The sequence below is a fragment of the Thermosporothrix hazakensis genome, from assembly GCF_003253565.1.
GTDB lineage: Bacteria > Chloroflexota > Ktedonobacteria > Ktedonobacterales > Ktedonobacteraceae > Thermosporothrix > Thermosporothrix hazakensis.
The window spans coordinates 1-57,671 of sequence record NZ_QKUF01000010.1; the positions used below are offsets into that span (position 1 = coordinate 1).

At 52.9% G+C, this 57,671-nt stretch carries 53 protein-coding genes and 4 pseudogenes; 38 read left to right on the forward strand and 19 right to left on the reverse strand.

The features are described from left to right. Positions 1 to 339 precede the first annotated feature (339 nt). Genes EI42_RS15205 through EI42_RS32555 form a run of 3 tightly spaced genes read left to right on the forward strand, consistent with a single transcriptional unit; the run spans position 340 to position 1,279 of the window. Entirely contained in the window at positions 340 to 624 is a 285-nt protein-coding gene (locus EI42_RS15205; RefSeq protein WP_111323472.1) for a hypothetical protein, read from the forward strand. Then, on the forward strand, positions 621 to 1,121 hold the full coding sequence (locus tag EI42_RS15210) for a hypothetical protein (RefSeq protein ID WP_111323474.1): 501 nt from the start codon (positions 621 to 623) through the stop codon (positions 1,119 to 1,121). The genes EI42_RS15205 and EI42_RS15210 overlap by 4 nt, the downstream gene beginning before the upstream one ends. Then, positions 1,121 to 1,279 (forward strand): hypothetical protein, encoded by a 159-nt coding sequence (locus tag EI42_RS32555; RefSeq protein ID WP_170142649.1) that lies wholly within the window; start codon positions 1,121 to 1,123, stop codon positions 1,277 to 1,279. The genes EI42_RS15210 and EI42_RS32555 overlap by 1 nt, the downstream gene beginning before the upstream one ends. 1,243 nt (positions 1,280 to 2,522) lie before the next feature. On the opposite strand, the gene EI42_RS15215 is transcribed toward EI42_RS32555, so the two are convergent. From EI42_RS15215 to EI42_RS15240, 4 genes are all read right to left on the reverse strand, one after another. After that, a complete protein-coding gene (locus tag EI42_RS15215; RefSeq protein WP_211326185.1) occupies positions 2,523 to 3,143 on the reverse strand; it encodes an ABC transporter ATP-binding protein in 621 nt (206 codons plus the stop codon). Between the two features lie 129 nt (positions 3,144 to 3,272). Further along, complete coding sequence (locus EI42_RS15220) at positions 3,273 to 6,023, reverse strand: ABC transporter permease (protein ID WP_111323478.1); 2,751 nt, start codon at positions 6,021 to 6,023, stop codon at positions 3,273 to 3,275. Between the two features lie 2,112 nt (positions 6,024 to 8,135). Continuing rightward, entirely contained in the window at positions 8,136 to 8,648 is a 513-nt protein-coding gene (locus EI42_RS15235; protein WP_137686059.1) for a peroxiredoxin family protein, read from the reverse strand. 120 nt (positions 8,649 to 8,768) lie between these two features. Continuing rightward, positions 8,769 to 9,344, reverse strand: coding sequence for a MauE/DoxX family redox-associated membrane protein (locus EI42_RS15240; protein ID WP_211326186.1), 576 nt, complete (start codon positions 9,342 to 9,344; stop codon positions 8,769 to 8,771). A 737-nt stretch (positions 9,345 to 10,081) separates the two neighbouring features. On the opposite strand from EI42_RS15240, the gene EI42_RS34890 reads away from it, so the two are divergent. Together EI42_RS34890 and EI42_RS34895 are read left to right on the forward strand one after the other, a co-directional pair. Continuing rightward, positions 10,082 to 10,744, forward strand: coding sequence for a hypothetical protein (locus EI42_RS34890; protein ID WP_428843954.1), 663 nt, complete (start codon positions 10,082 to 10,084; stop codon positions 10,742 to 10,744). A 60-nt stretch (positions 10,745 to 10,804) separates the two neighbouring features. Then, complete coding sequence (locus tag EI42_RS34895) at positions 10,805 to 11,074, forward strand: hypothetical protein (protein ID WP_428843955.1); 270 nt, start codon at positions 10,805 to 10,807, stop codon at positions 11,072 to 11,074. Here EI42_RS34895 and EI42_RS34900 read toward each other — a convergent pair. Then, positions 10,991 to 11,188, reverse strand: a pseudogene (locus tag EI42_RS34900) (helix-turn-helix domain-containing protein); the annotation flags it as partial. The gene EI42_RS34895 and the pseudogene EI42_RS34900 overlap by 84 nt on opposite strands. A gap of 92 nt (positions 11,189 to 11,280) precedes the next feature. Here EI42_RS34900 and EI42_RS15255 point away from each other — a divergent pair. The 4 genes from EI42_RS15255 to EI42_RS15265 all read left to right on the forward strand — a co-directional run bounded on the left by EI42_RS15255 (position 11,281) and on the right by EI42_RS15265 (position 14,485). Beyond that, positions 11,281 to 11,610 (forward strand): IS630 transposase-related protein, encoded by a 330-nt coding sequence (locus tag EI42_RS15255; RefSeq protein WP_111323488.1) that lies wholly within the window; start codon positions 11,281 to 11,283, stop codon positions 11,608 to 11,610. Beyond that, entirely contained in the window at positions 11,597 to 11,866 is a 270-nt protein-coding gene (locus EI42_RS31930) for a hypothetical protein (RefSeq protein WP_146505371.1), read from the forward strand. The genes EI42_RS15255 and EI42_RS31930 overlap by 14 nt, the downstream gene beginning before the upstream one ends. A 34-nt stretch (positions 11,867 to 11,900) precedes the next feature. Then, positions 11,901 to 13,565 (forward strand): asparagine synthase-related protein, encoded by a 1,665-nt coding sequence (locus EI42_RS15260; RefSeq protein WP_170142651.1) that lies wholly within the window; start codon positions 11,901 to 11,903, stop codon positions 13,563 to 13,565. A gap of 68 nt (positions 13,566 to 13,633) precedes the next feature. Then, positions 13,634 to 14,485, forward strand: a complete 852-nt coding sequence (locus EI42_RS15265) for a lasso peptide biosynthesis B2 protein (protein ID WP_111323492.1) — start codon at positions 13,634 to 13,636, stop codon at positions 14,483 to 14,485. 35 nt (positions 14,486 to 14,520) lie between these two features. Here EI42_RS15265 and EI42_RS15270 read toward each other — a convergent pair whose 3' ends face one another. After that, complete coding sequence (locus EI42_RS15270) at positions 14,521 to 14,790, reverse strand: hypothetical protein (protein ID WP_111323494.1); 270 nt, start codon at positions 14,788 to 14,790, stop codon at positions 14,521 to 14,523. Positions 14,791 to 15,550: 760 nt separating this feature from the next. On the opposite strand from EI42_RS15270, the gene EI42_RS15275 reads away from it, so the two are divergent. The 11 genes from EI42_RS15275 to EI42_RS15320 all read left to right on the forward strand — a co-directional run bounded on the left by EI42_RS15275 (position 15,551) and on the right by EI42_RS15320 (position 28,652). Then, the gene (locus EI42_RS15275; RefSeq protein ID WP_111323496.1) at positions 15,551 to 16,099 is read left to right on the forward strand and encodes a hypothetical protein; all 549 of its coding nucleotides are present in this window, start codon (positions 15,551 to 15,553) and stop codon (positions 16,097 to 16,099) included. Positions 16,100 to 16,207: 108 nt separating this feature from the next. Further along, entirely contained in the window at positions 16,208 to 16,702 is a 495-nt protein-coding gene (locus tag EI42_RS15280) for a hypothetical protein (RefSeq protein WP_111323497.1), read from the forward strand. A gap of 499 nt (positions 16,703 to 17,201) precedes the next feature. Further along, on the forward strand, positions 17,202 to 18,104 hold the full coding sequence (locus EI42_RS15285; protein ID WP_111323498.1) for a hypothetical protein: 903 nt from the start codon (positions 17,202 to 17,204) through the stop codon (positions 18,102 to 18,104). A 120-nt stretch (positions 18,105 to 18,224) separates the two neighbouring features. Beyond that, complete coding sequence (locus tag EI42_RS15290) at positions 18,225 to 18,929, forward strand: serine/threonine protein kinase (RefSeq protein WP_281278994.1); 705 nt, start codon at positions 18,225 to 18,227, stop codon at positions 18,927 to 18,929. A gap of 17 nt (positions 18,930 to 18,946) precedes the next feature. After that, entirely contained in the window at positions 18,947 to 19,969 is a 1,023-nt protein-coding gene (locus EI42_RS15295; protein ID WP_111323500.1) for a toprim domain-containing protein, read from the forward strand. Positions 19,970 to 20,086: 117 nt separating this feature from the next. Further along, positions 20,087 to 20,590: a hypothetical protein gene (locus tag EI42_RS15300; RefSeq protein ID WP_111323501.1), complete on the forward strand. Its 504-nt coding sequence runs from the start codon at positions 20,087 to 20,089 to the stop codon at positions 20,588 to 20,590. Between the two features lie 103 nt (positions 20,591 to 20,693). Continuing rightward, positions 20,694 to 21,308 carry a hypothetical protein gene (locus EI42_RS15305; RefSeq protein WP_111323502.1) on the forward strand — a complete coding sequence of 205 codons (615 nt, stop codon included), beginning with the start codon at positions 20,694 to 20,696 and terminating at the stop codon, positions 21,306 to 21,308. An 89-nt stretch (positions 21,309 to 21,397) separates the two neighbouring features. Then, positions 21,398 to 22,156, forward strand: coding sequence for a hypothetical protein (locus EI42_RS32560; RefSeq protein ID WP_170142652.1), 759 nt, complete (start codon positions 21,398 to 21,400; stop codon positions 22,154 to 22,156). A gap of 88 nt (positions 22,157 to 22,244) precedes the next feature. Beyond that, complete coding sequence (locus EI42_RS15310) at positions 22,245 to 27,023, forward strand: DUF6094 domain-containing protein (protein ID WP_170142653.1); 4,779 nt, start codon at positions 22,245 to 22,247, stop codon at positions 27,021 to 27,023. 106 nt (positions 27,024 to 27,129) lie between these two features. Next, complete coding sequence (locus EI42_RS15315; RefSeq protein WP_170142654.1) at positions 27,130 to 28,194, forward strand: DNA cytosine methyltransferase; 1,065 nt, start codon at positions 27,130 to 27,132, stop codon at positions 28,192 to 28,194. A gap of 68 nt (positions 28,195 to 28,262) precedes the next feature. Continuing rightward, positions 28,263 to 28,652, forward strand: a complete 390-nt coding sequence (locus EI42_RS15320) for a DUF7715 family protein (protein ID WP_111323505.1) — start codon at positions 28,263 to 28,265, stop codon at positions 28,650 to 28,652. A 568-nt stretch (positions 28,653 to 29,220) separates the two neighbouring features. On the opposite strand, the gene EI42_RS15330 is transcribed toward EI42_RS15320, so the two are convergent. Next, positions 29,221 to 29,475 carry a helix-turn-helix transcriptional regulator gene (locus tag EI42_RS15330; protein ID WP_111323507.1) on the reverse strand — a complete coding sequence of 85 codons (255 nt, stop codon included), beginning with the start codon at positions 29,473 to 29,475 and terminating at the stop codon, positions 29,221 to 29,223. Between the two features lie 264 nt (positions 29,476 to 29,739). Here EI42_RS15330 and EI42_RS33285 point away from each other — a divergent pair, with 264 nt between their 5' ends. From EI42_RS33285 to EI42_RS15345, 4 genes are all read left to right on the forward strand, one after another. Then, on the forward strand, positions 29,740 to 29,904 hold the full coding sequence (locus EI42_RS33285) for a hypothetical protein (RefSeq protein ID WP_211326187.1): 165 nt from the start codon (positions 29,740 to 29,742) through the stop codon (positions 29,902 to 29,904). Positions 29,905 to 30,046: 142 nt separating this feature from the next. Continuing rightward, positions 30,047 to 30,496 carry a hypothetical protein gene (locus EI42_RS15335; RefSeq protein WP_111323508.1) on the forward strand — a complete coding sequence of 150 codons (450 nt, stop codon included), beginning with the start codon at positions 30,047 to 30,049 and terminating at the stop codon, positions 30,494 to 30,496. Between the two features lie 102 nt (positions 30,497 to 30,598). Further along, on the forward strand, positions 30,599 to 30,901 hold the full coding sequence (locus EI42_RS15340; RefSeq protein ID WP_111323509.1) for a hypothetical protein: 303 nt from the start codon (positions 30,599 to 30,601) through the stop codon (positions 30,899 to 30,901). 147 nt (positions 30,902 to 31,048) lie between these two features. Next, positions 31,049 to 31,330, forward strand: coding sequence for a P-loop NTPase family protein (locus EI42_RS15345; RefSeq protein WP_111323510.1), 282 nt, complete (start codon positions 31,049 to 31,051; stop codon positions 31,328 to 31,330). Positions 31,331 to 31,843: 513 nt separating this feature from the next. Here EI42_RS15345 and EI42_RS15350 read toward each other — a convergent pair. The 3 genes from EI42_RS15350 to EI42_RS15360 form a co-directional block, all read right to left on the reverse strand. Further along, complete coding sequence (locus EI42_RS15350; protein WP_111323511.1) at positions 31,844 to 33,127, reverse strand: MFS transporter; 1,284 nt, start codon at positions 33,125 to 33,127, stop codon at positions 31,844 to 31,846. A 215-nt stretch (positions 33,128 to 33,342) separates the two neighbouring features. After that, positions 33,343 to 36,615 (reverse strand): winged helix-turn-helix domain-containing protein, encoded by a 3,273-nt coding sequence (locus tag EI42_RS15355; protein WP_111323512.1) that lies wholly within the window; start codon positions 36,613 to 36,615, stop codon positions 33,343 to 33,345. Positions 36,616 to 37,243: 628 nt separating this feature from the next. Continuing rightward, positions 37,244 to 38,884 (reverse strand): FAD-dependent monooxygenase, encoded by a 1,641-nt coding sequence (locus EI42_RS15360; RefSeq protein ID WP_170142656.1) that lies wholly within the window; start codon positions 38,882 to 38,884, stop codon positions 37,244 to 37,246. A 308-nt stretch (positions 38,885 to 39,192) separates the two neighbouring features. On the opposite strand from EI42_RS15360, the gene EI42_RS15365 reads away from it, so the two are divergent. From EI42_RS15365 to EI42_RS33290, 3 genes are all read left to right on the forward strand, one after another. After that, positions 39,193 to 42,372 (forward strand): winged helix-turn-helix domain-containing protein, encoded by a 3,180-nt coding sequence (locus EI42_RS15365; protein WP_111323514.1) that lies wholly within the window; start codon positions 39,193 to 39,195, stop codon positions 42,370 to 42,372. 306 nt (positions 42,373 to 42,678) lie between these two features. Continuing rightward, positions 42,679 to 42,903, forward strand: a complete 225-nt coding sequence (locus EI42_RS34905; RefSeq protein ID WP_170142657.1) for an IS4/Tn5 family transposase DNA-binding protein — start codon at positions 42,679 to 42,681, stop codon at positions 42,901 to 42,903. A gap of 291 nt (positions 42,904 to 43,194) precedes the next feature. Further along, on the forward strand, positions 43,195 to 43,440 hold the full coding sequence (locus EI42_RS33290) for a hypothetical protein (protein WP_211326188.1): 246 nt from the start codon (positions 43,195 to 43,197) through the stop codon (positions 43,438 to 43,440). A 694-nt stretch (positions 43,441 to 44,134) separates the two neighbouring features. Here EI42_RS33290 and EI42_RS33875 read toward each other — a convergent pair. Beyond that, positions 44,135 to 44,506, reverse strand: coding sequence for a glutamate ligase domain-containing protein (locus tag EI42_RS33875; RefSeq protein ID WP_246046281.1), 372 nt, complete (start codon positions 44,504 to 44,506; stop codon positions 44,135 to 44,137). Beyond that, a complete protein-coding gene (locus EI42_RS15375) occupies positions 44,478 to 45,506 on the reverse strand; it encodes a UDP-N-acetylmuramoyl-tripeptide--D-alanyl-D-alanine ligase (protein WP_246046280.1) in 1,029 nt (342 codons plus the stop codon). Before EI42_RS15375 ends, EI42_RS33875 begins: the two co-directional genes overlap by 29 nt. A gap of 541 nt (positions 45,507 to 46,047) precedes the next feature. Between EI42_RS15375 and EI42_RS15380 the strand changes: the two genes are divergently transcribed. Then, positions 46,048 to 46,602 (forward strand): MFS transporter, encoded by a 555-nt coding sequence (locus tag EI42_RS15380; RefSeq protein WP_246046279.1) that lies wholly within the window; start codon positions 46,048 to 46,050, stop codon positions 46,600 to 46,602. Positions 46,603 to 47,025: 423 nt separating this feature from the next. Here the strand turns inward: EI42_RS15380 and EI42_RS15385 are convergent, their stop codons facing one another. After that, positions 47,026 to 47,724, reverse strand: a complete 699-nt coding sequence (locus tag EI42_RS15385) for an SDR family NAD(P)-dependent oxidoreductase (protein WP_111323516.1) — start codon at positions 47,722 to 47,724, stop codon at positions 47,026 to 47,028. Next, on the reverse strand, positions 47,702 to 47,827 hold the full coding sequence (locus tag EI42_RS34365) for a hypothetical protein (RefSeq protein ID WP_281278856.1): 126 nt from the start codon (positions 47,825 to 47,827) through the stop codon (positions 47,702 to 47,704). The genes EI42_RS15385 and EI42_RS34365 overlap by 23 nt, the downstream gene beginning before the upstream one ends. A gap of 307 nt (positions 47,828 to 48,134) precedes the next feature. On the opposite strand from EI42_RS34365, the pseudogene EI42_RS33880 reads away from it, so the two are divergent. Then, positions 48,135 to 48,538 (forward strand): annotated as a pseudogene (locus EI42_RS33880) (AraC family transcriptional regulator); the annotation flags it as partial. A 180-nt stretch (positions 48,539 to 48,718) separates the two neighbouring features. Next, positions 48,719 to 48,988 (forward strand): helix-turn-helix transcriptional regulator, encoded by a 270-nt coding sequence (locus EI42_RS33885; protein WP_249033463.1) that lies wholly within the window; start codon positions 48,719 to 48,721, stop codon positions 48,986 to 48,988. A 397-nt stretch (positions 48,989 to 49,385) separates the two neighbouring features. Here the strand turns inward: EI42_RS33885 and EI42_RS15400 are convergent, their stop codons facing one another. The 3 genes from EI42_RS15400 to EI42_RS15410 all read right to left on the reverse strand — a co-directional run bounded on the left by EI42_RS15400 (position 49,386) and on the right by EI42_RS15410 (position 50,859). Further along, positions 49,386 to 49,718: a DUF1622 domain-containing protein gene (locus EI42_RS15400; RefSeq protein WP_111323517.1), complete on the reverse strand. Its 333-nt coding sequence runs from the start codon at positions 49,716 to 49,718 to the stop codon at positions 49,386 to 49,388. Then, positions 49,705 to 50,145 (reverse strand): DUF1622 domain-containing protein, encoded by a 441-nt coding sequence (locus tag EI42_RS15405; protein ID WP_111323518.1) that lies wholly within the window; start codon positions 50,143 to 50,145, stop codon positions 49,705 to 49,707. The genes EI42_RS15400 and EI42_RS15405 overlap by 14 nt, the downstream gene beginning before the upstream one ends. Positions 50,146 to 50,427: 282 nt before the next feature. After that, a complete protein-coding gene (locus tag EI42_RS15410) occupies positions 50,428 to 50,859 on the reverse strand; it encodes a hypothetical protein (protein ID WP_111323519.1) in 432 nt (143 codons plus the stop codon). A gap of 179 nt (positions 50,860 to 51,038) precedes the next feature. Between EI42_RS15410 and EI42_RS33890 the strand changes: the two are divergent. The 8 genes and pseudogenes from EI42_RS33890 to EI42_RS15455 form a co-directional block, all read left to right on the forward strand. After that, positions 51,039 to 51,239: pseudogene (locus EI42_RS33890) on the forward strand (RNA-guided endonuclease InsQ/TnpB family protein); the annotation flags it as partial. A 354-nt stretch (positions 51,240 to 51,593) separates the two neighbouring features. Further along, positions 51,594 to 51,761 (forward strand): ParA family protein, encoded by a 168-nt coding sequence (locus EI42_RS34370; protein ID WP_282957325.1) that lies wholly within the window; start codon positions 51,594 to 51,596, stop codon positions 51,759 to 51,761. Positions 51,762 to 51,805: 44 nt separating this feature from the next. Beyond that, positions 51,806 to 52,348 carry a ParA family protein gene (locus tag EI42_RS15425; RefSeq protein ID WP_281278993.1) on the forward strand — a complete coding sequence of 181 codons (543 nt, stop codon included), beginning with the start codon at positions 51,806 to 51,808 and terminating at the stop codon, positions 52,346 to 52,348. Next, complete coding sequence (locus tag EI42_RS15430; protein WP_111323522.1) at positions 52,335 to 52,682, forward strand: hypothetical protein; 348 nt, start codon at positions 52,335 to 52,337, stop codon at positions 52,680 to 52,682. Before EI42_RS15425 ends, EI42_RS15430 begins: the two co-directional genes overlap by 14 nt. A gap of 479 nt (positions 52,683 to 53,161) precedes the next feature. Next, positions 53,162 to 53,527: a hypothetical protein gene (locus tag EI42_RS15435; protein WP_111323523.1), complete on the forward strand. Its 366-nt coding sequence runs from the start codon at positions 53,162 to 53,164 to the stop codon at positions 53,525 to 53,527. 175 nt (positions 53,528 to 53,702) lie between these two features. Beyond that, on the forward strand, positions 53,703 to 54,914 hold the full coding sequence (locus EI42_RS15440; protein WP_111323524.1) for a hypothetical protein: 1,212 nt from the start codon (positions 53,703 to 53,705) through the stop codon (positions 54,912 to 54,914). An 80-nt stretch (positions 54,915 to 54,994) separates the two neighbouring features. Further along, entirely contained in the window at positions 54,995 to 55,258 is a 264-nt protein-coding gene (locus tag EI42_RS15445; protein ID WP_111323525.1) for a hypothetical protein, read from the forward strand. A gap of 457 nt (positions 55,259 to 55,715) precedes the next feature. Continuing rightward, positions 55,716 to 55,892: pseudogene (locus EI42_RS15455) on the forward strand (excinuclease ABC subunit A); the annotation flags it as partial. A 224-nt stretch (positions 55,893 to 56,116) separates the two neighbouring features. Here EI42_RS15455 and EI42_RS15460 read toward each other — a convergent pair. Together EI42_RS15460 and EI42_RS33895 are read right to left on the reverse strand one after the other, a co-directional pair. Beyond that, positions 56,117 to 56,842, reverse strand: a complete 726-nt coding sequence (locus EI42_RS15460) for an MBL fold metallo-hydrolase (protein WP_246046387.1) — start codon at positions 56,840 to 56,842, stop codon at positions 56,117 to 56,119. After that, positions 56,737 to 56,967, reverse strand: coding sequence for a hypothetical protein (locus tag EI42_RS33895; protein WP_246046419.1), 231 nt, complete (start codon positions 56,965 to 56,967; stop codon positions 56,737 to 56,739). Before EI42_RS33895 ends, EI42_RS15460 begins: the two co-directional genes overlap by 106 nt. Positions 56,968 to 57,671: the final 704 nt, after the last annotated feature.

Sequence of the window (57,671 nt, forward strand, 5' to 3'; positions counted from 1 at the left end):
TTGCTTCCATCCTCAAGACTTGTGTGTTTCCTGCCTGCGCGTGTGGCTTTCTCGATGGGCTTGTTGTGCTTCAGGCGAGGTCGGATGGGCTCTCGCGACGGATGAGCCCCCTCGTCGGCTTGTTGGTGAAGATGATAGCTCAAGCAACACAACATGCATCTTGCTCTCGCATAATCTCTGTGAAGGACAGGTAGACCTCTCCTTCACGCGTTCTGGAAATCACCCCGGACGCTTGCGGCCGAAAGTCCAATGCTCATCTGCGACCTGTTCGTTGGGAAGCGCACGGATGAGTAAAAGAGGAACCCTTCAAAGAAGACCTGAAAAAGGAGGAAGGAACGGATGCGCAAACACAGAGCGGATATCGCGGATCACGAGACGCGACCCTTAAGTACAAAAGCCCTTCAGCAGGCGCAGGTGACACGCTACCTGAAGCGGCATCAGCTCTCGATCCACACCGTGGCTTCTGTTGCCGGGGTCCCGCTCATGGTGGTCTGGCGCGTTCAGCAGGGCGAGCCGGTCACGCAGGAGCACACTCACATAATCGAGTCTGCGTTCCTGTGTTTGACCGGTATGTCGTATGAAGGCAGCTTTGCGGTGTATCCAGAAGAAAGGAGCGAAAGATGAGACGACAGAAAAAGCAACAGCAGAACACCACTCCCTTGTTTCCGAAGACCAACGACTCTCTGCCCACCACCAATCTGGTCTGGCCGGCCTACGATCAGCTTCGCCAGAGCGACAGGGCACTTCTGGTTCTCCGGCTCTGCCTCTCCTTCAATGATGTGCGGGTGGTTGAAACCATCGTGGGTTCATACCTCTCATACCTTGAGCATACATCCCGCTTGAAGCCCTCACACCGTGTCAAAATCCAGCGCCTGAGCGGGCTGCGCATGCGCTTGTACGGCTTGCTTGCCCATGAGCAAAAAGGTGCCTTCTCGAGTGCGGCTCTCCTGCTGACACTCGAGGATCTGGAACTGCTGAACGAGGTGCTCGAAGCCTTCCTCACCCTCATCAAACGGCTCACAGTCCGGTCTCAGGAGCGTGATGAGCTGGTGCAAGCGCTTCGGTTCTTGCAGCGCACCATCGAGGATATGATCCAGATCCAGTTGAACGGGGTGGAGTGATGATCCGACGCATTGAGACCGATGAGGCTACGCTTGCAAGTGTCAAAAAGCTCGTAGAGCAACAGCTTCAGGGAGAGAACAAGGCGGCTGAGCGGTCCTCTTATGAGCGCTTTTTGCAGGATCTTGACAGGCCCGTGCCCCCACGCTCATGGAGGTAACGGCGCTCTTGAAGGAAGCACAAGAGCTACAAGAGGTGTTTCCTCGCCTGTCGCGTGAAGGACAAAGAGCTGCTGAGGAACGTCTTTCAACCATTTCCAGGCAATTGAGTCAGTGGCGTTTGATGCTTGGTCAGCACTTGTTTTATCGAAAGGGAAATGATAGTAGGGGATGCATCCTCGTCGCCCGTTGCAAATAGATAAAATGCAGTAGGAGAGAGAGATGCCAGCCTTTCTGGTGGTATGGAAGATGAGAGATAAGGCACAATATGAAACATCTCTCCTGGTTTCATCTTTTTTAAAGGCCAAGCTAAAGTTGGAAGTGTGTTTGCTGTCGGTCTTCCAAAGGCGCGATACAGACTACCAACAGCAAAGCACAAACAGATAATCGTCAAACAAAGCATTACATAGCTAATTAATCCAGAGTGTACCTGTCAATGCGTGAATTCCTTTCCACTGGCTCATTTGATCTGTTTCCCTGCTTCTTTGAGCCGTTGGGAACACTCCAGAGAATGTTTTCGCATCAAGAATCAAGCCTAAACGTCCAACAAACGTACTCTATGATCTTCATCGAATAATTTACTCTAGGCATTTCTACCCTACTATACCAACTTATAAGTATATCCTGAGAGAAAAGCTCATGCTTATTATTGTATTTTACATAATAAAAAAACAAAAAAAATCAAGTTAATAGAGCTGCTTATACAAAACATTAGTAATTGTAAAAAAATGTCTTCTTTGTAGTAGATACACAAGTAAAAGTAACAGACTTTAAAACGAAACATATTTTTCCGATACTCTATCAACGCAATATATTTGTTACCACAAACTTATAATGTTACTCCTTATCTTCATAAGGGGAGAGAAAAACATACAGCATACAACGAGGCGTGCAATATGACTACACCATAAAATCTGCACAGTCACGAGAGCTGACCCAAGAATTGGCGAAGCTCCTGGATGTGAGGTTGCCAATCAAGAGATGAGGCTTGCAGAGAGAACAGGGAAGAGCGACACTGCATCGCTTCTTCCTCCTCTCTGCTAGACAGACAAGCAGGATCTCCATTGACGCACGCAACGTGGGAGGTGGTTTCCTTGAAGAAGTAACCACCTCAGACTACATCTCTGCTCAGTCCTTGCTTGCTTTGTATCTCACGTGCATCGTTTTCTACTGGTTCAGTGCTTCTCCTTCCCCCCTTCCTTCTTCGTTTGAGTGATGTGTTCATTCGCGACCAATTGTTCAGCATCAGAAAGAAGATGCATTCTTCATTTCTTCCATAGAAAGGCAACGGTCAGCGCGAGCTGCAATATTTAGATCGTGAGTGACCAGGATCATCGTACTCTGTTCTTCCCGCTGGATCTCCCGCAGGAGAGTAAGTATCTCCTGACCTGTACGGGGATCAAGATTGCCCGTTGGCTCGTCTGCAAGTAACAATCTGGGACGATGCATCAAGGCCCGGGCTATCGCAACTCGTTGCTGTTCTCCGCCAGAAAGGCGCGCTGGCGTGTGTCCCAAACGTCCGCCTAATCCTACCCGCTCTAACAGCTCTTTTGCCCGTTGCCGTATATTGACGTTGGCATGTCGTTGATAGGGGAGTAGGGGAAGCATCACATTCTCTAACGCGGTGAGGTTGGGCAAGAGATAAAAAAGCTGAAAGACAAAGCCGACGACATGACGTCGATACCGAACTGCGCTTGCTCCTTTGAGGGTATGCACTGCATGTCCATCTACCCAAATTTCTCCTGATGTCGGGGTATCTAATGCACCCAGGAGAGCTAACAAGGTGGTTTTTCCCGAACCTGATTGTCCTATAATTGTGATAAACTCTCCACTCTGAATCTCAAAGTGGACATCTTGGAAGACCACTAGCTCCTTCTCTTTTTCCTGATAGACCTTTCTCACTGCTTCGACGCAGACGAAAGCCTCTTTCTGTTTTCTCTTCTCAGACAAGTTTGTCTGTACTTCCTGCTCTCTTTGCATAGGTTTTTCTCCTTGCTATTCCGCTCGTAAAATGTCAATAAGCTGCATATGGCGAATCGCTCGTATAGTAGGTACAATGGCAAGGATCACTCCCCCCACCAATGTCAAAAGTGTGCCAATGACAATCCATACACTCGCCCATTGGAGTCGGTGACTGCTCGCAAGGAAGGCAAGCGAACACAGCAGCCCAGCAAGAATACTCCCCCCGGCTAACAATACCCCTTCCTGCAAAAAGAGTCGGTAGAGAAGGGACCTGTCCCAGCCAAGTGCCTGAAGCAATCCAACCTCATGACGACGCTCCTGGAATTGCAAAAGAAACAGATCTGTAACCATTGCAAAGGTGAGCAGCAAGGCAAAGAGCACTCCGCAAAGTTGGGGAAGTACTGTCTGGAGCAGAATCTCATTGCCCAGCAGAGTGCCTTGCAATTGTTGCTGAAAATGAAGGACGCCGTTGCCCATCACCATGAGCAACAGGGTAGAGAGGAATAAACAGCACCCTGCAATGAGAATGCGGCCTCGTGTTCGTTGTAGATTCCGTAGGGCCAAACCGAGGAGTGGAGAAAGAATACGATCTAACCGGGAAACATGCTGTACCTGTGCAGAGGAAAGGCTTATTCCTGCATGCAAGATTTCTGCAGGATGGATCTTCCAGACCTGCCAGAACGGGTAGAGAGCCGTTAAGCATGCAAGCAGAAACACTCCTGGCAATACCAAGATCCCTGCAGCGAAAGGAATGGTGACTCCTATTCCAGTAACAACCAGTAATGCAAGCAGTAGACCAAGCACACCTCCTCCACACGCCAGGAAAAGGATCTGCATGAGGAAGTGCTGCGCCACATGATAAGGGTGCCAGCCGAGAGCACCGAGCAGCGCAAATTCTCGTTGGCGCGCCGTTGCTTGAGCACTTAAAGAGACGAGCAGAAACCCGGTACACACCAGCAAAATCGCTCCTAAAAATAGCATCTGGGTATCACGCGCCTGTTGGACATAGACGAGACCTGCACCAGGGTAGATCCACCGCTCCTCCACCCATCCAAGCGGTGCAACATCGCGCACTGCACCGTATTCTCCCTTTTTCACCCCTGGGACATATACCAGTGTCGGCTGTGGAGATGATCCCAATGTTACTAAGGCATGTAAACCTGTGCGTTGTTCGATGGATTGAGCAAGCTGTTGTATCCGTTGCCAGCTTGCCTCATTGGGCGTATCCACTCCTGACACCCGCACACGAATCGCACTAATCAACGTGTCCCCGATCAATTGTCGGGCCACATGCAACGTCGTAAGGGCCAGGGGAGGCTGAAAGAGATACCCGGCAGGATTTGGTGTCGGCAATATTTCTTTCGGAGGAACAGGCTTGCCCTGTGCATCATATTTCAGCAGAGTTGGTGTAGGAACATAGGTATTCTCGGGGAGCCAGTTGATCGGCTGATCAAAGCGTGCTTTGAGTCGCTGCCCAGAGAATTGACCTTGAATATCAAAATTATACATCGCTTTCACATATGGTGGCATATTACTCTTGCCAATCAATAAAGGTCGCAGCGAGCGGAAATAGACCTCTTCTTCCGGTAACGCAGAGGGAGCATCACTGTGCAGTGCTTGCGAAAGCTGCTGTTGTATCTCGATTCCATTTTGTTGGGGGAGTGGTTGTAGCGTATAGGCTTTCTTTCCATTTGGGCTTGTGGCAGGAGCATAAGTAACTCCTGACGGGAGATACAGAAAGCGAGCATCAGCCTGATTTGCAGCGGTCATTTGGGTTTTCCATGTGCTACCATCCCAGAGCAAGTTGGCACTAGTTAGACGCTTCGGTTCGTTTTGGAGAAGCGGGATCTTCCCCTGAAAGATCTGCTGTTGGTTCGGCAACTTCTGGAGATACGCTGTGCCCCCTTTTTCTATAACCTCCCGAGGATCAAGGTTTTCAGGTGCCATATACGTCACGGTTGCCGTCTGTGCCACCGAGCCTGGTAGCTTTTGTTGTACCATGACAGGAATATTCATGACCGGGATAGAGACGGGCTTGTTCTGTGCTCCCATCATGGGAATCGTTGGCCGCTGTGGATTTTGCCGCAGTGTCTCCTGGTTTGTGAGCATGCGACCAGAAAGCAGGCTTTGCTCCAGGCCGACAAGCTGTCCTTCCTGTTCTGGATCAATGGCCGCAACCAGAAAGGTTCCTGTCTCTAACGAGGGAAAAACAATATGGGAACTGCCACAACCTCCCACTTCGATACCGTTCCTACGAAGTTCTTCAAAAGAGGGAAAATCTTTCTCACTAAACTTGCTGCATTTGGAGGCTGAGGCAAAGTAAAAAAAGCGGCTCTCTTTATGATATGCTACCTCGCGTACCCCATTCGAGGTACGTACCTCCATCTCAACTTTATAGTATCCCATTCTATCCATCACTGGACGAAGTTCCCATAGAGGTGCTGGCAATTGCGCGTAGCCCAGAAATGCGATCGGAGCTGCAATTTCAACATGAGGAAGACTACGAACCTGCTGATATTGCTGAACCGTGATACCTCCACTATACCCCTGTAACAATGCTGGAGAAATGGCTTGTCCAGGTGGGACACTCACCTGCGGAGGCAGAACGATAAGATCATAGACGGGACGCCAGTTCTGCGCAACTAAATTGTTGACGCGAAGTGTTGTCGCATTTGTTGTCGAGCTTAGAACCAGAAAGGCACAGGCCGCACAGAGAAAACCACTAGCAGTCAACCAACTCTTTCCTTGTTGCCGCCGAAGCAGTAACCAGATCCAAGAAAACATAAACGGATCTCCCTTCCATTTCTTCTTTACCAAAACGCTTTACGAGGCGAGCTGGAATTCCGTGATTTGGATATGTTGCTCCTCCGGGAGTGTTGCATTCAGTTCATGAATACGTTGCAAAAGGTGCTGCGCACACCGCTTTAAGCCATCATTCTCTTCACTCCGAATACTGTATTCTTGATGAGGTTCCCCTTGCAAGATACTGAGAAACCCAATGCCAGAATCTTTATATTTCCCAACAGAAATTTGACGAATAGTATGCGCTGTGATTTTTGCCTCCGCCTCCTGGCAAGATATGGTTGCTAGAGGCGTGGACTGAGCTAGAATATTCTCTACCTGACTGGTCTCCGTTGGCGTTGGAACTGCACTTTCTTGAGAGGGCAGTTCTTGCGTACAACCGCTCAGGAACAAGAGACATAGGAGCAATAGGCCAAGAGACCTTATACAAAGCTTCATGTTTCCCTCCTTATTTTTTTATCTACATTGATCTATGAGTATGCGTTAATTTACCAATCTCGATGGCAAAAATGCCATGAAGAACAATGCTATGCTTGTTATACCGCACGATTCTGACACATTTCTGACAGGAGATATATTTTCAAATATTGTGTGAAAAGTATATTGTATAGAAAAGCTGAAATAGCCCCTTGTTCCGTACGTAGATTGAGAAAGCTTCTTTAAGGGGATAGCATCATTGTAATTTTATTGAACACAATGTAGCACTAATATAAACCAAACAAATATCTTCTAGAGTAGAAGGCCATCATATCCTTTTAAAGTTTATAAGTTATAAACAATTCATAAGAGACCTGGAGTAGATGAGCAATTGCCTGAAAAGTAAATCCTTCTCTTTCAGATCTCATGGATAAGTAATGAGAATGTTCAGCTCGATTGCACCTTTCTTTAACGATATAGAAATCTGCGAGCATAAATTGAGTGTCGATGAATCACTAATAATCTTTTCCGTACTGTGCAATCCGTAGCTTTATAAAGACATATACTTATGATTTACGGGCCATAAGACTGTGACCATGCTACTTCTAGAACTGAGAGAAACGGTACAAGAAAAAGCATCAATCATCCTATGCTCAAGCATTTATGTAGTCAGCTCGGTCGGGATGCCAAATCCCACAGTAGCCACCTTGGACAGTTCGATTATTCAAACAGGCATCATACTAGCCATGAGCTTAGTTATAACGCCAGAAGAAGATGTGTGTGCAAATGTCACTTGCTCATTGAGATGGAGAAGGGTGCTGCTGGCTTTTGATGAGCATCCGGCCAACATCCATAATTGGGATAGCATCAAACACCTGCTTGAGAACCGAACCAGACCTCGAGCAGCATCGCGGGCTGATAAAGTGTATATCCAGGATGATTTCCCACTGGGTCAAGGATATCTTCTGCTGGCAAGTTGAAATAGTGTATTTCGAGTATTTTAGGGAATATTTAGCCTTATAAATATATATGTTATATTTATCTGTTTATGTGCCTTATTCCCATAAGATTGAATACACAAAGCAAAATGATATATTCGCATATTCACTCTCTATGCTTACAAAAAGAGTGAAGCTTGGGGAAGATGCAAAAACTTCTACCCTACTTCTTCACTCTTTTCTTTATTATTATGCTAAAATTATAAAGTACCACTTTGCGACTAAAGTGCTAACACGAGACACACCTATCGCCACAGTAAGTGTAATCTGTAAAAGGGCAGTCTTTAGCGTTCCCATAGCACCCTCCATGATAAATACGGATTATGGACTTGTATGGAGTAGAGATTCCACAATCGACCGTATTTGTCACACACCCTAAGAAGCTACATGATCCTTCTTCAGGACAAGGAATACATTTGATACTAGGATCATTGAACGTAGTTACAGTTCCTACCGTCTTTTGTTTCTTCAAGAAACTCATAGGTTTGTCCTCAGCAGCGGCCTTCGCGGTCCCTCCAGTATTGAGGCCTAAACCGATAGTTGCAACAGAGGCACCTGCCGCTATAGTTGCAAGCCATTTAAATATACCTCTCCTTTGGGCTACTGTTTCATTGCGTACGAGTTTTGCATCTTTCTCCATTTGAGAATCCTCCTTTAAAATACTAGCTTCCATTCAAATCTATGACCATATTAGCGAAGTGTCACTATTTTTTGCTGAAACACTCGCTAATAGTGCCATCAAATGATTGTAATTATTGATGATCCCTCGCTTCTGCACTTTCTGGTCTTCATCTATTAGAAAAACAAGAGGGAAGCCTCCAATTTTGTAAATAGTTTGTACTAATTCCGGCTCAGGAGTTAGAACTGGTATGGTCAGGTTATGCTGAGCAGCAAACCGTCTGTTCTTCTCCAAATCAGCATCCGCAACGATAAGAATCCTTAACTCAGGGTGCTCTATCGCGGTTTTCTGCAAAGCCTCTGCTGTACTTGAGCAGGCAGGACATGTAGTTGAAAGGAAGGCAAGTATGTACTGTTTCCCATTCAGTTGAGCGATATCGATTACTCTTTTATCTTGATCAATCGCGCGAAAGAGATGAATGTGCTCTCCGACTTCCGGTCCCCCAAACCCTGGAGGGGGAGGAGGAAACGATGCTACATTTTGTGATATTTGAAGCATACCTTGCTGTTTCAATGCTCCTAATGTCCGCAAGAGGAGCAAGAGCAAGATGGTTTCACCAATGACAACCACCCATAATGCAACAAGGCAAATTATCCATATGGTTGAAATAAGAATCCCTCCTTCCTCTAGGCATTATGCCAGAAACTCGTATATTGCTTTTGTCACTTTTATGAGTGCAATAGCTCCAGTCGAAATAATGAATGCAGCTCCAATTGAAGCTACCACCAAGGTAGGATCATACCTTTGGGTACTCAGCAATAGTTCTAGAGTGATTGTATCTCCAGGTACAAATATATTCAGCAAAAGTAGAGCGAGCAGCAATACATTACGTGCTACCAGTAACCAAGAAATTCTATGATTTCCTAAGATACCGCCACATGAGCATAAAATATCTGTCCTTTTCCTAATAATGGTAAGGGATATTACACTGCTAAAAATCAGGAAAAGAAGTAACGCCCCTACTTTGCTAAATATCAATGGCCAGCCAACAACAAGTGCACTTCCTATTACTATCTCCCCTCCAGGAATCATGACTACTAGGATGGATGCGATCGCTTGCCCCATTTTTTTCGCAGGTATAATCCTATAGTCACGTATACTGACATAAAAATTGGTAGGATGAAGTATTTTTGTTAAAGCACTACTAATCAAAATAGAGCCTAAAAACATGCGTAGGGACAAATGTCCTATAGCTAGAGTGTAGAACATAATCTCACTATTTAAGATGTAGCTCCTTTCGATTTTTTTAGCACAAGAAACATGCATTTGTGATTATCAATTCTATTGCCTTTAAAATATATAACATTTCTAATGCTTCCTGTCAATATACTTTTATAAAGAGAAAGAATAAAATCCGAATTTCTAAATTTCTAAAACTATTTCAAATAAAAACCCTATAAGCGTATAAACTGCCCATCTTTGTACCCTCCGATCTTGCTAACATGTAAGCATTGTCCCGCCGTTTAAGTCGTTTCATCTGAATCTGATGCTCCGTTTGAACAGTTTAACTTTGATATATTCTATGTCTGTAGGTTACGATCAATCCAAGCTTTGCTCAATATACAGTCCAAAAAGCGAACAATCGCTGTTTCCTCCACGAGCAAAACCTCACCTATCCCGGAGACAGAGAGAAGATGACCAAGTTCGTATTGGATACTTAAAGCGGAGAACCTCGCCAGAGGCCTGTCTCCTTTGTGCCGAGTGAGCAGGCAGAGGTATCAGAGCAATATGTGTTTGACACACATTGACAAACATCCAGTTTTTATTGTTGCCCTCTGATGTGAACTTGCCGAGGGAATCACACGTCCTCATCCCACTTAGCGGCACCAGCAACTTTTTGCGTCCATCCCAGATTTTAATAGAGCGGCTCATGATTGCTGCGTTGACCTGTTATTCATGCGTGGCTTCCTCGTGCAGACTTACTAAACCTTTTCAGGGAGTGATAAGTGAGCTTCATAAGCACATCCATAATAGACACAAACGCGCTGGGTGAGTTGTTGGGCCGAAAGCAAGCCATCACGTTCGACCACCTGTCGCTTGCCATGAACCTATTTGGGCTCAATAGGATTCAACCAGAGGCTTTTCGTGGGCAAGAAGAAGGGCAGGAGACGTACCCCCTGGCTCGACTGCTTGACATGCTGATTGTGTTGCCTGATCCAGTCTTTGACCATCTTGGAGCCGTGCCAACTGGCGTTATCCCAGATCAGAAGCCAGTTCCTCTTCCCTTGCTTCTCCAGCTTCTGGCATCACCACTCAAGAAACGGAATGGTGATGGCACTCACTGGGCGTCCCGTCACCAAACGCAGCCACATCTCATCGCAGACTGGATCATCGGGTTCTCCCTCTTGCCACAAGACTCCATAGCACGCCAAGGCTTTGGGGTCAGGATCACCTTTCTGCCACACGTGCTCGACCAGCCGCACTGGCTCCTGCTTGCTTTGCCAAGCGTGAAGATGAGGAAGGGCAAATCTGGACCAGCAGACCTGATCGAGAAAACCAATCGCCCAATCAGGACGGGGGCTCGCGTAGGCAATCAGCCGATCACGCGCCGTTTGTTTTGGAGATACATCGGATCGGGACTCGTGATCCAGTGTTTGTCTCGCTTCTAACTGAATCCCAGGCGCTTGAGGGCACGGCGAACACTTGCCCCCGAAATGCTCGCTGGGGCGATGCCTTCTTCGAAAGGCGACCTTTGCGGCCAATGGCAAGCTCCAACAATTGGGCTCGATACCGAACTCGCGGGGACTGCGATGCAAGAGATCTCGCAAGGCCGGCAGGCAGTCGTCGGGAATGCTGGTGCGCAGACGGTGAGGACGGCAGGAGGTCTTCTGGTGCACGGTCAGACCTTTTTCATTGAAGCCGTTGATCATGTTGCGCACGCTCCCCTCGTCGCAACCCAGGCTTCTGGCAATGCTGCTCGCCCGTTCCTGCCGTGCTGAAGCCAGCACGATCTGGCAGCGCCGCAACACAAAGGCTGATGATGAACGCAAGCTCGCCTGGATCGTGTCACGCTCGTCTGTGGTGAGTGGTCGAATGAAGAGAGGTGCTTTCATACCCTTTCATATCGGTACCTTCCCTCATTTTCTTCCGTCCGATTGCACTAGAGCACTGTTCATAAGGGTTGATTATAATATACACTGGAAGAATGAAAGCCTATTCGCAAGATTTGCGGCTCCGGGTGCTGCGAGCCATCGATGCCGGAGCCAGCCAGAGTCAAGTCGCAGAGCAATTTGCTGTCTCGACGGCGACCATCAAACGCTATCTCAAACAGCGGCGGAAACCGGTCATGTCGAGCCAAAGACGATTCCAGGCCGTCCCAACAGGAGCGGCGTTACAGGCCCATTTGCTCGCCCAATTGCAGGCCTATCCCGACCTGCGGCGGGAAGAGCATTGTCGCCTCTTCCAAGATGGCTATGGACTCCAGGTCAGTCCAGCCAGTATTACCCGCGCCAGAGAGGCCCTTGGCTGGACTTGAAAAAAAGACGGTGAGAGCGGCTGAGCAAAAGGAAGCTGAACGGGCCGCCTTGCGCAAGCAAACGGCTCACCTGCAAAGTGCTGACCTGGTGTTTGTGGATGAGGCTGGCTCCCACCTTGCCATGCCCCCGTGTATAGCTACGCTCTCCACGCGGTCAACGTGCTTACGGGAAGGTGCCTCGCAATTATGGAGCCATCATGACCATGATCGCCTCGATATCGCTGACCGGCATGGGGCCAGCATTCCTGCTGGATAGAGCCGCTAATAGCACCGCTAAGGAGAACGCAAGGATGACACTGGCAACACAGTATGTCGGCTTTGACGGCCATCTTCAACGCGATCAGCTTTCCCTTTTTCAGTATCGCCATGCCGTTCGGTCAACCACGTTTCGTCAGGGAACCTCATTGCGCACGGTTGTGCAGTGGCTACGACATGCTGAAGACTTCCCTCTCTATGCTTCCCCATACACACAACAGGACCTCGTCTTGTTTGCCGGTTTCTTCCCTGATCTCTCATCGTCAAGGATTGCCTCCCTGATCTCTCACCTGAAGCAGGGTCGCTCTCACGAGGGAGCACACCTCCCAGGGGAAGGAGTTGGCTGTCTCCTCTCTCCTGGGCGTCTCTTTCTCTTCAAAAGCCTTCCCTCAAACGAGAATATTTTTTACCGGGTCACGCCTCAGATCGTGCGCTGGTCAACGAATCCACTGGACCTGGTGGATGGGGTTCAAGATCTTGATGAAGGAGCGATTCGTCACTGTTGTCGAGGAGAAAACGTCTTTCTCCCCCGAGATCTTCACGTCGTTCCTGCTAGCCAGCTTGTCGTTATCGAGCAAGAGCGTGTACATACCCTTCCATTTGATCACGTCACCCCGTTTTCGTGTCCTGCTCGGATGAGTCTGGATGCGTGGGCGCAATGGAGCCGTCAGCTTCTGCTCCAGGCCGTGCAGCCACTTGTCTCTGTTGGTCGAATTGGCATCCTCTTGAGTGGCGGGATTGACTCCTCCGCTGTCGCTGCCGCCCTCACGCTGGCCGGAGCGAACGTCACGGCCTACCACTTCTCTTTTGCCGATCCAGATGCCAGTGAGGAACGGTTTGCACGCGCTCTTTGCCAACGCTTAGGCATTCCTCTCGTTGCGGTTCCTGTCAATACTGGCGATCAAGACTCTCTCTCCGCGTCCTGGGATATGCCTCATCCCTATAGTCATCCCGGATCTATCTGGATGCTGCAGGTAGCACAACAGCTGCACCAGGATGGTATCACGGTGCTTGCCACCGGTCGTGGGGGGGACACCCTGTTTGCTCCTGCCACCTCTGGCCTCTCTACAGTCCTCCGCTCACCGATTTCATTGCGCGAGAAAGGGAGGATGCTGCTTGGCGCATTGACGACCGATTGGTCAACGACAGCCCTGCTTCGCAGCCTCCACCCAGCCTTTCCGGTTGTCGGCAAAACCAGTATGCGGCTTGAACAGGGGCAACAAGAAGAGCAACGCCGTCTGCGGCGAGCAGATTTTCTGACGTCAGTCGATGGGGAGGACGTTCCTGCCATCACACCCGTGGAAGCCGGTGCCTTTTCCCCGCAAGATACTGTTCTTGAGCTCTCTGTTTGGCAACCACATGGCATACGGGTCTGTCATCCGTTTCATCACAAAGCGTTGCTCCGCTTTGGAGCAACACTTCCAGATGCATATCGTTTGCTCCCCCGAATGGGAGTCAAAATCGTGAAGCCAGTCCTCAAATGGGCCTGGCGACACGACGTGCCATCAGAGATCATTACCCGCCAATGGGGGAGTTGGTTAGATGCCCCTGCGCAGTCGTTTTGTCTGACGTCTCCTGATCGGCTCCTCGCATGGCTCGCGACGCCTGAGTCGAGCTTGATGAGACGAGGGATTCTTGATCGAGGAAAACTGCTCTCAGTGCTTTCAGATCCACGCTCGATTCGCTCATCCCTCCTATAGCCTGATCAGCAGCGCCATGACTGAGCTTTTTCTTCGTCGATTCGATCAACTCATGAAAGGAGACGGACATGGCTTTCATTGAACTGAAGCCTTCTGTTGGCTTTGATGCTGCTGACGGCGAAGGAGTCCTGCTTGAGAGTCTCCAGGGAACGCTTTACCGCTTGACTCCCAGTGCCACCGATATCCTGACACTCGGATTGCAGGTGACGACGCATGAGGATTTGCTGGTAGGACTTGCGTCTCGCTACGATGCTGATCGAGAGACCCTTCAACAGGGCATTCACGCGCTCCTGCACCAGCTGGAGCAGCTTGACCTGCTCCACACACCAGATCCGCCATTCGCGCAAACCGCGTTCCACTCGTGTTTCCCATATCAGCACCAGCCACGCAGGGGGTCAGTGCCTCTTGAAGAGGACTGGGACTTTTTGCTGACAGGAGTCGCAACACCGTCGTCCCTTCCTTCCTTTTCCTGGTGGCAACGTCTCCATGCCTGGCACTCTGCCTTCACAGCTCTACGCCTTCTCCAGGGCGAAGAAAAAGCGCCCTCCCAGTGGAGTGAGCGGGGGTGGCCGGGCTGGAGTCGAGCCCATCAGTATCTGGCCTCGCTGTGGCCTGGAGCGGTCGCGTTCGCCTCGTCTTCGCTTCCTGAGATCATCCATCTGGCGCGGCGGGAACTGCTTTTCTGTCTCTGTCTGGTCCGACTCATCGCTCCCGAGGCCCTCTGTGTGGCGCGCTCAGTCGCTTTCTGCGCTTACTTGTGCCGCGCAGGAATCCCCGCTCACGTGACGATCGGGAGAGATCGCTTTGCCAAAAATGAGCGCTTTGAATTCCACGCCTGGGTCGAAGTGGATGGCGTGGTCGTGAATGATATTCCAGAAGTGGCAACAGGTTACTCGCCGCTCGTGCGGATCCCCTTGTAGAGTCAGCTTCTCAGCAACCTAAGATCACTGATTGCTCAAACCCGTCCTCCTTCCCCATCATCTCTCAGCCCCGCCCTTCGCAATGACACCAGCTGCCGATCGCAGCAGCAAGGTGTGAGGAACGGTTTCAGGAAGCACAGAACATGGGACCTTCCCCAAACGTCGAACAGCACGAGTTCCGGCTCTGTTCCGGTTGTTGGAAGCCAGACCCCTTCCTTGAGAACAACTTCTCTTCTCTGGCTCTCACCTTTTGCCAACACGCGCGCGAAAAAAAAGATCTTTTTTTTCACCTCTTCCAGCTCCATTCCTCTCTTCTTCTTCTTAAAGAGTCGAACCACTTTCTGGAAGCTCAAACGGCTTGACAAGCCCTTTCATACCACAAACATCACGCTCTTTTTTCGATGGTGTTTGCGCATCGAAAAAATGGCCTTTTCGAGCTTCATTGGACCTGCATCCTGGCAGACGTGTTCGCCTCAGAGGTGAGCAGAAAGGCTCTTGTCTTCGAAGTCCCTTTCTGCCTGAAGCAGTCCTTCAAGAGAGAAAGACCATCTGCACCCTGCCTCTCGCACAACGACGCATTGTTCTCTGGTTTGCTCCTGTGTTTCGATGTCTCAGCACCACCTTCTCACTCCCATCAACTTCATCCTCCTCCCGCTTGACAAGCCACGCTCTGGCTCCTCTTGGGCCACCCCTCCCCCCTCTTTTCTCGTGCCTCTTTTCTTTCTTTTTGCTCTTGTTTTCCCCTCCCCTCTATCCTATACTCTTCCTATACTCGTTCTCTCACTGCTCCTTGCGCTCAAGGAGCCCTCCTCGCACGGGAGCATACGGCGGTCCTTCCGCGAGGACGATGACGCGGGTCCCCCATCAGGACTGCTGATGGCCGGTTTCCTTCACGGTTCTGAAGGAGCGCAGCTCGGATCCCCTGCGCCTGTCTCTGGCGATCCACTTGTCTGAAGAGGAAAGAAGGGAAAAAGCACAAACATCGTGTCGCTCAGGCACGCAGGAGAATGCTTCTAGCCGCCCTTCTTTCCTCTTCTCCTTTTTTGGCAGAAAGGAAAGAAGGATATGAAACGACAGATGATGAACCAGAAAGCCATTGAACGTCATCTCGCCTTGCTCAATGACAAACTGGCAGAAGAGGGAATTAAGGCCTCTATCTTGCTTGTAGGAGGCGCTTATATGGTTAGTATCGTGCAAAATCGGAAAACGACCCGCGACATTGATGTCTCGATTGCCACCAATCAGGCACACATCTATCGGTCCGTCAAGCACGCTGCTACCGCTATTGCACAGACATACCAGCTGCCGTCTGACTGGTTCAATGATGATGTTACCATTGTCATCGACCAAATCGGACGACCGCAATCCCCTTCGCTCTGGAAGCAATTCTCCCATCTCCGCGTGCTCATTCCTGAAGAGCAGTATATCCTTGCACTCAAACTTTTTGCCGGTCGAGAAGATGACGACCGCGATATCCAGGCCCTCGCCAAACGCTTGCGCATCTCATCCCAAGCTCAGGCCTGGACATTGGTTCAGCGCTATATTCCTCCTCACATGCAAAGCATGCGGCCCCAGGAAATAGCCAATGCCATCGAACGCTGCTTTTCCAAATAAAGCAGTGCTGCTACCAGAGAGAGCGCTTCCCCACAAGCAGCTCTCTCCCTCTTTTTTGGGGTATAATAGAAGAGAAGGACACACTGAGAAAGGAGATCACCCCAACCGATGAAAGCACTGCTTCCCTATCCCATCCATCCGGTGTCTCAGATTCCCGAACTCATCGTTCAGGGAGAAGATCCCTGGTATGCGGTGAAATGTTTTCTCCATGACTGGTGGTGTTTCGCTGTCACCCATCGGCAGGAGTTAATCCAAACCCCTCCACCAGTCGGGCAGACACTCACGCAACAGCGATGGGCCGCTTTTTGTGCCGCGATGGTCGAGGAGCTCTGCAATCGGGTTGCGTTCCCTCATCCCTCCTGGATCTTTCAGCCAGAATACATCCTTTCTCGTCGCTGGGTCATCAATCCTTATACTTCCGCTGGCACCCTGGAACCCTTTACTCGCCGCAATATCATCATCAGCAAAACCGTCCTCGACAATAAATACGAGTATGCGGCAGGCCATCAGAAGCGACTCTGGACGGCTGAAGAAATGGAGCAGCTTGAAAAGAGCATCCAGGCAGCACCTCATGCCACCGCTGAGGAGCGCTCTTCTTCTTAGCGTCTCCTCACCACACCGTTTCCCCATTTTCGCTCATTTTCGCTCCTCGTTTTCGATGTCCTAGCACCATCGTTTTTCCAGCATGTTCCTCTGCCTCCGCTGGCTTCTCACGCCCATCGCCCCTTCGCCTCACAAGAGCCCCACGAGCAGAAACGGGTGACAAAGAGGTTTTCTTTCCCTACTTGCCTTCTCCCCATCGTCCAGGTATGCTTTTCATAGAAGATGATCTCCTCCCGCGCAAGGAGTGTGATGCGCGATCCACGCCCACCGGGATGGTACGGTTGGGGCCTGCGTTCTGCCCCAGGTTCTCCGGGCAGAGAGATCTCTCCTCTCTTGCAGCACCCATCTCACCGCAAGAGAGAGACGAACGTATCGATTGAAGCAAAGAAAGGAGGGTAACGCGCACAGAAGACTGAACCTGTGATCCCTGAGCGTGCATTTTGGCTCATGGGCGCACCCTCCTTTGCTTCTCCATCTCTTCACCAAAGGAGGAAACCCCATGGCACACCCTTCAAGCGTTTCACAGGCTCAACTTGTTCCGCAGGACGTTTCTCAGTCACAGAACGCTCGCAGTTCTCGGCCACAGGACGTTTCTCAGCCACAGGACGCTCACAGTTCTCGGCCACAGGAGCAAGCCATTTCACAGCCACAGAACGCGAAAAACGCTCAATCGGAGCAGGGCGTCTCGCGACCACAGAGCGTGAAAAACGCTCAATCGGAGCAGAACGTATCGCGACCACAGAGCGTGCAAAACGCTCAATCGGAGCAGAACGTTCCGCAGCAGCCGCGTTTCCAGAAAAAGAAACGCATCCAAAACGCACCGGAGGCCGCGCTCGTCCCCGTTGCCGGACACCATATCATCGTCGAGATGAAAGCTCCGGCTCCGGCTCCGCAAGGGATCACCCCTGAAAGCGTGGCAGCGACAATGCACTTCTGGGAAGCTGAGTACCAGCAGGCAATGGCGCAATATAAAGCTGCGCGCGCCAAACTGCAACACGCCCTCGAGCAAGCTGAGTATCATCACATGAGGATGATCCAGCAGCAGGAACAGCATATTGCTTTCCTGCAACAGAGCTTGCAGCAGCAGCAGTATATGGATGAGTACGCCTTCCACCAGGAGGCAGAACGACTCCGCTGGTTTGGGCTCTTCAACTACGCAGTTGGGGTGCGCTCATTCATCATGAGGCATTCCCCTGCACCGCAGAGTCCAGCGACGCAACAACTCCATATGTCTCTGCGCCATGCCATTCAGTTGCTCGAGCATCTCCAGCAGGCACGATGGGATCAGAGTCCCATCGTCCAAGCGGTGCGAGAAGAAGTGCGCCTCGCCGAACAGCAGGTGTCCTTCTGCAAGCGCAAATGGCTTGAGGCCCGCGCCACTCTGCGTGGACTCATCCACTAAGCTGCCTCGTGCAGGACGCTGAACCTGATCCTCCTCGATCAGGTTCTTTTTTTCCACCTTGCTCACCCACGTCCTGGTTTCCGTTGCTCCATCTGTTCTCTAGCGAAAGGAGTCTCTTCTCTGTCTTGTTTTGAAACCACAACACGCTATCGCACGCTTCGGCTGCTCGGAGAAGGATGCGGGGGAACCGTCTTCCTTGCGCGTGATCTCCAGCGCCGTGCTCGCGTTGCCATCAAGGTTGCAACGCCAGAGAAAATACACCACGAAGCATCTGTACTTCAGCTTCTGCACGAAGCGTCCCTTCCCGTCCCCGCCGTCCTTGACACGCTGGAGCTGGAAGAAAACCAGTCTGCCCTGGTGATGGAATATATTGCAGGCACATCGCTGGAGAAGGCGCTCAAGGCCCCGCTGTCCTCGTCGCTTGCCATCTCCCTGGCAGAACAGCTTTTGCAGGGCATTGCCAGCCTCCACCAGCACCAGTTCGTGCATGGTGATATCCACTCCAGGAACATCCTGCTTCACCGAAGCAAGATCTGGCTCATCGACTTCGAGCAAGCACGCAGGGTGACAACCACCAGCCATGCCTTTGGCCACTCACCGTTCTGGTATGACTGTTACCAGCTCTTCACCATCCTCCAATGCTTTCTCCCTCGGCTACCACATCCTTTGCAAGCATGGAATGTCCAGGCAGGAGCGCTGCTCGCCACACCTGACCTCCAGGCAGGAGCGCTGCTTGACCTCTGGCGTTCGTGCAAAGCAGCGGCCGCGCGCAAACGGAACCTGGCCGCCTTCCTCCCCATGTTCATCCAGAAACAAAGTCGCTAGACAAGAAAGGAGATCCGATGGTTGTTTCTCTTCCACTCGCACAGCTCGATCTTCGAGACATTCGAGACACCGGCCCCTACCTGCGGGCCTTTTGCCCCATTCATGGGAGCGATCATCAACGCTCCCTTTCGATCCATAAAGCGAGCGGCCGCGGACGGTGCTTCTGCTGTCAGGAACGGGTCATCGTCCCTGAACTTGCCGCCTCTGCTGGCCGCAGTGCCCTTCACCGTTCCGCGTCGCCCCCCTCCTGGCAGCCAGCACCGCCTGCTGCTCACAAACCCTCCTGGCAGCACCGGGAAACAGCCCTGCTCAAGCAACTCGCAGCCCACGGCGTCCTTCGCCTGGATCGCGAAGAGGCCTGGAATGCCCAGGCCTATCTGGAAGCCCGTCATATCCCCCTTGCGGTAGCTCAGCGGGCTGGAGTGAGCTATCTTGCCCCGGGAGCCGCCAAACGGTATGGGGAGCCGCTCCTTGCACGCTGGGAGGATCGCCTGCTCTTCCCGCTGGCGCTGCCCACCCAGCCTGAGCAGCGCGGCTATGCGGGACGGCTCCTCACAGGGTGGCAGAGCGTCCCCCATGAAGGCAAGCACAAAGAAGTGCTGGCCCACGAACAGAAACCGCGCTGGATCAAGACCAATCCGGCGGGCTGGTTCTGGCAGCCGTTCACCCCGGCACAGCACCCCATACCACTCATCCTGGTAGAGGGGCCCTTCGACCGGCTGGCACTGCTCTCCGCAGGGTTCGCTCCCGAAGAGGTGATCTCCCTGGTGGGCATCGCGCCAGGGATCGAGCCGGGCCGCCTTCCGCTGCGAGCGGGCAGTTCCATTCTGCTGGCCTTCGATTCCGATCCAGGCGGGAAAACAGCGGCCAAACGCCTCCAACAGCAACTCCGCCAGGCAGGCTATGATGCCGTCCTGGCGCTCCCACACACGGAAGGCCAGGACTGGAGTGCGCTCTGGAGTCGGGCCGGCCGTGATGGCCTCGACGCGCTCTACGCGTATCATGCGCTGCTTGCTCATGAGTTCTCAAGCACACGCTAAACCGGCGTGCTTGCCTCCCTGACCCGTGTATCCCTATCACAAAAGCGCAGGCCCCGTTCCCGCTTCTCTTCTTTACCCATGGGAACGGAGCCTGTGGAGAAAGGAGAAAATCCTTCTATGGGAAATATACCAAAAACGACCCTGGAAATCAAGCATGAACTGGCCGCACAGGCCATTGAGTGTGGCACCCTGGAAACCTTCACCCGGTTCCTCAGATTGACGCCTGTTTTCCTCATGCCTCTCGAACGAGCCCGTCCCCTGGGAAACCAATACCAGCGCGAATGGGCCATCCATGTGACGGCTCGCCCATATCCCAACGGGCCCGTCTACTACGCGACCTTTTTGGCCGCCCAGGCGTTCGGAGGGCTCGGGGGAGAGCGATCCTGGAGCCTCGTCTTTCCCGACCGCTTGAAGGGGACAGAGGCGCTTCCCCTGGCTCATCAGTTGCAGGAAGAGCTGCAAACGTGCCTGCGCCAGGTCCTTGAACGCGCCCCCCTTGCCGGGGAGGTCATCTGCCCTGCCCGGTATCGTCTCCCCGACGAGTGGGTCTGGTCCGTCCAGAGCACTGCCGCCTCGCTGGTGTACCGAGAGGGACACTGGAGGCTTGCCGCTCTCCCCTAGCGCCCTTCCCGGGTGCATCTGCTTGCTTGCTTGCGGGGTGGTCCCCCCAGTGGTGTCGCCCCGCTCGATCATGTTGTTCTGCATCACACCTTCAGGAGGTTCTATGACACCGCACCAGCAACATCCCGTTCAAACCATCCTGCTCCACGGGAAACCCTCTGTCCCCGTTGCCGAGCGCTTACGTCTGCTCCACGAGCATCAGGTCCCTTTCCAGATCCTGGAAAGTGGTCCTGTGCCGATTGGCGACCGCCTTCTCTGGCGGGTCGTCATCTCCATCGAGACACAGCAGTATATTGGCAATGCAGAAGTCAACTTGCAGGCGCCCAAGCACACGCCCGATGGGACACATCCCTTTGAGTGTGCTGAGACCAGTGCCCTCGGACGCGCCCTGGCGTTCGCCGGCTTTGGCCTGCTTGAGAGCATTGCGAGCGTCGAGGAGATGGCCCGCCCGCCACACACGACTCGCGCAAAGCAGTCTCCCGTCACCACGCCACCGACGGATGCGGAGCAGCCAGAAGCGCAGATGCCTCACAGTGTCTCCTACCCGGACAACCAATTTCTCGATTGGGTCGCTCGCTCTGTCGAGCGCGATCCCACTCGCATTGCCCGCATCTGCCAGACCTATCAGGTATCACGCCTGGAAGACCTCTCGCAAGCGCAACGAGAGCATCTCACCCGGCGTCTCAAGCGGGAGCCCCGCACGCTTCCATCTGCCTGAGTCCGTTCCACTGCTGTTTCTGAGCCCGCTTGCCGCTCGCGCGAGCGGGCTTCTTGCTTCCTACCCACCATTGTGAAGGAGGTGTTTTCATGACCACACCCGCTCATCGTTGTGTCGCAACGCCACCCCATGCGGTGCCGACCGTTCTCTCTGCGCCGCTCTCGGGCAAGCAACAGATTACCCCTTTTCTGCCTGACGGACCCATCGGGGAAATCGAGGCCGATGGACAATGCGTCCTCGTCACCGCCCTCGCAATCAATCAGGCAAATGAGGTCATCTTCCTCAGCCTCGTCGGGCGAGACACGAGCTCCAGTGCCGTCCTCGCACAACTCTGGCAAGGGAAGCAGCTGCCCCTTTCCGTCCGCAAGCCACACCTCTGGCCCCCATCCCCCCACGTTCAGCGCTGCAAAGAACTTACCTACACATCCATCACATCGACACTGCCCACCAGCAAGATGGTGCACACCATCACCATGCCCCACACCGGGCATATCCAAGAAGGGCTTCTTCACCCCCCTACCACGGTGAGCCCACCCCCCCACCATGCTGAGCACCGCGTCCCAGTCAGCAAAGAGCGGTTTCTCTTCGCCAACTGGGACGAGGAGGAACCGCACAGCAGCAGTTTTTTCGGCCATCTGCATGCCATGCGCATCGTCGTGCTCTACCGGGGCGAGGCGGAGCTCCGCGAGCACTGGGCTGCTGAGCTCTGGCGGCGCGGACTCCGGCGCAGCCTCATTCTCCCCTGTCCGAGCCTGGGCATCCGGGCCTGGCGCATTGAGCCAGACGTCCTGGCCTGGAATGCCCTCATTGGCCAGGGCGTTCGTGACGGCTGGCTTCCCTGGCGCTAAATCCATCCTTCGGTCACCTCTTTTTCATGCTCATGCCCTGCTCTGTGCCTGCAGAGTGGGGCCATTTTTTTGGAAAGGATGTTTCTCTATGGCAAACGGAACCTTACCGAACCTTGCCCACTCTTCTTTTGTGCGGACGCCGCCTGCGGTGGCAGCACGCATCAGCCATCTGCTCTCCTTCCCAGCTCCACAGCAGGGGCACGTGACGCTCCTTGATCCCGCATGCGGGGAAGGGGATCTCCTCCTCCCGTTGCACCAACGAGACCTCGCCCAGCTTCACCTGTATGGAATTGAGATTAGTGCCCAACGGGCACAACACGCCCGTGAACGGCTCCCTGTTCGTACCAGCATCCTTCCTGTTGCCTTCGAGGGCGTCCGTCTGCCCAAGGAGAGCTTCAGCGGCATCCTCATGAATCCGCCGTATATGCTCGTCAACGGCAAAAGGGCGGAGTATCGCTTTGCCGTTGCCTGCACAGAGGCCCTGGTTCCTGGTGGCATTCTCGTCGCAATCGTTCCGGCCCGCTCCGCCTGGAACCACCATATGGCCTCCCTGTGGAGCCAGTGGTATGAGGACATCCGGATGTGGCGTTTCCCTACCCGCCGCGAAGGGGAAACAGAAAGCCCTTTCGAGGCGTATACCCAGATCGTCGTGATCGGGCGCAAGCGAGCACAGCCGCTGGAAGCAAACGAGCGCGAGAAAGAGCGTCTGCTCGGTTATCGCTGGCGCAAAGATGCTCATGGTCAGGAGGGATGGGCCGGGCACACGCCACCGCCGGCCCTGCCAGAAGCTCCGGAGCCGCTCTATGAGCTCCCCCCCATCTCCTCCCTCCCCCACCTGGAGGTTCGGCACGCCTCTGAGCAGCTGATGTGGGAAGAGCTGGCGCAGCATGGCGCTCACCGCACCCAGGAATGGAAGGCTGCCACCTGCTGGATCGCTGAAGAGGAGCAGCGTCTGCCTCCCGCCATGCCCTATACCGGTCCAGCCCATGTCGCCGCCGAACTTCTGACAGATATCCTCGGCGGGCAGGTGCTCTGCGGCCCGCAGGAGGGCCCAGAAGCAAGACCATACCTCTTCACCGCCTTTGTCAGCACCACCTGGGTGGATCTGCCGCTGGACAAAGAGACAGAAGAGGCCCTCACCCAGCAAGGGGTGACACGAGCGCAAGCAAGCCAGAGCCAGGACTATCCGGTCCTGGGCGTCCTCGACCTGACGACTGGCCAGGTGACCTACTATACGGATCATCAGGTCTTCGACTTTCTCCAACCCTGGATTCCTCGCCTCGCTGAGCGCATGCTCTCCCAACGGCAGCCCCTGTATCAACTGCAACCAGAGGACTGGGAACTCGCGGTCATCTCACAGTTCGGCCGGGACAAGCGACTCCCCAACGCTCCCCTCCCAGGCCTCGCACCAGCCCAGATGCACCGTGTCATCGCCCTCGGGAGACTGCTTGATATCCGGCGCCGGGGAGCCATCCAGGGAGAACCGGGAACTGGCAAAACCCGCATCACAACCGCCGTTGTCGTCCGGCAAGCCTACCTCTGGCGGTATCGAAACACGATGCGTGCGCCCCACCAACAACCCGACTGGATCCGGCAGCTCCGTCGCTGCTGGCTCAAAAACCCTCGTACGCTCGCCATGCTCGACCTGGAGCCTGTCTTTGGGCAGCGCTTGCAGCAGCAGCAGGGACAGGCCGTCATCCGTGAGGACACCACCTCCCGGCACATCGTGGCCTATCGGCATCGTTCCACCGGGCGCCTTCTGCTCCCAGAAGAGGCTGGCCCCAGGGCCTTCCCTGCCCTGATCAGCACACCGAAGAAGGTCACGAAAGAGTTTGAGAAAGAGATCAAGGCAGCCTGGCCACAAGCAGAAACGGTCCTCATCGAGCGCTGGCGCGATATCCTCCGCTGGCTCGAACGCTGTGCCACAAGCGATGCCCCTGCGGTGATTGCCATCCTCTCGCATTCGCAGTCCCGCGCATTTGGCCGAGAATGGCAGCCTGCTGTGCTCGAACGTCGCAGAAAAAGCCCCATCCCCCCGCGCTCGCTTGAAGACGCCCCCCAGGAGCCGGGGCACCGGGGAGAAAAGGGCACCCCGCTGGGAGATCGCCACCCCGATGGAGAGCTCCTTCCCACACCTCACGAGAAAACGTTCTTCTGCTGTCCAGATTGCTTCGGCGTGGTCCGTGCCATCCCGGGAGAGCGGGGAGGAGAGGAGCAGAACCCCGCAAAGGGGAAACAGAGAGAGGAACGAGCCGATCTCCTTCGCTTGCCGGTCACCAGTCGCCGCTGGTTCGAGCGGCGTCCCCGCTGGTGTCGCTGCGCCAGCCGGCGCAATCAGGAGCGCAAGCAGCAGGGGAAACAAGCGCTGCGCGCCCCGTTGTGGACGCAAACGCGAACCAGTTCAGTCCGGAAAAAATATCCCGGGCTCACGTTTGCCCAGTGGGCAAACATCATGGACCAGCTGGTGAGACAGGCCCCGACCGAGCCGTGTGCTCCCGCTCGCCTGCTCCTGCCATCCGTCTCATCTCCTGCGTCCACAGGCCACCTCCCCCCTCCATCCGCCACTCGTCTCGAAATGTCCCCGCTCTCGCCCTCCTATCAGGTGGTCCCTCCACCGGCAGACAGCTTTAGCCCGTACGAGTACCTCCACCGCTTCTTCCGCGGCTGTGTCGGGCTGACGATTATTGATGAGAGCCATAATGGCCGATCCCGGGACACGGATATTGCTCACGCCCACCATCAAGCGATGCTCTCAGCACAGGGATACCTCTATGCCAGTGGCACCCATTTTGGGGGGGATATTCTCGGTTTCTTCCCGTATTGGTATCGTTTCAACCCCGCTCTGTGGAAAGAGTGTCTCCATCTGGGCTGGGATCAGATCGCTGACGCGGTGAACCTCTACGGCGTGATCCAGCTTTGGGTCAAGGAATATGAAGAAGAGGCCAGCCGAGGTCGCGGCAAAGTCCGAGTCCAGACGTCCACCGTCGCAGGACCTGGGATCTCAGCCAAACTCATTATCTATATTCTGGCGGAGATGGTCTATTTGCAGGTCCTCGATGTTGGTGCCTTTATGCCCCCGCGCATTGAGATCCCTGAGATCGTCTCGATGCGTGATGCACAGGTCGAAGCAGCCTACGAGCAGGCCCACGCTCTGACCGCGCAGTGTCTGCGCCTCGAACAGGCACTCATGCGAGAAAAGGAGACCCTCTTTGCCGCTGCCGCTCAGGGAACGGTGGCCCCCGAGACGCTGGCCGCTTTCCAGCAGAAAGAGCAGCAAACGCTGGCCCACTGCCAGCAGCTACGGAGGGAAGCCCAGGAGCGGAAGCAGTGGGCAGAGCAGCGCGATCTGGCACAGGCATATATCGCCTGCGCACGCACGCTCAGCGACATGGCCGCCACGAACCCGGTGGCTCGGACGGCTCAGGGCACCCTCCCCCGCTGGTTTGCCGCTCTCCCCTGTAGCACACCGTTCGAATTATGGCAGAACCGCCGCGATAGGTGGGGAGAGAGCATCGAGCAGGTGCTGCTCTACGAAACCCCCGCGCTCGCCTGGGACCACCTCTATCCGATGGAACGCAAGCTCATCGAGATCGTCCAGCAAGAGCGGGCCGCCGGGCGGCGCTGCATGATCTACATTGAGCAAAATGAGAAGCGCTCGATGGCGCAGCGTCTGGAATGGGTCCTCAAGCAGGCAAACATCTCCTGTTGGAGCCTTCCCAACAGCGTCAAGGCCGAGGATCGTCAGCAAGCGATTCTCGATGCCACCAGCGGCAAGCACACCGGCACACCCATCGCTGTCGTGATCGTGCCCTATGCCCGCGTCAACGAGGGCATCAACCTGCAAAGTGCCGTGGATACCATCATCTGGTACGAGATGGCGCTCAATCTCTACATGCTCGAGCAGGCCAGCCGACGAGCCTGGCGGCTTGGGAAGCGCGAAGAGGTCCGAATCTTTTACCTGGCCTACGCAGGCAGTGCCGCTCATCGCAAGCTGCGCAAGTTAGGTGGGCAAAGTGGCGCCGCCGCCGCCTTTGCAGGCGAACCAGCCCGAGGAGCCCTGATCGAACACGCAGGGGCAGATCGCACCATGCTGGCCCGCTTCTCGGCTTCCGTGGAAGCCGAACTGCACGAGCTCGCCCTTCTGGCCGATGAAGACGAGCTCCCGCGTGATTCGGAGCCCCTTGAGGCTGATGATGGGGCGGCACTCAAAGCCGCGTTTGCGCGCCGGGCAGCCGAAGAACACGAGGCCTTGCAGCGAGGCCGCTCCTGGCTCGGGGCGCAGGACCATCTCCCCGAGCGCCTGCTCCTGTTTGCCAGCCAGGAACGGCCATCCGTCTGGCAACAGTGCCCACCGCCCCGGTCGATTATCGTGCTCAACGAGACGACAGCCCCCAACAGCCCACGGCCTCTACGTGCAGCCCCCGCGCTCCAGGCTGGACCCCTGAAAGCCCTCACCATGCAGCAAGAAACAACGCAACCCAGCGCGCCGCCTCCGCCCAGCGAGCTCAACGCCTCCCAGCACGAGACGCACCCGCTGGCTCCGTCTCCAGAGAAGGCCGCTTCCCCCAACGCGCAGGAGGAACCAGCACGTCCCGCCCCCTCACAACGCGCAACGCCGCAGCGCCCTCCGACCTTCGTGTCCCGCTCCGCGCTGCGCTTCGGCAACCCGGAAGATATTCAGCGAGCTCAACGCAAGAGCCGCCACTGCTCACGTGTCGCCAGCAGGACCACGCCAACCCAGAAGCAGCGTGCTCCCGTAACGGCCCTCTCGCTCTGGGAAGTTCCCGTCCGCGAGGAGGAGGGAAGGGAAAGAAGACCACGTCCCTCTCAACGAGCCACACCGCCGACGCAACGAGCGCTGTGGTAAATGGGCTGGCAGGGTGACCACCTGCCCCCTGCCTCTTCCGCTCTCAGTTCGTGCGTCAGGAAGAAGCTGTACAGCTTCTTCCTTGCTTTTCATGAAAGGAGCCTGTATGCAGCTTTCATCGCTTCCAACAGCTCATCTCTTTGCCGGTGCCGGTGGAGATATCTGCGGCTTTCAACGCACCGGATGGCTACGGCCAACCTTCGCGGTCGAAATCAACCGGCACCGCTGTCGCACCCTGCGTGTCAACCACCCGGGTCTTCGCATCTTTGAGGGGCCCATTCAGGCCATGACCCTGGCAGATTATCCCCGGCACCCTCTTCCTTGCTTCTTCGTGACCTTCCCTTGCGACCACTACACGGTTGCGGCTGCGATCCATCAGCAGTGGCATGGCGACGTGCTCTATTTGGAGGCCCTACGCGAAATCATCCTGCATTACCCGGAAGTGATTGTCATCGAAAACGTCTGGGGATTTCGCAAGTTCCGCCGCGTCATTGAAACATTCCGGGCTCTCCCATTGTACCACTGCACTGAGTTGCTGGTGCATGGGGAAGACTTTACGCTCCAACGCAAAAAGCGGGTCTTTCTTCTCCTCCATCGTCAGCCATTTCGCTTCCCGCCAATCGAGCAGTACGCATGCCCACGGTCACGCCAACGATTGCGTGACTATCTGGATCTGGAGAGTCCCCCACCCCCCATTCCAGCCTATGTGTATGCCCGCCTTGATGGCAACTACCGAGACCGCCCCGTCATCTATGACCCCGAACAAACGGCGCCGGTCAATCTCTTCACGAACTATCGTCGGGATCGGTCTCTCTTCCTCATCAAAGACCCACGTTGCCCACGAGGAGTTCGCCCCTTCAGTGTACGAGAGGTCTCCAATCTGCATGGCTTTCCAGCGTCCTATCAGTTTCTCGGGCCACTGGGAGAGGCCTACGATATGGTGATCGATGCGGTGATGCCACCGGTAGCTCAGGCGATTGGCATGGCCCTTCGGGACTCCTTTCAGGCGATCGAGCGCCTCGCCGATGTTCCCCGTTCGCTGGGATATCGCGACATGGCCTCTCCGCGAGAACGGCAGGAGGAGCTGCAAGAGGCGTTACGCATTGTCCAGGCCCCCGATCCTATCGATCCCAAAGCCACACAGCAACTCCCCCTTTGGGAAACGGCCTGAGCCTTCCTCTCATGAGACTGAAAGCGCTCTCTCTCACGTCTTTCCAATTCCCAAAAGGAGCAAAACACATGTCTCGAACACCAATCCTGCTCGCCACCCGCCTGAGTCAGGGGATGCGGCCATCAGACTGCTGTGACGCCCTGCCAGGTGAACCGGTGGATCTCCCGTTGAACGACTGCGACCCTGATGAACGCACCTTTGTCGGTCTCATCAGCGGACAGAGAACCACCACCGTCCATGTTGCAGCGGTCCCAGCAGGCGAGGAGCATTTGCGCTTCTGGCTTCGCTGCTACTGGACACAGCATCTCACCGGTCTCACCACAGCAGCGTTCGAGGAATTTCTCGATGAGAGCTGCGCCGAACTGCTGCGCATCGCAGCGAGCGTCCCCCTCGGCACGATCCTCGAACGCCGCGGAAATCAGCTCTGCACCCGAGAGCCAATTGAGCCCTTCCGTTAAACGGAGACCGCTTCGGCCTGCTTTGCCGAAGCGGCTCCCGTTGCATCAGTTTAGCCGGGAAGCCGTCATGAGACGGTTCCACCGGTCTTTGTGTGTTTTTGGCCCCTGGGAGCACGGCCCACTGTGTTGCAAAAACAGCTACACTCCTCCCACGCATGCGTCGCGTTCGCGAAGACAAGCCCCTTTCCTGGGAACAGAGGATCTGGCCATGCTTCTCCACATGCAGCGATCCAGATAAGCCCCTTTTGCAAGAGCTCATGCCGCGCATCCCAATATCCAGGCCGCAATGAAGCCCAGAATCGTTTGGTGTGACATGCGCATAGAAATCTCCCAAAATGTTCAATTGCCCCATGATGGTGGATCGAAAGGAACCCAACGCTGAGTGTGAGATGTGTCCCTTTCCATACAGCGAGTTCCAACCCATCGCTTGATGTAGCCGTCAGCGGATCAAAGAAAGTGGTATGCATCCGAAGCACATACGGTCCCGCTTGCAGCTCACACCGGCTCGCTTGAGATACTGTTGACCTTACTTGCAAATAAGCTGTTGCCAGGTCGAATGCACCTCGTGTCATCTTCTCCATGCTCTTTCTCTCACCCAGGGGAACTGGCGAAGCAACCGCACGAGTGTCTCTCCATCGGCCTCCTTCTCTGCAAGAACACTCATACGAAGTCGAGCCAGCTTTTGTAATGCATAGGAACGGGGGCGGCTCTCTCCGTTCTCCCACCGCATCACGGTTCTTGGAGAAACCCCCAGTTCCTCTGCAAACTTTGCCTGTGTTTGACCACGTTCCTGTCTGAGAGCACGAATTTCTTCTTTATTCATTCATACGACCTCCATCCTATCGATCAGAATCACTAGAGAATCAGAATAGAGAGGCGTTGCAGTAAAAATGCAGTAGAAGCAGCAATTACTCAAATAAATTGAGCTGCAAAATTATTATAAACAGAATGTACACGCCCTGCAAGGAAACTTTCCAATTTTTATACAATTTTAATACATAAGCTATTTTTTCTTGTTGTTTTTTACACAATTGCTATTATACTAAGAAAAGGGCTGGACAAACGAGACTATCTCTTAGGGGAAAAGATGAAGATACACCAAAAGACCTACGATGGTGATCCGCTCTTTCTCGGAGCCGCTGCTCCTTTGAGCGCTGCATATGCTCACTATCTCTATGAGCGCATCTGCATACGCTATCCTGATCTGAGCAAGGATATCCATTTGTCCATCTTTTTTTCATGGGCTCCATGAGGCTCGACAGCAGGTCTTTTGGTATCTCGATCCCTATGTTCGCCTCAGATCTCAGCCCGTCACACGAGGAAAGTGGAAACCACGCTACTCCTCGAAGCTGTTTCGTCGCGCCTTCGTTCCCTATACTCCTGGCAGAAAAGAAATGCCAGAAAGTACGTTCTCCAGTCTGATTGAACGGGGAATTGTGCGCATGGAAAGCAAGGGGGTTCCTCAGCCTGATTCGGGAGCGGCTCTCTTTATTGGTCGCATTCTCTGCAAAGGAGAAACCCATTTCTTCCCTGCAGAGATCACCAGTATCGAATCGCTTTGGTGGGCCTTTGTGCAAGAGTATCCAGGAAGCCCGGTCACGGTACAACCCCTTGAAGTGATTGATGACCTTCCCGAGTCCGCTCTCGCCTGGACCTTTTGGCCTGGTGCTCTCTGGCGAGCGGAATGGACCCCTGTTGGCAATGGAGAACAGGTGATCGGGGCCATTCGTTTCGCTGCGGTTGACTATATCCGCGGCCATCGCTACTGGACGATTTCGCGTGAGAGCCTACGCTTGTGGGGCTCCCACCCTCGCAGATCACTTTGTCTACTGGGACAAAGATGAGTTGGAAACGCGAAACGCATATGCGCAAGTCACCCTCCATCTCCTGGCAAAAGATCGTTTTTATATTGCTTCTGCTCGTGCTGTGTGTGAAGTGACTGGACAATGCTCTCGCCCATGCAGGGGCAGCAGGGGGCAGCAGAGGAGCGCTGTGCGCAGTTCCGGGGAACAGGATTTGTGCGGCGGGAGGTTCCGTTTGGCCATCCACAGTTTGGCAAAGCCCTCCCCTGCGTGTGCACACGCAAAGCGCAACGCCAGCGAAAGGCGGCCCTGTTGCGGGAGCTCTCACGCCTGGACACGTTGCCGAGGTACAGGCAAGCGACCTTTGAGCATTTTGAGGTGAGTGTACCGGGAGTGGCAGAGGCCTATACAGCGGCGCTTGCCTTTGCCGAACAGCCAAGCGAATAGTGAGTGTTGCTGGGGTCCAATGGCTGTGGCAAGACACATCTGGTGGTGGCGATTGCGCATGAGCGGCTGGCGGCCGGGGAGCGGGGGTGTTTCTGACGGTGCCGGATCATTTGCGCTCGGCATTTGTGCCCACTGCGCCGACGACCTATGATGAGCTGTTTGCGCGCGTCCGGAGAGGTGGAGTTGCTGGTGCTGGATGATCTGGGCGCGGAGCATCGGACGCCCTGGGCCAATGAGAAGCTCTTTCAGTTGCTTCATCATCGCTACAACGCGATGTTCCCGACGGTGATCACCTCGAATCGGATGGCGTTAGAAGGGAGAGACCATCGGATTGTCTCCCGTTTGCATGACCGAGAGCTGGTGAGACAGGTCATTATGGATGAGGCGCAGGATTATCGCGTGTGTCTGAGTGGCATGCAGGCAGGATAGCTTGTAGGGTTCACGACGATCAAGGTGGATCCTACAAGATGGCGCCGGATTATTCCAGCCTCCGCGTTTTTTCAGCTTGGTAGGATACTTTGCTTTAAAACGGGCTGAAAGAAAATGCGGAGGATCACGGCGCTTGTCGTAAGCAAGGGAACAGGCCATGTGGAGGTGCTGCCCCTGTGGCAATAAGGCCGTGTCAGAGAGAGGCTTTATGAGTAGTGTTTACATATTAATATAGAGTTAGAACTGTTAAAACTAGCTTTCGATCTTTAACATATGTTACATACTACATATTAGAACACGTTTTTCTCTTGTTTCAGGTATGTACCAAATGAACGAGCAACAAAATATCTCTAATTGGAGAGTATTAGCGAATAGGTTCGTTTGGTCCGACGAAACCGCATTAGCAAACATACCTGAAGAAGGGAACAGACTCCGATGAGGTGTGGACGACGACTGTTCCATCACGATACCGGTCATGCTTCCCTCCTTTCTCCGTCCTGGTGGCTGTCACCATCATTCTGCTTTGTGCTCAGCCTCCGTCTGGTGTGCGTGCAGAGCAGGAACAGCCAGCAAGATCGAGCCAATAGCCAGAGCAATGATCAGTGCTCCAGACCAATACGGTGTGGCGTGACCGAACTCAACGTAGAGCAAACCACTGAACAACGAACCCAGGATCATGGCGAGTGACTGCATCGACTGACTGGCACTGCCAATCAGACCTTGCTGGCGCGGTCCGGCCAGACGTGACAGCAGACCGCGTAACGCGTTCTCCACCAGACCACCCGCACCAGCACCGAGCAATACCCCCCCGAGCAGCAGAAACGGCGAAGCGATCAGCGCAATCAATCCCACCAGAAAATAGCTCACCGCGATCAGTATCAGCGAACTGATGCTCAGTGTTACCTCGCTCACCGCTGAGAGCAGCTTGCCCACCAGTACGCCCTGAACCACAATATCGACCACTCCAACTACCGTCGTGACCATACCCGCAGCAGCGGCATTCCATCCCAGACTATCCTTTAACAAAATGGTCAGGTTTGCTCCCATACTCGGGAGCGGCAAGTAATAGAGGAAAACAGCCAGCAAGAGCCAGCGCTGATGCGTATGGGAAAACAGGCCACCGAGTTGTTTGAAAGGATTGAGGGCGCGGAGGCTAATCGCGCTGATGCGGTGTGCTTTGTGCAGGCTCTCTGGCAGAAAGAAGAAACCCCACACGAGCGCAAGCAGAATGACGGCTACCGCGACCAGAAAGGGAGTACTCAAGTTGAACGTCGCTAAGAGGCCACCGACACCAGGGCCAACAAGAAAGCCGACCCCGGAGAAGCTTCCCACGAGTCCGAAGTACTTTCCGCGCTCCTCTGGCCTGGTAATGTCGGCAACATAGGCGAAGAGGACGCCAATGTTGCCCCCGGTCAACCCATCGATGATGCGGCCCAGGAAGAGCAACCAGAGCGCTCCACCCAGGCCGAAAAACAGGTAGCCAATTGCTGAGCCAAGCAAGCATACAAACAAGATCGGGCGTCGTCCAAAGCGATCACTCAGCAAACCTAATCCGGGGGCAGCGAGAAGTTGGCAAATGCCATAGATCGAGGTAAGCACGGCCACGACCAGTGCAAGATTACCTGAATTGTTCAGATAACGTTGGGTCATAAAGGGGACCACAGGGCTGATAATGGTCATCCCCATAGAATTGAGAAATGCAACCACTGCGAGAAAGAAGATGGCCTTGCGGGAAGGTCTGGACATCTTGTCGCCGGATGATCCTGTCTGAGAGGTAAGATGTCCTGATGTGCTCATAAATCAATCTCCTCGTTTTGAGAACGTTCAGTATTCGCTGAAAGACGGTTCGCATCTTTTTCAAGCACAGGTGAAACACCGGTTGCTACCGCTTCTCAGGTTGCCTCTACGATACTTCTCAGGAGGATGAGCCAGCCTCATCCGAGCGCATGATTCGTCGGATGATGTACGATTCTGTCGTTTCATACGGGCATGTGGAGGCGGGAGGAAATACTTTAGACGAGTTTCAGCTGAGTTGCAACAGCACTCGCTGCGAGACGGTTATGGACACCCAGCTTGCGATAGATGCTCTGAACATGGGTACGTATCGTATTGATTGAGACCACGAGGGCGCTTGCCATCTCAGCGTTGGAATTGCCCGCGATCAGCAGGCGCAGGACGTTCTGTTCCTGTGGACTCAGGGGTTCTGGCAGGAACGTTGAGCCACCACCAGCCTGCCCATCAGATGTACCGCTTTCCTGAGCAAAAGCACTCAGGATCTGCCGCATGTAAACAAGCAGTGCTTTCTCATGCAGAGAGGGCAGCAACGCGCGCAGCAGGTGAGCCAGTTCCTTCCCTTCATCGAGGAAGAGGCGCAGGTAGCCTTCACTGCGTGCCGTTTCGAGCACCTCCACGAGTTGCTCTCGCGCCTTCTCATACGCCTGAAGCCTTGCATACGCCAGAGCCAGCACCACCTGAACTTCTAGTCTGAAGTGCAAATGGCCAGTTCGCAACGTGGCAGTACAGAGCTGCTCTAGCAGTTCTATTGCCGCGATGGTTTCTGCCTTCGCCAGCAAAAAGCGTGCTCGCAGTAATTGCTCGCATTGACGCTGATAGCGAGGCACTCTCTCCTCATTGTTCTGATGAGATGCCATCCAACGTCTCACTGATGCCAGATCGCCATCGGCAAGTTGAATACGCACAAGCTGGGCCTGGACTTCCCGTGAGGTATGGAGAGAGGCAGTTGTCTGTCTGCACGCTAACCAGGCGGTCAGGCGCTGCTGTGCCTGTGCTGCCCGGCCGTGTCTGTATTCAATGCGGGCCAGGAGCACCGAAGCGCGGGCCTGCACCTCTTCGATGTTCATCTGCTCCCCAAGCGCAAGAGCCTCCTGTGCGGCCTGTTCCGCTGCGGGCAGATCGTTCCACTGATAGAAAATTTGCGCCAGTTCTCCCTGGCTCCGAGCGATATCGTCATGATCCGACACACTCCTGGCCTCGGCCTGAAGCTGTCGCAACTGCTCTGCTGCCTGGCGTAGCTCGCCCATCTCAAAGCTCACACGGCAGAGCCTGCTCCTGGTGGCACGTGTGCCGGTAGGACTACCTTGCTGCTCGTTAAGGGGCAGGGCTGCAAGAAAGTGTTCGCGTGCTGTCGCTACAGTCCCGTTGTGAAGCTCGCCGATTCCTACAGCGGTCAGAGCCAGGATACGCCAGGTTACGGCTTCCCGGGGAAGCCAGGCCAGCGCCTGAGTAGCCCATGAGACGGACTGGAGGATCTTTCCCTCTTGACGAGCAAGCAGAGCATGGAAGGCGAAGACCTCGGCCAGCTTTGTGGTCGTGTTCGTCTCTCGCCACTGCTGCTCTGCCACCTGGAGTAGATGATGGATGCGCTCTTTGCAAGATGGCTCTCCCAGTGAATGGAAGAGCAGGTTGCGAGCAGCATAGAGACACAGATCAGGATGGTGTTCAAGGTCTGCTTCCGGTAAGCGTTCTAGCCAGCGCTTCAGGCGATACCATTCGGTGGTACCAGGTTCGTTGATCTGCTGATACTGTTCAAGGGATAGTGCAATCAAGCGAGTGGCACGATGGTAGGCTGCGGCGGTAAAAGAGGTTTCGATAGCTTCTGGAAGCAGTCCATGGGCCTCATACCAGGCGCTCGCGCGGAGTGCCAGTGCACGGATGCGTTCCTCACCCAGCCTTCTGCGCGCCTCCTGCTGCATAGCCTCGGCGAAGAGAGGATAATAACGCGCCCATGTTCCTTCCCAGTTTAACGGCATCAGAAAGCAGTCACCTTTCCGTAGCATGGTCAGCAGGCGTGCACTATCATCACGTTCAGTGAGAGCGTCACAGAGGGAGGCTGTGAGACGTGGAAGCATGCAGGTATGCAGCAGAAAGGTTTGCATCTCCTCTGGCAAGGTATGAAAAATCTCATGGAGGAAGTAGTCACGGATGTTCAATGCCTGACGTGATAGGGAATGCTCCATACCGCCAGAGAAGGCAGAAAGAATGGGTTCAATCTCCTGCTCGTGTGTGGCCCAGCGGAGCATTTCTACCAGGAAGCGCAAGCCTACAGGCCACCCTTCCAGCCTCTCATGGATCTGGTGAACAGTCCTGGGTGAGAGCGTAAAGGAAAGCTCCTGGGCGAGAAAGGCGCTGGTTTCTTCTAAAGAAAAGCGCATCAAGAGTGGAGAGATGTCCAGCATCTCATTACGCGCGTGCAGGCGAGCCAGGGAGAAAGGAGGATCGCCGCGTACGAGCAGAACCAGATGGAGTGATGCAGGCAGGTGCTCAAGGAAGAAACTAAGTGTAGCGGCGATCTGGGGCGAGGTGATGACGTGCAGATTGTCCAGGATGAGCATGCCAGGATGCTTAAGATGACTCACATCGTTGAGCAACGCAATAAGCATCGCGTCCAGTGGTTTGAATGATGGCAGCAGGTGTGCGTGGAGCAGATCCAGCGCACCCTTTCCGAGGTCGGGTTGTAATTGTTGGCAGGCGGCGATCAGATAGCGCCAGAAGCGAACAGGATCGTTATCACCTTCATCGAAAGTAATATAGGCCGCGTGCGGAGAATCCGGGCGTTGGGATCGTGTGGTCAGCCAATGGCTGACCAATGTAGTTTTGCCATAGCCAGCGGCCGCTGAGATGAGGGTCACTTTGTATTCCAGCCCCTGATTCAGCAGCGTGAGCAGGTGATCACGCTGAAGTAACGAGGGCTGGTAGCGCGGCAGCTGGAGCTTTGGAAGCAGCAACGGTTCAAGGGATGGCGAAGCAAAAGGCGAGATTGCCCGTTCCGCTTGTGGTGTCTGCTGTTGGGAATGCTGCGACTGTGGAGGCAAGGCAGCACCTTCAGACGAGAGTTTAGCCGCGATCTCCTCCAGCCGCTCCAGGCTCAATTGCGCACTCCGTCCGACGTAGCACTTGAGCACCCGCCCCTTGTGGCGCTGATAGGCGTACCAATAGCCCTCGCTGCCACGACGACGCTTTTCTTTGAGGAGACTGATTCGCCCATCATGGCCTTGAAAAGCAAATGCGCGGTGTTCCTCAAGCCATGCCTGCCATGCTCCTCCCTCCTCTAAGAGCTGGCAGGAGGTAGCATTTCCCTGTGTGATGAGCAGAGAATGCTCCTGCTTCCCAGACCGTTGTATCAGGTATTGTGCGCGCTTTGGCAGAGACAGATACTCCTTTCTCTCTTTTGTCCCCCAACACTCAGTGTGAATGAGTATACAACGATGCGTATCAAAAAACAAGTGTTCCCCAACAGGCAGATACCTCATATGGTTAAAACTCATTCCCTTTCTTTGTTTGCAAGAGCACTCATACTTGCTACCGATGTTGGCTGGCAATAGAGCGTTCAACGACCTTTGCGTCAACGCACTCCTGTCTTCCCTGCCCGCGCTTGATTGAAGAGCAGCCCATCAGAAGGTGCTTGATAGACTTCTTTCCCATGAGGAAGAGAACACAGTCCTTTATCAATGTAGCTCACCAACGTCATCATTTTTGTGCTCATCCTCAGAATGCTCTGGCCTGGCAGGCAACTTTTGAAAGACTCCGACAACATAATCTCGCTGACTTCTTTGGTGTCCTGTTCTCCAGGACAGCCAACCGAAGAAAAAAGATGACGCTTTTTTTCAGCGGATCACGACAAAGATGTCTGTCAGTGGTGGGGTAGCAATGCTCTTCTCCTACAAGCTTGATGCGATGGCACAACATCGATACGTTCCATGCTTATACGGCTGATGCGTGCGTACAAGCGTTCTCTGCTGCACTCACATCGTAGTACCAGTGGCACAAAGTGAAGCCAGGAGCCAGACCATCGCAAGCATTACACCCCAGATTTTTCCCTGCGAGGCAGGGTGAGATAGGAAGAAGAGGGACATTTCCCCTGAAGTCCTGCCCCTATCTCACCTTGATCTCGCTTCATTTCCCAAGTATGCGAGTCAAGACATCCAACAGCACCTGCTCTGGTTGCTCCCTGAGCTCGGAGGAACGCCAGGCGACGAAACCATCAGGGCGCACCAGGGTCGTTCCGGTTGTGCTCACACCATAGGTCGTATACCAGCGTCCTTCAACATCGCATAACCCCTCAGGGCCTATCTGCCATACATCCAGCGCAATACCCAGACGATTGGCTACCGTGCCTGCCGCAGTCATCCAGGGAGTTCCCTCCTCACCGGCCAATAACACAAAGTTACGTCCGAACAGATCTATCGTCGAGAGACGCTCTCTAGCACGCTGAAGCACAATATGGGGAGCACGCGTTCCTGGCTCACCGCTCAACGTGCTCGGATGCTGTGCCAGGGGAGCTTCAGCCGAGTCTAATTCGGCCACAATTGCCCCCCGCTGGTAGCGGTAGCCGAAAATCAGCGAGGCATCATCTATCAGGGAACTGGAACCGCTGCCGGTACGATAGAAGAAACGCTGCATCGTCTGTTTCACCATCAACTTACCAACCGGGCATCGCTCCTCTTCGTAGGAAGCAAGCAGAGAAGGAGCCGCCTGACCCTTGAGGATCAGAGCCATCTTCCAGGCAAGATTGAAAGCATCCTGGATACCAGTGCTAGCCCCCAGCGCGCCGGTAGGCAGGATCGCATGAGCCGCATCGCCTGCCAGGAAGACACGGCCCCGCTGATACTGCTCGGCATAAAGAGCGGTCAGCTCCCACATCCCCACCTTGACAGTATCCCATGGGTAAGCGGGCAAAATCTTGATCTCAAGATCAGGTACTCCAACGGCGATACGAATCTGCTCAATGCAGCATTCATCGGTCAGATCCTCACGCCGTTCACCGCGCTCGGGATGCAGTGATGAGCTAAACATCCAGCGCCGCTTATTGTCGATGGGCATCAGAAAGCCCTGCCCATCGGGCAAGAGTGGGTTGCTGATGTAGCAGAGCATGATCCGTCGCCCCCGGAGAACCTCACCCAGATCAGCCTCAAAGATGATATTCGTTGCATGGGAAATCGTACCGGGCCCCAGCCTTGAGAAACCGAGTGCATCACGTACTGTGCTATGGTTGCCATCTGCACCCACCAGGTAGTTTGCCCGTACCTGCTGTGTGTTGCCACTTGCTCGCTCGCGAATAAGCGCAAAGACACCCTGCTCATCCTGCTCAAGCGAGAGGAGTTCGGTGTTGAAGCGAATATCAGCACCCATGCTCTGTAGCCGAGTCAGCAAGATAACTTCCAGTTGGTCCTGATCTATACTACCCCAGGATGTAGGTGAAGCGGCCTTCAGATCGTCTGCTCCCCCTTCAACAAGCCGCTCAATCTCGCGGCCTGCCAGCGATTCAACGCGCAAGATCTCGTTATTGCCGCTGATAGGTGAGCTAGCTGCACGGATGGTTGATTCGAGATCAAGAGCTCGGAACAATTCCATAGTGCGTGGATTGATGGCTCGTGCCCGTGGAAGACGGGCAGGCGCTGGATGACGCTCGACCACCAGGGATGGAATGCCACGCCATCGGAGAAACAGCGCAGTAGAGAGGCCAACCAGGCTACCTCCCACAATAAGCACTGGTGTGGTTTCATCAAAGGTTGCATGCGGTATTCCTGTATTCATGTTGACACCTTCCATGTCTCTTTGTTAGAAGTAATCACGACAGTTTTTCTGGTCATCTGTCCTTCCATTGCAGGTAAAAGGCTTCCAGTGAGGAAAAGACATAACTGACACCTGAGAATATACAGGAGAAAAGGTGTAGGCTTGCTCACCCACAGGGGTGATTTTCGCCCCACTTTCATGGATTATCTTGCACAATTTGAGCCTGATCAGGCCCTGGGTATCACTTGCATATTCCCCGACGAGCAGCTACAATCACCTAAAAGGGAAATGTTGGGTATCATCAAAACAGCAAATGGAGAAGATTGTGTATGCCAAAGACGAGCACCTATATACTGCTCTGGTCCCCAGAAAACGATCACTATGAACTCTATACCCGGGACGATCAGGAGCATCCACTGCTGCAAGGCGACACCGACGCCTGGTTTGCCTGGCTGGCTACACACCATGCGCTCTCCTTCCGGGGCAGAAGCGGTTCTTTCTTTCTTCAAAAAGAGCGACGCAGCCATAGTCAGAATACCTATTGGTATGGCTATCGTCGTCAGGGCAGGCAGATGGTGAAAACATATCTTGGCAAAAGCAGCGCACTTTCTATGACTCGCCTGGAGGCCGCCGCTTGTACCCTGGGAAACGATACCCGCAGAGGCAACACAACACAGCTTGCAACTGCTGATCTCCCACAAGAACGCGGGCAAGCAAGCAAGATGACAGAGAAAGCGGAACTGATCCCCGATCGAGACCGCCGTGTCCCTGTAGAAGAGGGACGGGGCGAAAAAGACCTGCTGTTGATACCGAAATTATGTCCGCCGCGTTTACCCTCCTCGCTCGTTGCACGTGAGCGTCTGCTCAATCAACTCGACGCGAGCCTGAAGCATAAGTTGGTGCTAATCACCGCCCCGGCAGGTTCCGGGAAAACAACGCTGATGAGTCACTGGGTGAGTGAGCGGCGTTCACGCAACGACTTTCCCCCCGTTGCCTGGCTTTCCCTGGACGAGGGTGACAACAATCCCATCCGCTTCTGGCGCTATCTCTTGACAGCCTGTCAGGCATTCCATGCCGATATTGGGCGCGCCGCACTCTCCCTTCTGGAGCGAGAAGAAACGCTCCCCTTCTCGTCCCCATTGTTGAAGAGGGCCTTGATCCTCTTTCTGAACGACCTCACTCAGAAGCGAAAGCCTGGCATCCTGATTCTGGAGGATTACCAGGTTATTACAACTCAGACCATTCATGAGATGATGATGTTCTTGCTCACGCACCTGCCCTTCACCCTTCATATCATCATAGTATCCCGGGTCGAGCCGCCGTTCCCGCTCACGGTCTTGCGTGCACGAGACGAGCTTGTGGAGCTTCATGCCAGTGATCTCCGCTTTACCTCTCAGGAGACTCAGTTCTTTCTGCAACAGGTACTACCTGTTCCATTAGAGAGTTCGACGATCACGCATCTCAACACGTATCTGGAAGGATGGATTACCGGGCTGCGTCTGCTGGCGCTGATTATGCAGAAAGAGCACTCCTCGCAGGAGCCCCTCGATCTCCCAGCCACCTTCAGAGGTAGCCATACCTATGTGCTCGATTACTTTGTCAGTCAGGTGCTCGATGCCCAGCCGAAAACACTCCAAACATTTCTTTTGCAAACGAGTTTTCTCAAACGCCTGACCGCTTCTCTCTGCGATGCTGTCACAGAACGAAACGACAGCCAGGCCATCCTGGAAGCAATCGAGCATGCAGACCTTTTCCTCCAGCCAATTGGAGGTGACGGGCAGTGGTACCGCTATCACGCGCTTTTCGCTGAAGCAATGCAAGCTGAGGCCAGGAAACGTCTCACACACGATACCTATACCAGGTGCTTGATGCGTGCAGCGGCCTGGTATGAGCAACATGGCCTCTTGTCGGAAGCAATCGAAGTCTCTTTGCAGGCTCATGCCTATCCACAGGCAGTCGCGCTTCTTGAACGCTACATGGGGCAAGAGCAGCACGATACCGAGCGTCATAACATATACGCAATGCAGAGCTGGTTGCAGCAACTTCCTGAAACGCTGGTGTTGGCCCACCCGGCCTTGAGCTTCATCAACGCACAAGCCCTCACCTTCCTCTCTGCCTCTGACTACCTCACGCCAACAACCCGGGTTCGCATCCAAACCTTTTTAGATGGAGCAGAACGGGGATGGAGGCAGGCCGGGCTGACCCCCAAGCTAAGTGAAGTTATCGCGTTTCGTGCGCTCCTCGCTGCACGACTGTACTGCTTCACTGAAGCTGCGAATCTCGCCAGGCAGGCGTTGGCCGGGCTTTCCGACGAACAGTCTGTATGGCGAGCTATCTGCCTGGGTGTAATAGGAGGGACGGCACAGCAGGCAGGACAGCTTGCCACTGCACGAGCATGCTACCAGGAGACCCTCACCCTTTGCGAGGCGATGAATAACCGGCCCGGGCAACGGGTTGCGCTCCTCTCCCTGGGCGAAGTGTGCAACGAGGCAGGCGAATTACGGCAAGCCGCCATATTTTTCAGGCAGGTAATAGAGCAAGCAGACGAGGACATCTCAGATCTGAGCAAAGCACTCGCAGGTCTGGCAGAACTCTCATATGAGTGGAATGATCTGGAACGCGCTGAGCAGGAGGCGCGAAAAGCACTTGATCTGGGGATACAACTCGCAGATGAGCCGCTTCAGGTACGACCGACGCTTCTCCTGGCGCGGATCTTCCACGCTCGTGGCGAGCTCCACCAGGCGCAGGATTTGCTGACGGCGCTACTTGCCCGCATGTATTCAGAGCGCCCTCCACATCTTTCTCGAATGATTCAGCTTGCGCAGGCACGTCTGTACCAGGCTCTCACTCCCCTTACCGAACCTTTGCACTGGATTCCTCCACACACGGAACAGGAAGAGGAGATCCCCCGGCAGTATCCTCTCCAGGAGATGTTACTGAAGGCCCGCTGGCTGCTCGCACAGGGAAACGCTATGGAGGCCCTGACGCTACTCGATCCCTGGGAAAAAGAAACCAGGGACTCCGGACAGCGCCGGCGCTGGCTGGAGATACAATTGCTGAGAAGCCTGGCATATCACCAACTCAAACAGGGGTCAAGCACAAGATCGCTCTTGCGTCATGTTATCACCCTGGCAGCTCCAGAGGGATATATACGGCTCTTTCTCGACGAGGGTGAAACGCTACTCGCCTTGTTGCAACCGCTCGTCTCTCGTATCCGCGGGAAGCATCTTCAGAGCTATCTTCAACATCTGCTGAAGCTATTTGCCGTCCAGGCCCGGCGGCTGCGCTCTACCACCCCTGATCGTTCCCCACTGACCGAGCAACTGTCACTACAGGAAATTCAAGTTCTTCGTTTGCTATCTGAAGGATACTCCAGACAGGAGATAGCCAAAATGCTAGTGATTACAATTAATACCGTCAAAACGCACATCAAGAACATCTATCAGAAAATGCACGTCAAGAGCCGCTTCGAGGCCTGTGAACGAGCACGCCAGCTTGATCTTCTCTAGCCAGTCCAGGAGGAAATATAATCGCACCATCAATGTTTGAGGGAAACCGAGCAGTGGCAAAGGTGGAAAACAATACCATACTTCCTCTGCTTCTACGAAATACCACTGGTTTCCTGTCCCCTTAGCGCTACCACAACTCCGATCCAGAAGAACGAGGTCCCGTCTGTGCGCTTGAATCCAGAGCCTTGCAATCTGCTACACTATGCAACGCCTGCAAAATTGGCAGGATCGCTGGATACAATCAATCTCTGCTGACACTCCCCGGCTAAAGCTCTGTCTTTTATACACAACTCAGACCTGCTAAAAGTGGATGATGAAAGCGAAGAGCACTTCAATCCGAAGCTATGGACAGAGCACGCCTTTGGAAGTTATCAGCTTCAGGACGTGCGGCGGACACGACGAGCAGTTCAGAAGGCAGAACAGACGGCTGCCAATGCCTCGGCTTCCTTGCCTACCCAGATACAGAGCTGGAAAGAGGCCATTGCCCTGTATTGTTTGCTTGATAGAGGATTGTCATGTTTAAGGCCCTGATGCAGTCCCACCTCCACCAGACCTGCGAACAGATCCAGCAGTATCCCGTGGTGCTGTTGTTAGTTCAGGAGACCACTGAGATGGATTTGAGCCATTGTGCTCACCTCAGTGACACAGGTCAGGAGGGCAACCAAGGAGGCGAGGCTCTCATCCACGAGGTCAGCAGTACTTCTGCCAGAAAAACTGCTGTTCTCACAACACATCCGGCTTGGCAGGAAGCAGAGGGATGCCAACTTATACCATCCCTCTCATTTCCCGAAACAAACCGGCTGTTCTCCAATCCCCCTACACATGATCTCTCATCTTCTTTCCACACGCTTCGCTTCCCGCAGTATCAATGCCGTCGGCCCCATCCAGCCAATAACCAGCTTTCGCCCGGCTCTCGTCATTCACCATCGCATCATCTGCCTCTTTACACCCGGTCTATCCGGAGGCAAATCCGTGATCATTCAACCACTGCTTATTCGGGCCAATATAAACTTGCTGAACAAAGGCCTGTTGAATGATACGCTTCATTTTAGCCACAAATTCATCTAAATCCTCCCAATCCTGTTGTGACTCTTGCATATCCAGCTTGAGCTCATGGCACATTTTTGCTCTGTATCATCCGTCGCGGTTTCTATATCATTCATTTCTTTCATTATGCCAGAGGGTAACAAAACTCAAGCTTCTCGCTATACCACTTTCTTCTGGATAGAACAGACAAAACAAAATAAAAAATGCTGAATATCATAGTATAAATGTCAGGGTGTTTTAGATATAGCAGAGTAAATATTCTGCGTGACAAAACCGGTAGGAGTGGTGCTTCATACAGTTTTCCCTGGGCCTCCAACGCCACTCATACAGCAACCAAACTCAGACTATGGCTCTCCTCTTGGACGAACAATGCGGGAATGGTGCACCGCTCCAGGAGGAGAAGCAGAGAGCCAAATACACTGTCACGCCCCTCCTACCAGGACTTCCTTTCTCTCATAGGTACTTACGCTCATCTTATAAACGATCCCCCATGTTGTCAGGTGCTTTGCCAGACGCTCTCTCCTCCCAGGAAGTACCTGTTGAGACACACGCCATTTGGCCTCTGCCTTTTACCATTGACATGTTATAATGGACACATCCCCATCTCTTGTCCCATCTTACAAAACCTCCTGCTCCTACTGGCATTCTTGTTCAACGCTTAGAGAGGAGAAAAGCACGGCTCTGTTCCTGTGATAATGAACAGGATCCTTTCTCTCTACTCAGACGAGAGCATTGCAAGCATAGTTTCCATCCTCATGCCGCGTGATCCTTTAAGGAGTACGAAATCACCTGGTCGAACCTCATGTTTAAGGAAATCGGCGGCGGCACGTTTGGCAGCTTCTAATTCCGCACTATTGTTTACGTCAGCGCTAAAGTAGTAGGCGTTCTTTTCTGGCATACCCGAAGAGATAGCGCCCTCAACACAGAAACGGGCCTGATCACCAATGGCGATTAGATAGTCTACAAGACCTGCCAGGGAGGAGCCGCAAGCGGAGTGCTCGGTGTGTGCATAGGTACCTAGCTGGAAGATATCGCCCAGAATGGCCCAACGCTTCCCCTTAGGAGCCTGGCTTGTTGTACATAGCACTGGCAATGGCGATGATCGACTGACGATTAGCGTTATAGCTATCATCGATGAGGATACTGTTGTTGGGACCGGGCTTGATTTCGCAGCGTCCTGGTGCAGGTGAGAGATCTTCCAGGGCCGAGGCGATATCGTCCAATGACATCTCTGCCGCGCAGCCAGCTGCTGCCGCTGCGAGGGCGATGGTGACACCGTGTTCGCCAGGAAGACGAAGCTGAACGGGCCGCTGTTGATCATGATAGTGCAGCGTGAAGCTATGCCCGAAGAGGGTATCACCGCCTATGTTACTGGCACGTACTGTAGCCCCTTCACCTGTGCCATAGTAGAGAATGTGTGCTTGCGTTTTCGCCGCCATAGCGCGAACAAGTTCATCATCATAGTTAAGAATGGCGAAACCGTCAGGGGTGAGAACCTGCACCAACTCGCTTTTGGCGATGGCGACGCGTTCCTGTGTGCCAAAGTATTCAAGATGAGCGGCGCCGACAGTGGTAATGATAGACCAGTGGGGGCTGGCGATGGAATTGCAGAGCCAGGTTAGCTCGCCGACCCGTTGAGCTCCCATCTCCAGCACAGCATAGCGGTGTTGTGGCTCCAGGCGGAGGAGCGTGATGGGATAGCCAAGCTCGTGGTTATATGATGCATAGGTTTTCAAGGTGGGAGCTTTATGGCTGAGCACGGCGGCTACCGCATCTTTTGTGCTTGTTTTACCATTGCTCCCGGTAATACCTATGCGGATGGTGTCTTCCTGACGTTGGATACGTGCGCGAGCTGTAGCGTGAAGGGCAGAAAGAACGTCGGGAACGATGATCTGTAGGAAATCAGGAGGCACGTCACTGGCTGGTACACTGCAAAGAGCGGCCAGCGCGCCTGCACGAGCAGCAGCAGAAATGAAGTGGTGCCCGTCACTGTTTGCTCCTTTGCGAGCAATAAAGAGGTCGCCGGGCATGATCAGGCGGCTGTCATGATGGGCCGAGCGAAAGACAAGCTCGGCATCGGGTGGCACGCTACTGAGCAGCCTGGGCCTGATAGCATCATCCGCATTACTTGTAGTAGATCATTAAGAGTAAACATCCTATTGCATCCTTTGCTATTTAAAAATGACAAGATTACACCCTGGCATGCAATACCTATTTCCTCCGCCATGCATTTAGCACCTCAAAGCATATCTTCTCTTCAAAAAAAATTGTTGAAAAGATCTTGAATATCATAACCACGAAAAAGAAGACGATGTCGTTGAATGTGATTGTCAGAAATCGCAGCATAGTTGACTCTACGTCATGACATGGTGTACAGCCTTTTTTGGATCATCATGACGGTGTTGCTTCTATTTTTCGACCCGTCAGTGCGATCCTGACGAAAAAACAGAACGTACCATATAACTGCAAAAAGTGGCTACAGTTCCTGTTCCACTCCCACAAACAAGGAGAGTTGTGTTGAATTCAGCACCTCTTCCTCCTCAGATGGAGATTGAGTATCGGTGTTTGTGAGCCTGTTGGACAATATTCCCATCGCACCAGTCAAGCTGGTTATGGTCGCAGAAGGTTATGCGCTCGATTTTCCTGATTTCCAGCTATCTTAACCTTACCATAACAGCCAGCGCGCTTCTCGTCCTGACCATTGTGCAACAGCAGCATATCCCGCCCATGCTCTACGGCTTGATCGTCGCAAGTGGCGGCGTCGGGAACCTGCTTGGCACGGTGCTCAGCCCACCATTGCAACGGCACATACGCTTTGGCACAGCATTGGGTTGTGCCCTGATGGTGTTCGTGTTGCTCTGGCCCCTCTATGGCTTCATCACGACGCCACTGCTGCTGGGAGCCATCTTCGCGGGTATCGCTCTCTCCGACTCGATCCGTGCTATCTTCATGGACAGTTATCGCTTCGCTGTCGTACCAGATGCCCTGCAAGGCCGCATCAGTAGCATCTATCGCGTGATCTTATTCAGCGTACTCACTGTAGGCTCCTCCGCACTTGGGCTGAGCCTGGAGCATCTGGGCATTTTGCCTACCGTGGGCATTGTGTGGAGTGGCCTGCTTCTGATAACCGGATTTCTGTTTCTCTCTCGGCATATGCGGCAAGCGACATTCCCACAAGGGTAAGATCTATCTGCTTCCGTAGAAATAGGCAAGACTACAATGGACGCGTAATCCGGTCTGTTCATGCTCAAAGAGCTGGTACTAACCTGGTGAACTCATTAGCTTTCTATCAGTGATATGGTACGTCGTATCTTTTCGTCAAAAAACACTGACCGACCTTTATCGCATTCCCTTTCAGACGAACAGGCCTATCAGAGAGGGAAGCAGGCCGAAGGAGAGGGACCGTTGCTGGCCCTTCTCTCTCGACACCGTCCACAATCAGACAGTGCCACACATCCAACGCCCTGAGCGCAGACCGGCCCAGGAATAGAGTAAGTTAAAGAACTTGCAATCGGACACGTTCCAATAGATCAAAAAGTCGTTCTTTATAACGGTCATCATTGAATACATGTAGTCTGGTAATAGAATCGTAGTTATGTCTACTCATCATTGAGGACAACCTATTTCCTCCACAATAGCGCGTCCCTGTGGTTTCGCCGCGCTCCATTCCACTGCAATTAAACGACGACCAGTTAGCTTACGCGCATCATCTGAGGCGAGAAACACAGCCGGAGCCTGCATAATCTCAGGCTGAAGCAGCCGAGCCTGATTGGATAGTACAACATCCATCGGCGTCTCAACAGGAAGCATACCGGTCCTGGTGATACCGCCCGGCAACAGAACATTGACACGAATACGCGCCTCGATCAACTCTTGTGCCCAGATGGCTAAAGCAGACTCAAGCGCTGCCTTCGACGGTCCATAAGGCGAAAAGCCGCGCCGTTTCATCCCTTCATAGTTCATACTGATGTTAATAATACTCCCCTCACGTTGCTGCTCCAGCACAGCAGGGTCACAACTACGCGCGTCATATAGAAGGGTCCATTGACATTCGTGTCTATAATCATTTGCCAGGCAGAAGGTTCTGTCTCCCAAAAGCGTGTGGACACCATCAGAAAAGAGGGGGTTGACATACTTCATACCTCGCCCCGCGTTATTGACCAGGATATCAACATGTCCAAACCGCTGAATAGTCTGATCCACCACCTGCTCACATTCCTCAGGCTTCGTTACATCGGCCAGCACTCGTTCAGCTTGATACTTCTGCGTCAGTTGCTCAAGCTCAGCCTGCTCTCGCGCGGCCATGATCGTCACTGATGCTCCCTTGCAGATACGCTGCTGCAATGGCACGTCCTATTCCTCTCCCGGCTCCTGTCACGATTGCGACTTTTCCATCAAGTTTCCCCATTTCAAATTCTCCTTTTGTAGCTCACGTATTACAAAATCAGCACAGTTTAACCTTTCACTCTTTCAGAGCAATAAGATATGTGCTTACTCTCAGGTACGTATAGACGCTTCAGAGCATGAGGTGATAGAATGATTGTCGCAAAAGATTGTCTGATTCTGCAAATCCTGAAGAGAAGCTCCAATACCAAACAGAGAAAGATCCAATAGTGACAATGACCACAAAGCAGGACATGCGCGAGATACAACGCTTCCAGACGAATCGGGAGGAGCTGGTTGAGCGAATCTCACAGATTCTCCGTGAAGATGGAATGATTCAGCCGTTACCGGGGCTCCATCTAGCTCGTTCATCCGCACCGACAACCCTACTTCATGGGACCTCCATTCCATCTGTATGTGTGATTGCTCAGGGCAGCAAAGAAGTGCTCCTTGTGAGAGCCGCTACCGCTACGATCCTTTACATTACCTGCTAACCACAATTGAGCTTCCAAGCGCGAGTCAGGTGGTCGAAGCCTCAAAAGAACGGCCCTATCTCAGCCTCCGGCTGGAACTCCCTCCCGCCCTCGTGAGCTCAGTGCTGTTAGAAGCAGGATACATTCCTTCAAAGAAGCGGACAGATGCACGGGCTGTTGCTGTCAGTCCGTTAGATGGAAACCTGCTTGAAGCAGCAGTACGTCTCATCAGGCTCCTGGATGCTCCTGACGAAGTACCAGTCCTGATGCCACTGATTACGCAAGAAATCATCTATCGCCTCCTCATTGGAGAGCAAAGGGATCGTCTTCGTCGTCTAGCCATCCTGGGAGGATATACATCTGACATCGTCAGAGCAGCCACCCAATTGCGCCAGAACTTCGACCAACCATTGTATATCGAGGATCTCGCACGTGAATTAGGCATGAGTGTTTCGAGCCTGCACCATCACTTCAAAGCTGTCACCGCAATGAGCCCGTTGCAATTCCAGAAGCGAATACGGCTCCAGCAAGCCCGCCGTCTGATGCTCTCAGAAGGTCTGCACGCGACCAGTGCGGCCTTTCGTGTCGGCTATCAAGACGCTTCCCATTTCAATCGCGAGTACAAAAGCCTCTTCGGCATCCCCCCGATGCGTGACGTACAACGACTCCGCGAAGAAAAACTCGCTTCTCAGGACTCTTCTTTAAGAGGATAATGTTTCGCGCCATTTACACATCAACTTATCCCATACAAGACTATTCTCAATCGGTGCTGCCCTGAAAAGCCTGTCGTCTTCAATACGCACGCGGCTTCTTCAAGCGTGCCCTCTATGCTCGAAGCGATATGTAGTGGACGCTTTTTAGCATCTTTGCAAAAGGGGAATAGATACATGAGCTGCCATCTGAAAATAGATCAACACAAACAGGAACAAGCTTCGCTCTCTCTGGCATCCATATTAGAATGATGTACTATCAGAGCACTTGCAAACAGGACCATTTCCTGCACAGCCCGCTTCGGGAACTAAACATCTCCACAATATCTCTGTGCGCACGCTGCAAATACCCTATTGCTTTCCACACCCTCTCCCTGTCCCATCATCTAGAGTCGCTCACTCAGGCATATTTTTCTTGGTCCTGCAAACGTTGCAGGCGCATACGCTCCCAGACAAAAAAGCGCTTCAGAATCGTCCGCAATGCCAGAATAGCACACAACATCAGAATTTGTTGCCAGGTACGAAGCTCTATTGTCTTCAATAACGTTCCCGCGAGTTTAAAACTGAGACTGGCAATCGCACCATCCGCGACCAATCTCTGAGCATGGAGAATATTTCGGGTTCGCAGCAGAAGAAACAAAGCTCCCAGGACATAGCCCACGAGTAGAAGAGCCCCAACAAACTCGATGCATGAGGCCCAGAGCGTGAAATGCAAAAGATCAGTCAGGCTCATTTTTCAGCTTTCCGATAGCACTATTTACTGATGATACAGAGGCCGGTTCGTCCTGCACCGGATGTGCTCTCTCTGGATCACGACGAACAGCACGATCAATCTCCTGTTGCAAAAAGTAGTTCAGCAGCGTTCTGATTGCGGCAATAGCTGCTAGCTGTCCAACCTCAGTCCAGGTCGGCGCGATAGCAGTGCGCAGAATATCAGCCCCAAGCTCAAACTCTAATGCAAGAGCGAGCCAGCGTCCCAGGCGAAGACGAATCCGTTCTGCCTGTATACCCTCATATTGAGCGGCAGCCCTGCTTCTGTCCAGAAAAATGAGCAGCGCACGTATACAGGCTTGTAAGGCTGCAAAGGCAATAATTAGCCCGGCGACAGCCTCCACGCCAGAAGCCAGGAAGCTTGTCCAGAGCTTAAAGAGACCCTCCAATTCCTCTCTTCTCCCTTTGATACAGAAACACCCATACGGTTCTCATAGGGACACGCACGTTACCCTACCAACGTTCTGTCATCGCAGGCCAGGGAGAAAACTGCCCATGTTTTGCCTCAACCTGGTTGGCCTACACTTCATTGCTTTGTTCTACAGAATATACACGTTGTCTATGAGTGACATCATCCAGATGAATCCTTTCCTTCTCTGCTCTCAGAGAAGCAAAAAAACAACTTGCCTTCATAACCATGCTTCATTGCGTTATACTGCTTATTCAGGACATCAAGAGCCCAGGCCCTCTGACACAGAAAGAGAACCAAATATTCTCATGGTCTCGTGCATAACAGAACGACTTCCCTCGTTGCGAAGCAATGCACCACCAAGAGACACAACACCAAGGAGCGCATCACATCGATCTTCCTGCCTGTACTTTTGAATATCTCCCTTCCAGCAGGATATAAGCATGTCGGCTGCCGCATCCTCCACCCCGAAAAAACTGGCAACGAGACAGGGAGTTGCATAGTCATCTTCTTCTACAACCAGAAACCCTTGCTTCCAGAAGAGATGACCGGCCTCTGCATAACGTCGGTCCAGAATCAACACCAACACCTGCCACAATACTTCTCTATCAAGACGGTATATTTCCTCAGAGCTCAAATAATCAAGCACTCGCGAAACAATATACCGCGCCACCCCATCAATACTTTCTGTCATGCTTCTGCTATAAGGCTTCTCTGTTTTTCATAACTATTTTCCGAAGCGGTTCCTGGGCTCCTGCATCCCGCATTTCCACACATGCTTGACTGAGAATGATCTGCTCCTGGTATTCCTCTTCCTGACAGAGCAAGATACCTATCCACTCAATACACACTACATCCTGTAATCGAGTCAACACCCTCCATGCTGATCTGGTGGGTGCGAGAAACATCACGATGCGAACGCTGCTCATTCGGCAAGATTGGATGCATACGGGTACCCTGTCAGAGTGCCCTGATGGAGCGGATAAAGAAGCCAAAGCTGCACGCCTCTCCAGGTTTGCTGAGTTGCGGTGGAGTCTAGCTACAAGCTCCTGCCTTGAGGCATGGGGTATCTGACTATACAGAACAAGACAAAACAATCTATCTTTTGTACTATACCAATGGTATTGACTTTTAGTCACATCATGTTCAAAATATTATCGGTAGTCAGGCATAGGATATCTCCTCGGCTTTTGCTCATTTCACTACACCCGAGTCCAAACGAAAAATCAAGACGCGAAACCGCCCTAATATCCATCTACAGGCACACCCATTATTTATTGCTGAGGTATAAGAGGAGGGTATTCAGGTTGGCATGTAAAAACTTTAACATACAGGCATGTAAGTCCATAAACCAGCTTGTGTGTTTATGGGCGAACTGCTAAGCTTACAAATAAGTAAGCAGGTTTGCATACAAAAAAGTAAACAATCATTGCTCGGTTACTAGCGGTAGCAATGAGAAAAGGGGGGAGTGGTAAGACGACCACCACTATTAACTTGGCTGCGGCACTCTCTTTAAGAGGCAAGCGAGTCTTGCTGGTTGATCTTGATCCGCAAGCAAACGCAACCGTCGCCGTTGGGATCAACCTACTGAAGTAGAAAAGCATGTCGGCAAGCTCCTGAACGATCCATCAATCAACCCTCTGACGGCCCTCTATAAAACTTATTACCATTTGCACGTGCTGCCATCTCACGTTGACCTGGCTAAGACCGAGAGCGGCATGGGAAGCACCGATATACACGCGCATAAAAATCTTCTGCGGCCATTAGAAAGGTATTTTGACTATATCCTGATAGATACGCCTCCTTCGGAGTCCATGTTGACTGCAAGTGCTCTGACGTTTGCCGACGAAGTAATTATTCCGTTACAAGCCCATTACTTTGCGATGGAAGGCTTAGCCCAGGCGATGGAACAAGTAGAGAAAGTCAAGCAGGGACTCAACCCTGATATTCAAGAGGTAGGCATTTTGCCGACAATGGTTAATCCACGTACCAACATCTCTAAATCAGTGATAGACACTGCAAAGAAAGCATACCCCGATCTCGTATACGACTTTGGCGTAGACTATAGCGTGCGCCACCCTGAAGCGACACTAGCTGGCATTCCCATCGCGCTCTATGATCCTGACCACAGCAGAGCATTAGCATATAAGCGACTGGCGGAGGTATTAGATGAGCAAGCCTAAAAGCCCACAAGAGTTAATGGCGACACGTAATCCGTTAGCACGCAAGCCTGTTGCGCCAGTGGACATACCGACTCCAACAGAGGCTGGGGAGTCTGAAACGGCGACCGAGTCAACCACACTCGCACCAGCGAAGCAGCAGAGCATCGTAAAGAAGCTAGGGGCGCAAACTACTGCATCCCAAGATGACGAAATAGTCAGACCTTACTCAACCTATCTCACCCCAAGTCAGATCAAGGGCATACAGTTCCGTGCAGTTGGCCGAGGCAAGAATGATTATGCAATAGTTCAGGAAGCCTTAGACGAATATTTTGAGAAGCATCCTTTGCCTCTGTAAAATCAACATTACTCACAGATCAGGCTCAAGCGAGATGGTTGTATAGAATGCAGTGCCGAGTTATGATAAATACAAATTAATTTCGTGAGATTTTAAGAATTGTCGTTATTTCTTAAAAAATTTGGGCTAATTCAAAAACAATGAGGGCAATTCTGTAATTACTTCTTTTTAGTCCATTGACTTGTCCAAGCAGGTGGTTTACTATTGTCTTATAATGACAAGTCTTAGATCGTAGATCGCGGACAGAAAAGCCCCTCTGTAGGGCTCTTTTCTATTTAAAAGCTCCTCTTTAAGCGGGCCTTCGCCTGCAACCAAAAACAAGCACATTAACTCAAGTGGAAGGAGTAGGGGAATGAATAACACATCCTCAGCGTTCGGAGCGTTAGCCGCCAGGCAGCAGAAAAAACAGCCAAAGGTAACGACAATACTTCTATAGAAGTGCCTGCGGCGATCCAACAACTAAATGTAGGTTCGGACTATTGGGTAAAGTTGAAGACGAGAAGCGATATCAAAAGCTCATAAGAGAAGGACATCTGGCTGATCTCTTAGAGTTGGCTGCTATCGCGCCGACAAAAGAGAAGCCAGCCCACTGGTTTGCAAAGGTGTGCTCGGTGAAAGCCTGGGAGCGCACGCTGGACTTCCTCAAGAAACACTTCGCCGTGCTCAAGAAAGCTGAACAGGTAATCGAGCGTGTTGGTAAAGAGATGGCCGAACAGATGCGGAAGTTTGTCTATAAACAGATATGGCTGAGGCGCAGCGTTGAGCGTCATGCCGCGACCGCGCAGGAATTACCGCATAATAGGCCCGGCCAATCCAGGGAGAAGCTATTCGCCTGGCTCTGCTAGCAGGAAGGGCCAACACAGTGCCCGCCTGAGCCATGCAGCCGCGCTGTGTGGCGCGTTCTGGCATAAAGACGTAAAAAGCTACGTTTTCTAATACGAACCCACACAGGGCCTTTAAATAGGTTCAGGAGGAGCGTCAAGCCAAACACAGCCTTGACACTTCCTGTAAACTATAGACATGACGTATAACTCTGTTCACGACTTACCTTCCTTTGTCGAATTATCTAACCAACTCAACGCTCTAAAACTGGTAAGCATTTTCTTACCCCCAGATGAGCGCACTAAACTCAAACAGCTAGAAGCACAGATTAAGGAGCTGGGCGATACAGTTGATAACTTCTACACGCTCCTTGGAGACAGGCATTGGATCTTTCACGATTCCCTAAATGTGGAGAAGGTGCGCGGAATCCTGGCGCATAATACAAGTGCAGAGGATGCCGAACGCCAGTTCATTGCTCTGTATACTGATCCTGAGTTCTTAGACTTCGCTATTATGCGCTGCAATCGCTTTGAAGCACTGCGCAAACGTATGCGGCTTATCGAGAAAGCCCGCGATGATTACTTTGCGGAACGCTACTATGCTTGTATCTTTCTGCTTCTTTCGGTTGCAGATGGCTTCGTCAACGAACTTGACTCTGAGCATCGAGGTCTCCATACCCGTAGTGAGGAGGAACTGGGCGCATGGGACAGCCCGATCTCCCATCACAAAGGCATTGCCAATGTCCATCGGACATTCCTGAAAACAATCAGTGTTACAAGAACAGAGCCGGTCTATGAACTCTATCGCAACGGTATTATGCATGGCACTGTCCTGGACTTCGATAACATTGTTGTCGCCTCTAAGGCGTGGAACATGCTCTTTGCCGTCGTAGACTGGGCAACGGCAAAGAAGAAGGCGGAGATGCCCAAGCCTCCGCAAAAGAGCTTTCGGGAAACTATCCATCAGATGATAGAAACTGAAAAGGACAAGAAACTGCTGGGCGAGTGGTCATCTTATGTGTTGCATGCCGGCGAGCCAGGTTTTGAAGATGATCCGGCATTCGTGGCCTGTACCGCCTACCTGGCAGCCTGGAAAGCGAAAAACTATGGCAAGATGAGCAAGTTCCTCAGTAATATGGTTGTAGCTTATCATCGAGAAAATGCCATGCCAAAGCGTGTGTCGGACGACTATAAACCACATGCGCTAGAAGAGTTTGAGGTACTCTCTCTCAACCATGAGACTGCTTCTGTGTGCAATATTGAGGTCAAAACGAAGATAGCCAGCCGTAAGGAGCACATTGCAACACTCCGATGGCTCTATGAAGACAAGAATGGTAAGGTTACGCTGCTGTCGAAAGGCGATGGCGAATGGAAACTTTTGACCTGGGGGGTGGCCTTTTTTCTGAATTGATTATCCGCCCTTCAGAAAATGGCACATAAACATGCGCTGCTTCCTCTCTTAAGACTGTACAATCCTGATAGGATAGTTGTATGACTGACAACGCTTATAACGGCTGGACGCCACTGAGAAATCTACTCAGGAAGCTCGACCTTCACGATACACTGGCTATTATTAGAGCCTGCGCTGCTTTCAAAACCGTGCGTGTACCGGCCCCTTTCCCAGCGGATATAGAAGTGCATCGAGCCGTCTATTCAGACGAACGCCTCATTCTGCCCTGGGAAATGGAAGTTCTCGCCAGGGAAGCAATCATTGTCTGTAGCCCACAACCAAGCACGAATTACACTGCTCGCTAATGGAATACTTTTGCGAGCCTGATTAACAAACTAAAAGAGGTAGATGAATATATCTCTCGATACTTGGTAAAGGACGAGAGAATATTGCATGAACTCACCGTCCGAATTGCTCATCAACAGTTTAAATATCAGACGGAACTTCCAAGTAAATCAAGTCTCATTCGCTGCAAGCGCATTTTTGGGCATACCGCATTAGAGCCAATAGTAAAGAAAAAACCGGCTTATCATCAAAGCAACTCTTTACGATTGGTGCAGGAACATGGATGAAATATGCTAGTCAATACTTTTGCGTGTACTATCCGCTCGATACGTTAAAGATACTAGGCATCACTCCAGCAGATTACGATAAATTCATGCATCTATATGCATTGCCCATGAAAGAGATAAAGCAACGTTTAATAGCTGAACGTAAGCTCTATGACACATTCAAGTATCAGTTCCATGCTCTGCAAAGCCACTTGATAACGGCAATACGGTCATTGTGATTGAGCACAACCGGGATGTGATTCGCAATGCTGACTGGATCATTGATATGGGCCCTGAAGGCGGGCACAAGGGCGGGACCGTTGTCTTTGAGGGCACTCCTCGAGAGTTGCTCGCGGCAAAGCATTCGCTTACGGGTCGGTACCTGTAACGACCACCTGATTCTAGCTATGCCTCTATGAGGCAGAACGGGTGACAACCCACTGGATATGATTGACCCGGATGCCAGGGTGCATACCATTCATCGGCGCGCCTCTGTGCAACGGGTCAAGGCAGGATGAGTACGGCTTCACTCCTGTTGCAGGAAAGCCGAGCTGAAACGACATTTCGCACGAACTATGACAGACATGAAGAAACAGGCAGGAATTCCACAAGCTACCGTGCATCACCTCTGGTGAAGGTAAAGCGACGACCATGAGCAGGCACATAGCAAGAGAGCTGCGGATAGACTGTACGCACATACTCAATCAGCAACCCCGGGCGTCCCAGATTTGCGACAAACATATCATAATGCGTTGGTATCAGGAGCTTAACCCCAGCCGCCGCAGCCAGATCCGCCGCCTCACGCTCATCCATATTGCCAACCAGATTCTTTTGCTCACGAAAATAACTACGCCCATTAATTGGCAGTAGTGCGATATCAAGATCAAATGAACGAAGCTGCTCTACCAGTCCATCAAAAACTAATGTATCACCTGGATGGTAGATGTGTATGCCTTCCAGCTCAAGCACATAGCCGAGGTAGCGATACAGGCCACCACCCTGCTCAAAGCCAAAATCATAGCGAGCAGGTGGACAACTCAGACCATGCATAGCCGGAACAGGAAAGAGCCGCGCAACTCCCAGGCTAAGCTCTTCTCCTGGCTGCACCCCTTGTATCCGCTCCTCAGCGATTCCTTGCACAGTTAGTTGCTCGACAATGGGGCGAGGGACAATAAAGCGCGTCTGTGGGAAACGCCGGGCAAGTGTGACGCAGGCAGGCAAATCCAGATGATCTATATGTTCATGGGTGCATAAAACGTAGTCCACTGCCGGGCTCTCTTCCGCCGTAAACGGGGGAGGAACGAGGCGATCAGATCCAGGCGATAGGAACGGATCAATAAAAAGAGTGCTTTCGCACTGCGTAAGACAAAACTTGCCTGACCGAGCCACCAGAGGGCGATAGTCCCTGCTGATACATGCGTTTCCTGTATCGCGGCAGCAGTCGAGCGGTATGAAGAGTCCATAGATTACATGTTCCTTTCTTCAAAGCGTTAAAAAGCCGTCAGGTGGCCTCTAAGGTCTAACGCTTGAGGGCTCCCCGGTGGCAAGATACAATACCACTTACACGAAACTGCATCCTCCAGAGAAGTCTGCGCACCAACACAGAATTGAGGAGAAATTGCAATTTATGTGTGGAGCTCCCACCACGTTCCCTTTCCATCCGAAAGCTAAAATGACGACCGCAATCAAGCAAGATTGAACGTACAAGCAGCCTCCATCACGATAAAGTGCAAGCGTGTCAGCCTCTCTCCCCAATAGTCAATGACCTCCCTCTAAAGGAGGAGGCTTGTGTCTGAACCCCACCGCACCTCAGAGCACCGTCGCAGGCGCTCTGCTTTGGCTTCCTTGTCCGACACATCAGGGACAAGTGAAAAGCATGTGAAGATCTCTTTTTTATTGGTTTTACATCGTTGTAAAAATACTCTCAGGGATGATAATATACGGACTATAAGTCATATGTCAACATTTTCCCATATTCACTGTATCCATTTTAGATCATGTGGAAAAACAGGGTGCTTCGCCTGATCTGTAACTCACTCAGGAAAATGTCTGTGTAATGATGAAGCTGCTTATCTGGCTATTCAAAGAAGATAAGCATGTTCTCCCTGCTTCTATAGCAGAAAGCATCGTGAATATCGAACAGCAAACAGGTAGGAGAGCTATAAGC

Coding starts and splice junctions, on each gene's coding strand:
- EI42_RS15400 (WP_111323517.1), bottom strand. CDS start 49,718: ATGAGCCTGACTGATCTTTTGCATTTCACGCTCTGGGCCTCATGCATC.
- EI42_RS15240 (WP_211326186.1), bottom strand. CDS start 9,344: ATGTTCTACACTCTAGCTATAGGACATTTGTCCCTACGCATGTTTTTA.
- EI42_RS33285 (WP_211326187.1), top strand. CDS start 29,740: ATGAAGATACACCAAAAGACCTACGATGGTGATCCGCTCTTTCTCGGA.
- EI42_RS15445 (WP_111323525.1), top strand. CDS start 54,995: ATGACTGACAACGCTTATAACGGCTGGACGCCACTGAGAAATCTACTC.
- EI42_RS15315 (WP_170142654.1), top strand. CDS start 27,130: ATGCAGCTTTCATCGCTTCCAACAGCTCATCTCTTTGCCGGTGCCGGT.
- EI42_RS15345 (WP_111323510.1), top strand. CDS start 31,049: ATGATGAGCTGTTTGCGCGCGTCCGGAGAGGTGGAGTTGCTGGTGCTG.
- EI42_RS34365 (WP_281278856.1), bottom strand. CDS start 47,827: ATGGGGAAACTTGATGGAAAAGTCGCAATCGTGACAGGAGCCGGGAGA.
- EI42_RS15210 (WP_111323474.1), top strand. CDS start 621: ATGAGACGACAGAAAAAGCAACAGCAGAACACCACTCCCTTGTTTCCG.
- EI42_RS15385 (WP_111323516.1), bottom strand. CDS start 47,724: ATGGCCGCGCGAGAGCAGGCTGAGCTTGAGCAACTGACGCAGAAGTAT.
- EI42_RS34895 (WP_428843955.1), top strand. CDS start 10,805: ATGCCTTCTTCGAAAGGCGACCTTTGCGGCCAATGGCAAGCTCCAACA.
- EI42_RS15295 (WP_111323500.1), top strand. CDS start 18,947: ATGGTTGTTTCTCTTCCACTCGCACAGCTCGATCTTCGAGACATTCGA.
- EI42_RS15360 (WP_170142656.1), bottom strand. CDS start 38,884: ATGAATACAGGAATACCGCATGCAACCTTTGATGAAACCACACCAGTG.
- EI42_RS15310 (WP_170142653.1), top strand. CDS start 22,245: ATGGCAAACGGAACCTTACCGAACCTTGCCCACTCTTCTTTTGTGCGG.
- EI42_RS15260 (WP_170142651.1), top strand. CDS start 11,901: ATGACACTGGCAACACAGTATGTCGGCTTTGACGGCCATCTTCAACGC.
- EI42_RS33885 (WP_249033463.1), top strand. CDS start 48,719: ATGAGTGTTTCGAGCCTGCACCATCACTTCAAAGCTGTCACCGCAATG.
- EI42_RS15270 (WP_111323494.1), bottom strand. CDS start 14,790: ATGGAGCTGGAAGAGGTGAAAAAAAAGATCTTTTTTTTCGCGCGCGTG.
- EI42_RS15365 (WP_111323514.1), top strand. CDS start 39,193: ATGCCAAAGACGAGCACCTATATACTGCTCTGGTCCCCAGAAAACGAT.
- EI42_RS15255 (WP_111323488.1), top strand. CDS start 11,281: ATGAAAGCCTATTCGCAAGATTTGCGGCTCCGGGTGCTGCGAGCCATC.
- EI42_RS32555 (WP_170142649.1), top strand. CDS start 1,121: ATGATCCGACGCATTGAGACCGATGAGGCTACGCTTGCAAGTGTCAAA.
- EI42_RS15440 (WP_111323524.1), top strand. CDS start 53,703: ATGACGTATAACTCTGTTCACGACTTACCTTCCTTTGTCGAATTATCT.
- EI42_RS33895 (WP_246046419.1), bottom strand. CDS start 56,967: ATGGACTCTTCATACCGCTCGACTGCTGCCGCGATACAGGAAACGCAT.
- EI42_RS15380 (WP_246046279.1), top strand. CDS start 46,048: ATGCGCTCGATTTTCCTGATTTCCAGCTATCTTAACCTTACCATAACA.
- EI42_RS15355 (WP_111323512.1), bottom strand. CDS start 36,615: ATGAGTTTTAACCATATGAGGTATCTGCCTGTTGGGGAACACTTGTTT.
- EI42_RS15330 (WP_111323507.1), bottom strand. CDS start 29,475: ATGAATAAAGAAGAAATTCGTGCTCTCAGACAGGAACGTGGTCAAACA.
- EI42_RS15265 (WP_111323492.1), top strand. CDS start 13,634: ATGGCTTTCATTGAACTGAAGCCTTCTGTTGGCTTTGATGCTGCTGAC.
- EI42_RS15275 (WP_111323496.1), top strand. CDS start 15,551: ATGAAACGACAGATGATGAACCAGAAAGCCATTGAACGTCATCTCGCC.
- EI42_RS15350 (WP_111323511.1), bottom strand. CDS start 33,127: ATGAGCACATCAGGACATCTTACCTCTCAGACAGGATCATCCGGCGAC.
- EI42_RS15340 (WP_111323509.1), top strand. CDS start 30,599: ATGCTCTCGCCCATGCAGGGGCAGCAGGGGGCAGCAGAGGAGCGCTGT.
- EI42_RS15410 (WP_111323519.1), bottom strand. CDS start 50,859: ATGACAGAAAGTATTGATGGGGTGGCGCGGTATATTGTTTCGCGAGTG.
- EI42_RS15205 (WP_111323472.1), top strand. CDS start 340: ATGCGCAAACACAGAGCGGATATCGCGGATCACGAGACGCGACCCTTA.
- EI42_RS15430 (WP_111323522.1), top strand. CDS start 52,335: ATGAGCAAGCCTAAAAGCCCACAAGAGTTAATGGCGACACGTAATCCG.
- EI42_RS15220 (WP_111323478.1), bottom strand. CDS start 6,023: ATGTTTTCTTGGATCTGGTTACTGCTTCGGCGGCAACAAGGAAAGAGT.
- EI42_RS33290 (WP_211326188.1), top strand. CDS start 43,195: ATGATCTCTCATCTTCTTTCCACACGCTTCGCTTCCCGCAGTATCAAT.
- EI42_RS15285 (WP_111323498.1), top strand. CDS start 17,202: ATGGCACACCCTTCAAGCGTTTCACAGGCTCAACTTGTTCCGCAGGAC.
- EI42_RS15280 (WP_111323497.1), top strand. CDS start 16,208: ATGAAAGCACTGCTTCCCTATCCCATCCATCCGGTGTCTCAGATTCCC.
- EI42_RS32560 (WP_170142652.1), top strand. CDS start 21,398: ATGACCACACCCGCTCATCGTTGTGTCGCAACGCCACCCCATGCGGTG.
- EI42_RS15335 (WP_111323508.1), top strand. CDS start 30,047: ATGCCAGAAAGTACGTTCTCCAGTCTGATTGAACGGGGAATTGTGCGC.
- EI42_RS15300 (WP_111323501.1), top strand. CDS start 20,087: ATGGGAAATATACCAAAAACGACCCTGGAAATCAAGCATGAACTGGCC.
- EI42_RS15320 (WP_111323505.1), top strand. CDS start 28,263: ATGTCTCGAACACCAATCCTGCTCGCCACCCGCCTGAGTCAGGGGATG.
- EI42_RS15305 (WP_111323502.1), top strand. CDS start 20,694: ATGACACCGCACCAGCAACATCCCGTTCAAACCATCCTGCTCCACGGG.